Origin of the sequence: Jiella sp. M17.18, assembly GCF_041027365.1 — a bacterium.
Taxonomy (GTDB): domain Bacteria; phylum Pseudomonadota; class Alphaproteobacteria; order Rhizobiales; family Rhizobiaceae; genus VKMB-3413.
This window is the reverse complement of record NZ_JBFTEH010000012.1, coordinates 108534-165936: the sequence shown is the minus strand read 5'-3', so window position 1 is coordinate 165936 and position 57403 is coordinate 108534. Positions and strand designations below refer to the sequence as shown.

Here is a 57403-nt window from a genome sequence, read left to right as displayed (position 1 = left end):
TCATAAAAATCGCCGCCTTGCTGGACGCGGGCAAGGGCTGGATAGCAGGTTTCGTCCAACGCCCTTCGCGTCGCCTCGACCTTCGCCTGTGCAGCCTCGATCCTCGCTTGCTGGCGGTCCCAAAAGTACGCGCCGATCGCTGCGATGATCGCGATGCAAGTCACCCCGACCAATCCCCTCAGGAACATCTCGCTCTCCTTTTGAGCGAAGCGTACACGCGCTGCGTGAGCCTTCCAACAGCGCAGGAAGCGACACGGCTACGCGGGGCATGTCGCTTTTCTACGGCCGAGTATCGCTTTGATGCGACAGTATATTTCGATTACATACGTGAAAATATTTTCGCAAGCGTTATAGACAAGCGACATCGACTTCGGCAGCCTTGATTCATCGCCAGCAACGAAAGGATTGAGCGATGGAAGATCAGGCACGGAACCTTATCGCAGCCGTTGAAGCTCTCGGGGCGAAGCTTCGCGTGGAGGAGCGGTTCGATGGATCGTTCAGCCGAGCGTTCGATGTTCTCGGCTGTCCCGACGGCGAGTTTCCCGAGGAGCTTTTACCACTCGCGGCGCAGATGCGTGAACCGGCGATGCGCGAGGCGGTCACCGCTGAGATGATCCGGCAGCGCCGGGCGAAGCTCTGGCAGGATCCGGAGGAAGAAACCACGATTGGCTAGGTGTTGAGGCGTGGGGCCAGCGGCGCGTTCGTGCCAACCGGCGAGCGGGTGATCCGCCATCACCGCGGAGCTGCGGCTGCCTGATTTGCTGCGCGCCGATCGTGGCGACCGACAAGGAAGCAGCACCAGGGCGTCCCGCGGGGCGCCCTTTCAGCGTCCCCGTTCTGGAACCCTGTCGGAACCCTACAGCGGATTGGGCTCAAAAATCAGATGCAACGGCGCCGCAAGATGCTGTGATTGTTGAGCTTATTGGTGAGCGCGGTGGGACTCGAACCCACGACCTACAGATTAAAAGTCCGTTGCTCTACCAACTGAGCTACGCGCTCTTGATGGCGGTCCGCCGTTTCGGCAGGAGCCATCGGATCGCCCTTCGGCGGTGCCGGACGCGGGGTCTGTTGTCCCCTCCGGCCTGCGGGTGCGAGCCGCCTGCTGCGGGGGGTATAGGAAGCCTTCGGCAAAATCAATGAGGCCTGGCGCGGCCGAGCCCACCATGATGCGGCAAAAAGATCGGCAAGTGGTAACGCAGCCGTGCCCGGGTGCGAAGGAACGGGCGGGGCGGGCGGAGGCGACGGCCGCGGCGCCGGATTTGCCGCCGATGCGGCGAGGCGGTATGACCCATGCCGGACCCGGGCGGCGCCGACATCCGCCCTTCATGCCGACGCGATCGCGCCGATTTCGATCATCCTGCCGAGGCCCATCCTTGCTGTCCGAGATCTCCTATCCCACAGCCGTCTTCGCCGGCGCCCTGTCCTTCCTCAGCCCCTGCGTCCTGCCGCTCGTGCCGCCCTATCTCTGCTACATGGCGGGGGTCTCGGCGGACGATCTGCGGGCCGGGCCCGTGGTCGCCTCGACCAGCTATGCGCGTCTCATCGGGTCGGCCATCGTCTTCGTGCTCGGATTTACCACCGTCTTCGTGGCGCTCGGTGCCGGGGCCAGTTCGGTCGGCCAGGTGCTGCGGCACAATCTGAACTGGCTCGGCATCCTCGCCGGGATCGCGATCATCGCGATGGGCCTCAACTTTCTCGGCGTCTTCCGAATCACCCTCCTGTCGCGCGAGGCGCGGCTGAGGGCGCCGCACCGGCCGAACAGCCTGATCGGCGCCTATCTCATGGGCCTTGCCTTCGCCTTCGGATGGACGCCCTGCATCGGCCCGGTCCTCGGCGTGATCCTCGGCCTCGCCGGCGCCAAGGGTACGGTAGGCGAGGGCGCGGTGATGCTCGCCTTCTACTCGATCGGCCTCGGCCTGCCCTTCATCGCCGCCGCGGCTTTTTCCGGCGCCTTCCTGCAGTGGCTCACGGGCTTCCGGCGGCATCTCGGGACGGTCGAGAAGACGATGGGCGGACTGCTCGTCCTTACCGGCGTCCTGTTCCTGTCCGGCGGCATGCAGGCGATCTCCTTCTGGCTGCTCCAGGCCTTCCCGGCGCTGCAGACGATCGGCTGAGCGACCGAAGGCCGAGCTTCATCGAAATTCGAGCGGGATGTGCTAAGCATCGCGCCGACACGCACTTCTCGGGAATGACCATGGCGAGAACCTGCCTCTCGATCATCCTCGCGGCCGGCGAGGGCACGCGCATGAAGTCCCGGACGTCGAAGGTGCTGCACCCGGTGGCGCATCTTCCGATGGTTCGGCATGTCGCGCGGGCGGCGCTCGCGACCGGCGCGGACCGGATCGCCGTTGTCGTCGGGCGCAATGGCGAGGCGGTGGCCGCCGCGGTGCGGGCCGACGCGCCGGGCGCGGAGGTGGTCGAGCAGACGGAACGGCTCGGCACGGCCCATGCGGTGCTCGCGGCGCGGGACGTCATCGCGGAAGGGTTCGACGACATCGTGGTTCTCTTCGGCGACACGCCGCTGATCCGTCCGGAGACGCTGCAGCGGGCGCGGGCGAGCCTGGCGGCGGGCGCCGAGGTCTGCGTCGTCGGCTTCCGCCCGGCCGATCCGACCGGCTACGGCCGGCTGATCGAGCGGGACGGCGAGCTCGTCGCGATCCGCGAGGAGAAGGATGCGAGCCCTGCCGAGCGCGCCATCGACTTCTGCAATGCCGGCGTCATGGCGTTCCGCGGCGAGACCGCGCTCCAGAGGCTGCAGGCGATCGGCAACGCCAACGCCAAGGGCGAGTACTACCTGACCGACCTCGTCGAGATCACGCGGGGCGACGGGCTGAGCGTCCGGGCGATCGAGGCGGAGGCCTTCGAGGTCGCCGGCGTCGACAACCGGCAGAAGCTCGCGGCGGTCGAGGCCACGTGGCAGGCGGCACGGCGGCTCGACGCGATGCAGGACGGCGTGACGCTGCAGGATCCGGGAAGCGTTCATTTCGCCTATGACACCGACATCGCGCCGGACGTCACGATCGAGCCGAACGTCGTGTTCGGGCCCGGCGTCACCATCGCCTCCGGCGCGGTCATCCACGCCTTCTGCCATATCGAGGGCGCGGCGATCGGCCCCGGCGGCACGGTCGGGCCGTTCGCCCGCCTGCGGCCGGGCGCGCGTCTCGACGACGGCGCCAAGGTCGGCAATTTCTGCGAGGTGAAGAACGCCGAGCTCGGCCCCGGCGCAAAGGTCAACCACCTGACCTATATCGGCGACGCGCGGATCGGGGCAAAGGCGAACATCGGCGCCGGCACGATCACCTGCAACTACGATGGCGCGCTGAAGCACGAGACGATCATCGGCGCCGGCGCCTTCATCGGGTCCAACAGCGCGCTGGTCGCGCCGGTGCGGGTCGGCGACGAGGCCTATGTCGGCACGGGCAGCGTCGTCACCGACGACGTGCCGGACGGGGCGCTGGCGATCGCGCGCGAGCGCCAGGTCACCAAGCCGGATCGCGGTCGGCAGATCATCCAGCGCAATGCCGCGGCCAAGGCCGCGAAATCGCCCGGCGACGCCGCGTAATTTCGCGTCACCAAACGTTATTCCCGTCCCCGCCTCACGGCCGTTAAGGTCGCGCCAATCTGACAGGGGCAAGATCGCCCGACGAACGGGGACCCTTCCATGTGCGGAATCATCGGCATCATCAGCCACGAACCGGTCGCCGACCGCCTGGTCGACGCGCTGAAGCGGCTGGAATACCGCGGCTATGATTCGGCTGGCATCGCGACGATCGAGGACGGCCGGCTGACGCGCCTGCGGGCCGAGGGCAAGCTCGTCAACCTGCAGAAGAAGCTGAAGGCCGAGCCGCGTTCCGGCACGACCGGCATCGGCCATACCCGCTGGGCGACGCATGGCGCACCCACCGAGGGCAACGCCCATCCGCATTTCGCGGACGGCATCGGCGTCGTCCACAACGGCATCATCGAGAACTTCGCCGAGATCAAGCGCGCGCTCGTCGCCGACGGCGCGGTGTTCGAATCCCAGACCGATACCGAGGTCGTCGTCCGCCTGCTCGCCAAGCTGCGCAGAGACGGGCTCTCGCATCGCCATGCCATGCAGACGATGCTCGAGCGGGTGGCCGGCGCCTATGCGCTGGCGGTGATCTTCGAGGATCTGCCGGGGACGGTGATGGGGGCGCGCAACGGTCCGCCGCTCGCGATCGGGGCCGGCGAGGGCGAGATGTTCCTCGGCTCGGACGCGATCGCCCTGTCGCCCTTCACCGACGAGGTCCGCTATCTCGAGGACGGCGACTGGGTGGTGCTGACCGGGCAGGACGCCGAGATCTTCGACGCTTCCGGCCGGCCGGTGGAGCGGCCGGTGATCCGGGCCGGCGGCAAGGCGCACTATGTCGACAAGGGCAATTACCGCCACTTCATGCAGAAGGAGATCTACGAGCAGCCGGAGGTCCTCTCCCACACGCTCGGCGCCTTCGTCGACATGACCAGCGGCAGGACCCGCATCCCCGAAGGCCAGACGCTCGACTTCGCCGACATTCGCCGCATCGCGCTGTCGGCCTGCGGCACCGGCTACTACGCCGCGCTGGTCGGGCGCTATTTCTTCGAGCGTTATGCCCGCATCCCCTGCGATCTCGACGTCGCCTCGGAGTTCCGCTACCGCGAGAGCCCGCTCGGCGACGTGGACCTCGCGATCTTCGTGTCGCAGTCGGGCGAGACGGCCGATACGCTGGCCTCGCTGCGCTACGCCAAGAGCCAGGGGCTGAAGACCGCCGTCGTCGTCAACGTTCAGGGCTCGACCATGGCGCGCGAGGCGGATGTCGTCCTGCCGACGCTCGCCGGCCCCGAGATCGGCGTCGCCTCGACCAAGGCGTTCACCTGCCAGCTGATGGCGCTCGCGAGCCTGGCCGTGCGCGCCGGCGTCGACCGCGGCGTGATCGGCGCGGAGGAGGAACTGGAACTGACCCGCGCGCTCGCCGAGGCGCCGCGGCTGGCGCGCGAGGCGATCCACACGGAGGCGCGGATCGAGGCGCTGTCGCGCGAGATGGCGACGAAGCGTCACGCGCTGTTCCTCGGCCGCGGCTTCTCTTTCCCGCTGGCCATGGAGGGCGCGCTGAAGCTGAAGGAAATCAGCTATATACACGCGGAAGGTTATGCGGCGGGCGAACTGAAGCACGGGCCGATCGCGCTGATCGACGAGACCATGCCCGTCGTCGTCATCGCGCCGCACGACCGCAGCTTCGAGAAGACCATCTCCAACGTCCAGGAGGTGGCGGCGCGCGGCGGCGAGATCGTGCTCCTGACCGACGCGGCCGGGGCTGCGAACGGACCTGTTGAGGGCTCGCGCTGCATCGTCCTGCCGCAGATGGCGGAGATCCTGACGCCGATGATCTACACCATCCCGCTGCAGCTCCTCGCGTACCACACGGCGATCCAGATGGGCACGGACGTCGACCAGCCGCGCAATCTGGCGAAGTCGGTGACGGTGGAATAACCGCTCGTTTCGCAATTGCGGAAAATCGTCTTGCAAATGCCATGCCGGGGAACGATTCTCCGGCCGCCGGGGAGCGCTGTTTCGCGGCGCGCCCGCACCTGATCCGGCAAGACGGGAAGCGCTCGTCCGGAAGGATCGGCCACGGCGCAGGAACGGCGGGATCGTGGTGCGGCCGGGGCGCGGCCCGCCCGGAGGCGTTGAAGGATCGGCTTCGCGATGATGCGGCTTCGCAACTACTTCCTGACGGGTCTGATCGTCACGGCGCCGCTGGCGATCACCGTGTGGATCACCTGGTCCTTCATGGGCTGGGTCGATAGCTGGGTGCAGCCCTACATCCCGCCGCGCTACTGGCCGGATTCCTATCTGCCCTTCGCCGTGCCGGGCTTCGGCCTGATCTTCGCGCTGGTGCTGATCACGCTGATCGGCCTCCTCACCGCCAACATCATCGGCCGCACGATCTTCGGCTGGGGCGAGGGCCTGCTCGGCCGCATGCCGCTGGTGCGCTCGGTCTATACGGCGCTGAAGCAGATATTCGAGACGATCCTCGCCGACCGCTCGTCCTCCTTCAAGCAGGCGGCGCTGATGGAATATCCGCGCAAGGGCGTCTGGTGCGTGGTCTTCGTCGCGACGACCGCCCGCGGCGAAATCGCCTCGGTGCTGTCGGATCAGGGCGAGGAGATGGTGGCGGTCTTCCTGCCGCCGACGCCGAACCCGACCTCAGGATTCCTGATGTACGTGCCGCGCGAGGAACTCCGGATGCTCGACATGAGCATCGAGTCCGCGCTGAAGCTGGTCGTCTCGGCCGGCCTCGTCTCGCAGGACGAGGCGCCGCCGATGTCGCCTGCCGCCGCGTCGCGGGCGGTCGAGGAACGCCTGGCACGCGACAGCCGGCAGCCGGAGCCGGTGGAGTAGGGCGCCGGCCGAGCCTCGACCGGCCGGACCTCAGCGCGAAGCCGCGTCGCCCTCGCCGCCGAAGATCGACCAGCCCATGCGGGCGGTGAGCTTCTCCAGTGCGATGCGGCCGAGATGCGAATTGCCGGCGGCGTCGAGGCCCGGCGACCAGACGGCGATCGAGGCCTTGCCCGGTACGATCGCGAGGATGCCGCCGCCGACGCCGCTCTTGCCGGGCAGGCCGACCCGGTAGGCGAACTCGCCCGACCCGTCATAATGGCCGCAGGTCAGCATGATCGCGTTGATGCGCCGGGCGCGCTCGGGCGTCACCACGGAGAAGCCGGTCTCCGGATGCCGGCCGCGATGGGCGAGGAAGCTGCCGGCCTTCGCCAGTTGGCGCGCCGTCATGGCGATGGCGCAGTGGTGGAAGTAGACGCCGAGGACGGGGTCGACAGGGTTGTCGAGCACGCCGTTGCCCTTCATGAAGTTCGCGAGCGCCCGGTTGTTGAAGCCGGTCCGCTCCTCCGAGGCCGCGACGGCGCGGTCGATGAGGATCGTCTCGTCGCCGGCGAGGAACCGCAGGAAGCGCAGGATCTCGCCCAGCGCCTCCTTCGGCTGGTGGCCGGAGAGGATATGGTCGGTGACGACGATCGCCCCGGCGTTGATGAACGGATTGCGCGGCACGCCGCGCTCGTGCTCCAGCTGGACGATCGAGTTGAACCGGCTGCCCGACGGCTCGCGTCCGACCCGGTTCCACAGCCGGTCGCCGGCAAGACCCAGCGCCAGCGTCAGGGTGAAGACTTTGGAGACGCTCTGGATCGAGAACGTCATCTCCGCATCCCCCGCCGCCACGACTCTCCCGTCGGCCAGCGCCACCGCGATGCCGAACTGCCCGGGATCGACGCGCCCGAGTTCCGGAATATAGGTCGCGACATCCCCCCGATCCGGCCGCGCGGCCATCTCCGCGGCGATGGCGTCGACGGTGGACTGGAGGTCGGGCATGGGGCGGTTCCCTCGGAACTCTACGCTCGGCGCACCCCCCTCTGCCCTGCCGGGCATCTCCCCCGCAAGGGGGGAGATCGATGCTGCGCCGGCGCCGTTGCCGATCTTGGACGTGTCGGCACGCAAATCCGTCGATCATCAGGGGCGGCGGATCAAACCCGCCGATCCCCCCCCTCGCGGGGGGAGATGCCCGGCAGGGCAGGGCGACTGTCTTGGCTGTCAAGCGATTTGATCGCGCCATGGTTGCTGGTCCCGGACGATGGCGTTGAGGATGGTGATGAGCTTTCTGGCGACGGCGATGATGGCGACGAGCCTGGACTTGCCGGCAGCAATGAGACGGTCTCGGAAGGCTTTGAGGGCCGGGTTGTGGCGGGCCGCGACGAGCGCGCCCATGAACAGCGCCGATCGCACGCCCGCCCGGCCACCGCCGATGAAGCTCTTGCCGCGCCACCGGCCGGATTGCCGGGTCCACGGGGCGAGGCCGACCAGCGCCGCGATCTGCCGGCGGTCGAGGCTGCCCAGTTCCGGCAGTTCGGCCACCAGAGTGCGGGCAATCTGCGGGCCGACGCCGGGCACCGAGGTCAGCAGGTCGACCTTGGCCAGCCAGTTCGGCGAGCGCCGGATGCTCGCATCGATGTCCCGGTCGAGGTCGCCGAGCTCCTTCTCCAGCGCCTTCAGCAGACGCCGGATGCTCTTGGCCATGCGGCTGGAGGCCCGTTGCAGCCGCTGGTTCTCGGCGGCGATCATGACGACGATCTGGCGGCGCCGCGTGACGAGGTCGGCCAGCGCCTCCGTCTGGGCATCCGCCAAGGGGCGCACCGGGGGGCGCGTCGCCGCGGCGAAGCGGGCGATCACCGCCGCGTCGATCGGATCGGTCTTGGCTCGCTGGCCCAGCGCCTGGGCGAAGGCACGCACCTGCGCCGGATTGACCACCACCACGGGCAGCCCGGCCGCGGCGAGCGCCGCCACCACGACCGTCTCCAGGCCGCCGGTCGCCTCCAGGACGATCCGTTCCGCCCCCAGCGGGGCAAGGCGGACCACCAGGTCGGCCAGTCCATCCGGGTCGCGCAGCACGCTGAAGCGACCCAGCGAGGGTACGGTCGTGGCGACGGCCAGGCGGTCCTTGGAGACGTCGATACCGATCTGCAGAGCGTCCATCCGATCCCATCCTTGCGCAAGCGGGCTTCGCGTTCTGCGGCCCAAGCGACTGTTCGGGTTCGATGGAACGGCGGACGGGGATCCGTGCTCTGTTGCGGGATCTGCCTCCCTCAGGGGGGCCGGTCTCCCGTCCGCCACCGCAACCGGAACTATACCAGATGCGGCTGAAACAGAGTTACAAGGGGCGCATCGGAGCGCGAGCGTCGATGCGATGGCAGGCGCCGAGGATGCCCGAAGGCGGCGCCATCCTCACCCCGACCTGAGCAACCTTACCGCCTCGTCCTTCCCCATCAGATACAGCAGCACCCGCAGCGCTTCCCCGCGCTCGCTCGTGAGCGCCGGGTCCTTCGCCAGCACCAGCCGCGCGTCGTCGCGGGCGATCTCCATCAGGTCGGCGTGGTGCTCCATTCTGGCGATGCGGAAGAACGGCATGCCGGACTGCTGGGTGCCGAGGAGGTCGCCCTCGCCGCGCAGCTTCAGGTCCTCCTCGGCGATGCGGAAGCCGTCCTCGGTCTCGCGCATGACGGTGAGGCGGGCGGTCGCGGTTTCGCCGAGCGGGGCGCGATAGAGGAGGACGCAGGAGGAGGCCTTGTCGCCGCGCCCGACGCGTCCCCGCAGCTGGTGCAGCTGCGACAGGCCGAAGCGCTCGGCGTGCTCGATGACGATGATCGAGGCGTCCGGCACGTCGACGCCGACCTCGATCACCGTGGTGGCGACGACCAGCCTCGTGCGGCCGGCCTTGAAGTCGGCCATGGCGGCGTCCTTCTCCTCGCCGCTCATCCGCCCGTGGACGAGGCCGACGGCGTCGCCGAAGACCTGGCGCAACTGCCGGCAGCGCTCCTCGGCGGCCATCAGGTCGCTCTTCTCCGACTCCTCGACCAGCGGACAGACCCAGTAGATGCGCTCGCCCGCCGCGATCGCCTGGCCGGCCCGCTCGACGATGGCGCCGAGCCGCTCCATCGGCACGGCGACGGTGGTGATCGGCTTGCGGCCCGCCGGCTTGCCGGAAAGCCGCGAGACGTCCATGTCGCCGAAGGCGGAGAGGACGAGGGTGCGCGGGATCGGCGTCGCGGTCATCACCAGGAGGTCCGCCGCGCGGCCCTTGCGGGTCAGGCTGAGGCGCTGGTGGACGCCGAAGCGGTGCTGCTCGTCGACGACGACGAGGCCGAGGTCGAAATATTCGACGGCATCCTGGAAGAGCGCATGCGTGCCGACGACGATGTCGGTCGTCCCCTCGGCGAGCGCGGCGAGCTTCTCGGAGCGGGCGCGGCCGGTGTCGCGCCCGGTCAGGAGCGTGATCCGGAGGCCGACCGCACCGCAGAGCTTCGACAGGCCGTCATAATGCTGACGGGCGAGGATCTCGGTCGGGGCGAGGAGGGCCGACTGCGCGCCGGATTCGGCCGCGATCGCCATCGCCATCAGCGCCACCACCGTCTTGCCGGCGCCGACATCGCCCTGCAGCAGCCGCAGCATGCGGTCTTCGGCGGCCATGTCCGCGGCGATCTCGGCAATCGCGCTCTCCTGCGCTTCGGTGAGCGTGAAGGGCAGGGCGGCGCGCAACGGCTGCGAGAAGCGGCCGGTCCCGCCCATCACCCGGCCGCGGACGGTGCGCATCGACTGGCGCGACAGGGCGAGCGCCAGCTGGCTCGCCAGGAACTCGTCATAGGCGAGCCGCCGCATCGCCGCGCCTTCCGGCGCGATGTCGAGGGCGTCGGCTGGGTCGTGCAGCCGCTTCAGCGCCTCGGCGAGCGGCGGGAAGCTCTGGCGCCTGGCGACGGTCGGGTCGATCCATTCGCTTAAGCCCGGCAGCCGCTCCAGCGCCTGGCCGATCGCCTTCCGCAGCACCTTGCCCGACAGCCCTGCCGTCATCGGATAGATCGGCTCGACGAGGCTCAGCGTCTCGGCCTCGGCGAGCGGCGCGGCGAAATCCGGATGCACCATGGACGGGCGTCCGTTGAACCATTCGACCTTGCCGGAGACGATCATCGTCTCGCCGACCGGCAGGAGCTTTTCCAGCCAGGCGCCCTGGGCGCGAAAGTAGGTGAGGGCGATCTCGCCCGTCTCGTCCTGCGCGAAGACGCGGTAGGGGGCGGAGCGCTGCGCACGGCCGGGCGGCTGGTGCCGGTCGATCCGCACGGTGAGGGTGACGATCGCCCCCTCCGGGGCGGTGGCGATCTCGGCGCGCTTGCGCCGGTCGATCAGCCCGGTCGGCAGGTGAAACAACAGGTCGCGCACCCGCACCGCCTCGCCCGGCCGCACCAAGAGCGTCTGGAACAGGCCGGCGACCTTCGGCCCGACGCCTTCCAGCGTGGTGACGGCGGCGAAGAGGGGATCGAGGATCGAGGGGCGCATGAGGCTCGTTTACCGCATTTGCGCCGAATGCGAAGCGTCGGATTGTCGGGAGTCGGTTGGGGGGACGAGGTGCCGCGCCTTCACGAAATCGGTGCGACCGACACCCGAGAAGGTTCTGATGCCCCACCGGCGCGCGTGGGCTGGGCCGAGACCTAACGAAGCAGGGGGTCTCGGCACTCCTCCTCAAGGCTGACAGCCGCCTCGTTCGTCTCTATATGCGTGACGATCCACACGACAGGACCGACATGACCGGCATGCAGCGCTCCTCGAGCGATCTCGACGTCCGCCGCCGCAAGGCGCTCTATCATTCCTGGCACCGGGGCATCCGCGAGATGGACCTGGTTCTCGGGCGTTTCGCCGATTCCGAGATCGCGACGCTCAGCGACGCCGATCTCGCCGATTATGAGCTGTTGATGGAGGTCCCGGACCGCGACCTCTTCCGCTGGATGACCGGCGAGGACGAGGTGCCGGAGAACTACGACACCGCCGTCTTCCGCCGCGTGAAGAGCTTCCACAACGGCGACTGGGGAGCCTGAGCGGTGAGCGTTCCCGACAAGCTCAAGAAGGCGCTGGAGCGCGGCGGCGGGCTGGAGATCGGCGGCGTCCTCGACGGCTACGACGCCTTCCTCCTCGCCGACATCGCGCGCCTGCGCGGCAAGAAGAAGCCGGTCGTCTTCGTCATGCGCGACGGCAACCGCATGGGCGAGCTGGAGGACGCGCTGCGCTTCGTCGCGCCGGACCTGCCGGTGCTGACGCTGCCCGGCTGGGACTGCCTGCCCTACGACCGCGTCGGTCCCTCCGGCGAGGTGGCGGCGCGGCGCCTGTCGGCGCTCGCCTCGCTGTCGGCGCTTCGCAGGGAGCCGCACCGCGCGCTGATCCTGACCACCGCGAACGCCATGCTGCAGAAGATGCCGCCGGCCGCCGTGCTGGCGGAGGAGACGGTCGCGGCGTCCGCCGGCGGGCGCGTGCCGATGGAGCAGATCGTCACGGCGCTGCAGCGCGGCGGCTTCGAGCGGGTCGCGACGGTGCGCGAGCGCGGCGAGTTCGCCGTGCGCGGCGGCATCCTCGACCTCTTCGCGCCCGGCGAGGAGGAGCCGGTGCGGCTCGACTTCTTCGGCGATACGCTGGAGACGATCCGCGCCTTCGATCCCGCCAGCCAGCGCACGACGAAGCAGCTGAAGCGCTTCGAACTCGCGCCGGTCTCGGAGGTCAGCCTCACCGACGAGACGATCAGCCGTTTCCGCACGAACTACATCAAGCGCTTCGGTGCCGCCCAGCGCGAGGACGCGCTCTACACCTCGATCTCCGAGGGCAAGCGCTTCTCCGGCATGGAGCACTGGCTGCCGCTGTTCTACGAGCGGCTGGACACGCTGTTCGACTATTGCGACGGCTTCCCCATCGTCCTCGACCATCTGGCGATGCAGTCCGTCGAGGAACGCCGCAAGACCGTCGCCGACCACTACGAGGCGCGGCGGCGCGCGGTCGGCGCGGCGAGCGCCGAGACGGTGCCCTATCATCCGGTCGAGCCGGACGCGCTGTATCTTTCCGGCGACGAGCTGGCGGCGGGGCTGGCGATCGCCGATCCGATCCGCCTGTCCGCCTATGGCGTGACGGATGCTTCGGGCCGCGAGGTCGTCAATCTCGACGTCCAGCGCGGGCGCAACTTTGCCACCGAGCGTGCGGCGGGCGACGCCAACGTCTTCGAGGCGGCGGTCGCGCATATCGCCAAGCTGCGCGCCGACGGCCGGCGGGTGGTGCTCGCCGCCTGGACGGAGGGCTCGCGCGAGCGCCTCGCCCAGGTGATGGAGGAGCACGGCCTCGGTGGCATGAAGCCGGCGGAGAACCTGAAACAGGTCAACGAGGCGCCGAAGAACCTCGTGATGACGGCCGTCCTCGGCATCGAGGCCGGCTTCGAGACGCCGGACCTCGCCGTCGTCGGCGAGCAGGACATTCTCGGCGACCGACTGGTCCGGCGCGGCCGGCGCAAGAAGCGCGGCGCCGATTTCATCTCCGAGGTCTCCGGCCTCAACGAGGGCGACATCGTCGTCCATGTCGACCACGGCATCGGCCGCTTCGTCGGCCTGAAGACGATCGAGGCGGCCGGCGCGCCGCACGACTGCCTGGAGCTGCGCTACCAGGGCGACGACCGCCTGTTCCTGCCGGTCGAGAACATCGAGCTCCTGTCGCGCTATGGCGGCGAGGGCTCGGAGGCGATGCTCGACAAGCTCGGCGGCGGCGCCTGGCAGGCGCGCAAGGCCAAGCTGAAGAAGCGCCTGCTCGACATGGCGGACGGACTCATCAAGATCGCCGCCGCAAGGCAGATGCGCGGCGCGCCGAAGCTGGTGCCGCCGGAAGGCCTGTGGGACGAGTTCGCCGCGCGTTTCCCCTATGAGGAGACCGAGGACCAGCTGAACGCCATCGACGCGGTCACCGACGACCTGTCGCTCGGCCGGCCGATGGATCGCCTCGTCTGCGGCGATGTCGGCTTCGGCAAGACCGAGGTGGCGCTCCGCGCCGCCTTCGTCGCGGCGATGAACGGGCTGCAGGTCGCGGTCGTCGTGCCGACGACGCTGCTCGCCCGCCAGCATTTCAAGACCTTCTCCGAGCGGTTCCGCGGCCTGCCGCTGAACGTCGCGCAGGCCTCGCGCCTCGTCACGGCCAAGGAGCTGAACCAGACCAAGAAGGGCCTGACGGAGGGGACCGTCGACATCGTCGTCGGCACCCATGCGCTGCTCGGAAAGGGTGTCGACTTCAAGAATCTCGGCCTCCTGATCATCGACGAGGAGCAGCATTTCGGCGTCAAGCACAAGGAGCGGCTGAAGGAGCTGAAGTCCGACGTCCATGTTCTGACGCTGTCGGCGACGCCGATCCCGCGCACGCTGCAGCTGGCGCTCACGGGCGTGCGCGAGCTGTCGCTCATCACCACGCCGCCGGTCGACCGCATGGCGGTGCGCACCTTCGTCTCGCCGTTCGATCCGATGGTGGTGCGCGAGACGCTGCTGCGCGAGCGCTACAGGGGCGGGCAGAGCTTCTACGTCTGCCCGCGCGTCTCCGATCTCGCCAGCGTCAAGGAGTTCCTCGACACGCAGGTGCCGGAGCTGAAGGTCGCGGTCGCGCACGGCCAGATGGCGGCCGGCGAACTCGACGACATCATGAACGCCTTCTACGAGGGCCAGTACGACGTGCTGCTCGCGACGACCATCGTCGAGTCCGGCCTCGACATCCCCACGGCGAACACGCTGATCGTCCACCGCGCCGACATGTTCGGCCTCGCCCAGCTCTACCAGATCCGCGGCCGCGTCGGCCGGTCGAAGCAGCGCGCCTATGCGCTGCTGACGCTGCCGGCGAACAAGACGCCGACCAAGGGCGCCGATCGCCGGCTGAAGGTGCTGCAGTCGCTGGACACGCTCGGCGCCGGCTTCCAGCTCGCCAGCCACGACCTCGACCAGCGCGGCGCCGGCAATCTTCTCGGCGACGAGCAGTCCGGCCACATCAAGGAGGTGGGCTTCGAGCTCTACCAGCAGATGCTGGAGGAGGCGGTCGCGACGATGAAGGGCGAAGAGGCGGAGACCGACGGCCAGTGGTCGCCGCAGATCGCGCTCGGCACAGCGGTGATGATCCCGGAGGGCTACGTCCCGGATCTCCAGCTTCGCATGACGCTCTACCGCCGGCTGGCGGACCTCACCGATGCGCGCGAGATCGACGCCTTCGGCGCCGAGCTGATCGACCGCTTCGGGCCGCTGCCGACCGAAGTCGAGCATCTCCTGAAGGTGGTGTTCATCAAGGCGCTGTGCCGCAAGGCCAATATCGAGAAGCTCGACGCCGGGCCGAAGGGCCTCGTCGTGCAGTTCCGCGACAAGAGCTTCGCCAATCCCGCCGCGCTGGTGCGCTACATCGGCGAGCAGGGGAGCGCGGCGAAGATCCGCCCGGATCAGTCGATCGTCCTCATCCGCGACTGGCCGACGCCGGAGAAGCGTCTCAACGGCGCCGCGACGATCGCGACCAACCTCGCGCGCTTCGTCGACGAGGGGCAGAAGCAGGCGGCGTGAGGCCGCCTGCCGTCATCGTCGCTTCGCCCGGTGTGGCTCAGGGCCGGAGCGAGCCCACCAGCGACTTGCCGATCTCCGCGATGGCGTGGTTGCGCTCGTCCATCGAGGCGTTCGTCCCGGTGATATAGATCGCCGCGACGAGGGGTTTTGCCTTCGGCGGCCAGATCACCGCGATGATGCCACGCGTGCCGTGGCCGCCTGCGCCGCTGCGATCGGCGATGCGCCAGCCTTCCGGCAGGACGGACCGCAGCAGCGGTCCCGCCACCTGGTCGGCCACGAGCTAGTCGGTCAGCTGCCGGCGCGACGCCTTGGACAGCGCGTTGCCGAGCACCAGCTTGCGCAGGCTCGCGGTCGCTGCGGCCGGCGTCGTCGTATCGCGCGGATCGCCCGGCGTTCCCTCGTTCAGATCGGGCTCCTTGCGGTCGAGGCGCGTCGTCCGGTCGCCGATGTGGCGCAGGAAGGCTGTCACCGCCTTCGGCCCGCCGATGGCGTCGAGGACGAGGTTGATGGCGGTGTTGTCGCTGAAGCCGGTCGCGGCCTCGCAGAGGGCGCCGAGCGTCATCGCCTCGCCGACATGCTTCTTCGTGACCGGTGCGTAGTCGAGAATGTCGGACTGGCGCACCGTCACCGTCTCGGCGAGCCTGCGCTTGCCGCTGTCCACCTGGGCCAAGAGCGCGGCGCAGGTGAAGGCCTTGGAGGTGCTCGCCATCGGGAAGCGTTCGTCCGCGCGGTGCGACCAGTGCGGCAGGCGCTTGTCGCCGAGGACGGCGACACCGACGCGGGCGCCGAGATCCTTCTCGACCGCCGCGATGACGGCCGCGGGTGGCTGGCCTGGTGCCGGCTCCGCGGCCATCGCGGGGATGGCGACGGCCAGCGCGGCGGTGGCCGAGAGAAGCGAAGCGATCAGCCCTCGCCGATCGAACCTGAGGGTCATGGATGGAGGTCTCCGGATGGCCGCCGCGGCATAACCGCTGCTGCGGACGCTGGTGAAGTCACGTCGACTGCCGGTCGACGCCTCGCCGGTTCAACACCGAACTTGCGACGCTTCTTCGGCGAGCGCGTCCGCATCCACAAGGTCGGCCGGGATTTCCCAAATCGACCGCCGGTATGGTTGCCGAGGAGTAAAAGCGAAAGGTCGGTACCGGCCGTGCGCCGAAGCTCGCCTGATGTCGATCAAGAGGCGGCTCGCGTTCACGCCGCGGGCTCTCTCGCCGCTCCCTCAGTTCGTCTTCACGCTCGACGGATCGCGCCAGAAGGCCGGCAGCTGATAGCCGTAGAGCGGCGTCTTGTCGGGGTGCTTGATGAACTTCCAGCGCGCCAGCCATTGTTCCGGCAGGTGGTAGAGCGGCACGACGTAATAGCCGGAGATCAGCGCCCGGTCGTAGGCGCGCACGGCCGCCACGAAGTCCTCGCGCGAGTGGGTGGTGACGATGTCGTTGATCAGCGCGTCGAGCGCCGGGTCGGCCGCGCCGGCGTAGTTGAAGGTGCCGTTGATGCCCTTCGAGATCGACCCCCAGCGGTAGACCTGTTCGGCGCCCGGCGACAGCGAGGCGGAATAGGTCGCGATGATCATGTCGTAGTCGTAGGTGTTCTTGCGCGCCTGGTACTGCGCGTCGTCGACCTGGCGGACGGTGATGTTGATCCCGACGCGCTCCAGCGTGCGCTGATAGGCGAGCGCGATGCGCTCCTGGTCCGCCGATTGGACCATGATGTCGAAGGTCAGCGGCTGCCCGTCCGGGCCGACCATCTGCCGACCCTTGAAGTGATAGCCGGCCGCCTGCAGCGCCTGCACCGCCTGGCGCAGCACCTTGCGGTCGCTGCCCGAAGCGTCGGTCACGGTCGGCCTGTAGGTGCCGTTCAGGATGTCCGGATCGACCTTGGCATGCGCCTCGCCGAGGAACTGCTTCTCCTTGACCGAGGCAGGCTTGCCGACGCTCGACAGCTCCGAGCCGTCGAAGAAGCTCGCGGTGCGCACATAGACGTCGTCGAACAGGTTCTTGTTCGCCCATTCGAAGTCGAAGAGCATCGCCAGCGCCTTGCGCACGGCGCGGTCCTGGAACACCGGCCGGCGGGTGTTGAAGACGAAGGCCAGCATGTTCGCCGGTGCGCCGGAGGTGAAGCTCTCCTTGACGACGTCGCCGTTCTTCACGGCGGGGAAGTCGTAGGCCGTCTTCCAGTGCACCGGGCTGCCGTCGGCATAGACGTAGGACAGGCCCTTCTTGAAGGCCTCGAACTGGGCGTTCGGATCACGATAGTAGTCGATGACGATCTTGTCGTAGTTGTCGAGGCCCTGCTTGATCGGCAGGTCCTTGCCCCAGTAGTTCGGGTTCTTCTTGTAGACGATGCGCCGCCCTGGCAGGACCTGGTCGATGAGATAGGGACCGGAGCCGATCACCGGCTTGAGCGTCGTCTGATCGAAGGTCTTTTCGTCGAAGGCGTGCTTCGGCAGGACCGGCAGGCCGGAGATGAGGAGCGGCGTCTCGCGGTCGGCGGTCTTGTCGAAGGTGAAGCGCACGCCGTGCTCGCCGACCTTCTCGATCTTCACCGCCGGCCGCAGCCAGTTGGCATACATCGGCCGGCCGTATTCGCGCAGCATCTTCACGGTCCAGATGACGTCCTCCGGCGTCACCGGCACGCCGTCGGAGAACTTGGCCTTCGGATCGAGCTGGAACTCGACGAAGGTGCGGTCCGGATCGGTCTCCACCGACTTCGCGAGGAGCCCGTACATGGTGAAGGGCTCGTCCGGCGAGCGCTGCATCAGCGGCTCGAAGACGAGATTGCCGAACTCCCGGTCGAACCAGATGCCACGGGCCGTGGTCAGCGCGCCCTTGACGATCACCGGGTTGAGATTGTCGAACGAGCCGAACACGCCGTAGCGCATCGTGCCGCCCTGCGGCGCGTGCGGATTGACATAGGGCAGGTGCGCGAAGTCGGCGGGCAGCGCCGGATCGCCCTGCATGGCGATCGCGTAGGTCGGTGCGGCGCGGGCGGGCAGGGTGGCGACGGCGGCGCACAGGACGAGCGCGAGCCCGACAAAGCGCCCGAAGGGCGTGGCGGCAGGAAAGATCCGCATGCGGCTGAAGGCTCTCCGGTTCGGCTGGACGAGCCGGACTTTAGCCGCGGCGGTCGCCCTTGCCTACCTCCGGACAGGCCGCCGCGATCGCGGGTTTGCGGCCCGCGCAAGCCTTCAAACGGCCGCATTTGCGAAAGACTCCCCGGCCCGCTAAGGAAGGATCCATTCCCATCCCCGAGATACGCGCCGAAAGGATTTGAGGCCGTGATACAACGTTCGCTGAACGCTTCCACCTCGATGCTCGCCGCCGGCCTGGTCGGCCTGGCGGCTCTCGTTGCCAGCGTTCCGGCCGCCAGGGCCCAGGCCGCTGCAGACCAGAACCAGGCGGACCAGGGCGTGCCGACCGAGTGGTTCAAGGTCTGCGCCAAGCAGGGCGACAACGACATCTGCAACACCCAGTACACGCTGTTCGCCGACACGCGGCAGATGATCACCGCGATCAACCTGATCACGGTGAAGGGCAAGGTGAACCAGAAGGTGATCCAGGCCGTCGTGCCGTCCGGCCGGGTGATCCCGGCGGGCGTGCAGGTGAAGATCGACGACGGCCAGCCGCAGACGCTGAACTACTCGGTCTGCTTCCCGAACCGCTGCATCGCCGAGGCGGAGCTGACCGACGCGATGGTCGCTTCGATGAAGAAGGGCAAGCAGATGGTCGTCACCTCGATCAACTTCCAGCGGCAGGCCAATCCCGTGCCGATCACGCTGTCCGGCTTCACCCAGGCCTATGACGGCCCGCCGAAGGCCCAGCCGGAGCTCGCCCAGCGCCAGAAGGAGCTGAACGACGCGCTGCAGAAGCAGGCCGAGGAACGGCGCAAGAAGTTCGAGGACGCGCAGAACGCCGCCAAGAAGGATGCCGGCGGGACCTCGAAGTAGGGTCGTCGCCTCATCGGTGAACGCAGTTTCGGGGGCGCTTCGGCGCCCCCGTCGCGTTCGGGGCTGCCGCAGCTCGCCGCCCTGTCTGCATAGTCCTGTACCGCAGCCACCGGAGGGACGCGGTTCGCGCCGGGAGAGGCGGCCGCCGTCAGTTCCGGTGGTTGCCCTTCAGCCGGTAGACGCCGTCGATCGGCCCGTCGAAGAGGTCGCCGATCTGCGGGTGGCGGACCGGCCCGCCCGCCTCGTCGGGGACGAGGTTCTGCTCCGAGACATAGGCGATGTACTCGCTCTCGGCATTTTCCGCGAACAGGTGGTAGAACGGCTGGTCCTTGCGCGGCCGCATCTCCTCCGGGATCGCCTCGTACCATTCCTCGGTGTTGCCGAACTCGGGATCGACATCGAAGATCACGCCGCGGAACGGGAAGATCCGGTGGCGGACGATCTGTCCGATGGAAAAGCGAGCAGTTTGCATTGCGTTCGGCACTCCTTTAACCCGCGAGCCCTTAGCGACATTCCGAGCCGCTAGGCAAGACTGGCGCCCGGCCTCTCCGGGCAGTCCGCCGCCTCCCGCCGCTTCTCCGGAGCAACATCCCTTGATCCAGATCGTCGGGCTGATCTCGCCGTTCTTCGCGCTGATCGCCCTCGGCTTCCTCGCCGGCCGGATCGTTCGCCATCCGGTGAGCGGGCTCGACTGGCTCAACGTCTTCATCATCTACATCGCTTTGCCGGCACTGTTTTTCCAGCTGCTGTCCAAGACGCCGGTCGAGAAGCTGGCGAGCGTCGGCTTCATCGCCGCGACGACCCTCGGCACCTTCCTGATCTTCGTCACCGGTTTCACCGTCGCAGTGCTGAAGAGTCGCGGCGACGTGCCGAGTGCGACGATCCAGGGCCTTGCCGGCGCGTACGGCAATATCGGCTACATGGGGCCGGGCCTGGCGCTGGTGGCGCTGGGTCCCGCCGCCGCCGTCCCCGTGGCGCTGATCTTCTGCTTCGACAACACGCTGCACTTCGTCATGGCGCCGCTCCTGATGGCGCTCGGCGGCGAGCGCCGTGGATCGCCCGGCGCCCTCGCGCTGTCGGTCCTGAAGAAGATCTTCACCCACCCGTTCATCCTCGCCACGATCGCCGGCGTCGGGGCGGCGGCTCTCGGCGCCGTACCGCCGGCGCCGGTCGATCGCTTCCTCGGCCTCCTGTCCGGCGCCGCGGCGCCGTGCGCCCTCTTCGCGATGGGGGTGACGCTGGCGCTGCGGCCGCTGAAGCGGGTGCCGGTCGAACTCGGCTTCATCGTGCCGCTGAAGCTCGTGGCACACCCGATCGCCGTGTGGCTGCTCCTCGGCCTGTTCGGCTCGTTCGACCCGGTCTGGGTGAAGAGCGCGATGCTGCTCGCCAGCCTGCCGACGGCGACAAACGTCTTCGTGATCGCGCAGCAATACGGCGTCTGGATCGAGCGGGCCTCGGCCTCGGTGCTGGTGACGACGGTGCTGTCGGCGGCGAGCGTGACCCTGCTTCTGTTCCTGATCGCGTCAGGCGCGGTCCCCGCCGATCCATTTCCGTAGCGAGCGCGGCACGCCGGTGATGCCGGCGCCCGGCGACAGGCCCTCGCGCATGGCGAACTGGCGCAGCAGCGGCACCTCCGCCATGGCGGTCAGCCCCAGTGAGCGTGCGAACTGGGTCGGCAGCATGCCGGCGAGCAGCGAGCGGTTGAGCAGGTCGACGCCGAGGGTGCGCGAGTTGACGTCCGCCTTGCGCGCCGCCTCGTAGCGCAGCAGCGTCACGCGCCGGCCGGGATCGTCGCGGCTTTCCGAAGCGAGGCGCACGATCGCCTCGCCGTCGCGCAGGCCGAGGTTGAGCCCCTGCGCGCCGATCGGCGGGAAGGCGTGGCCGGCCTCGCCGACCAGCACCAGCCGGTCCGCCGTCAGCCGGTCGACCGAGGCCCCGCCGAGCGGAAAGCGCTGGATCGGCTCCTCCACCTCCACCGCGCCGAGGATCCAGTGCAGCTTCTCGGCGACCGTCTCCGACAGCTTTTCCGGTCGCAGCTCGACATAGAGTTCGGCGAGCTTCGGATCCTCGACCCAGACCAGCGACGAGCGCCGGCCCGGCAGCGGGACCTGGGTGAAGGGGCCGGTGCGGGTGTGGAACTCGGTGGAGACCGCGCGGTGATCAACCGCGTGCGAGAAGTTGAACACGATCGCCGACTGCGGATAGCGCCACTGCCGCGTCCGGATGCCCGCCGCCTCGCGCATCGGCGAGCGACGGCCGTCGGCGGCGACGACGAGGTCGACGGCGTAGCGCGAACCGTCGTCGAGCGTGACGATGGCCTTCGCCTCGCCGGGCTCGTAGCCGGTCGCCTTGGCCTCGCGCACTTCCAGGTTCGGCTCGACCGCGCAGCGCGCCTTCAGCGCCTCCAGAAGATCGGCGTTGAGGATATTGTAGCCGAAGGCCGAAAGGCCGATCTCGCTCGCGTTGAACTCGACCGTCGGGGCGTGGAACAGCCGCCCCGTGTCGTCGACGAGGCGCATCACCGCGAGCGGCGCCATCTTGTCCTGCAGCGCCTCGAACACGCCGATCTCGGAGAGGAACGCGTAGGAGCGACCGAGGATGGCGGAACTGCGGGCGTCCGGCGGCGCGCTTGGTGCGATCAGCACCGTGTCGAAGCCCTTCGCCGCAAAGCCCAAAGCCGTCGCGGTTCCCGCCAGGCCGCCTCCGACGACGGCGATTTCCCTGCGCTCGATCGACACGTCTGCGATCTCCCCTTTGCGTCGGCACCTGTGGTGCCTCATGCTGGCAGCCTGTTCGTGCTGCGCTTGGATTCGGCAGATACGCACGCTACAGCGGAAGGCAATGGTCGCAAGGTCGCAGGATGCAAGCCTTCGGCAGAGCAGGCAGCGGAGTTCATGGCGAACGCAGTTCCCCCCTTCGAGCAATGGCGCGCATTCGCTATTCATCTTCTGACCGCGAGCGGCGCGTTCTTCGCCTTCATGGCGCTGATCGCGGCGGCGGAACGGCGCTGGGTGGCGGTCTTCGCCTGGCTCGGACTGGCGCTCTTCATCGACGGGATCGACGGCCCGCTGGCGCGCAAGGCCAACATCAAGGCGCTCCTGCCGAACTGGTCCGGCGACCTGCTCGACTCGATCATCGACTATGCGACCTTCGTGATGATTCCGGCGGTCGCGCTGTACCTGTCCGGCCTGATCGGGGAGCCTTGGTCGGGCGTCGCCGCGGGAATGATCGTCGTGTCCGCAGCGATCTACTATGCCGACACGCGCATGAAGACCAAGGACAACTACTTCCGCGGCTTTCCCGTCGCCTGGAACATGGTGGTCTTTGCCTTCTTCGCGATTCGGCCGACCGAATGGGTCGCCTTCGGCTTCGTCGTCGTCTGCACCATCGCCACCTTCCTGCCGATCAAGTTCCTGCATCCGGTGCGCGTCAAGCAGTTGCGCGGGGCCAATCTCGCCGTGGTCGCGGCCTGGTCGGTGTTCGGATTCGTCGGGCTGATCGACGGCTTCGACCTCGCCGAGTGGACGCGGTGGGGACTTGCCGCCACCTCTCTCTATCTGTTCTCCATCGGCGGGATCATGCAGCTCATCGACCGGCTGCGCGGCCGCAGCGACTGATCAGTTTGGGAGAAACGCCATGAGCAAGGCCATCGTCGTCCACGAACTCGGCGGACCGGAGGTCCTGTCCTACGAGGATCACGATCCCGGCCGGCCGGGCAGGGGGGAAATCCTCGTCGCGCAGGAGGCCGCGGGCCTCAACTTCATCGACGTCTATTTCCGGACCGGCCTCTACAAGTCCGACAAGCTGCCCTTCGTCCTCGGCAAGGAGGGGGCTGGTATCGTCGAGGCCGTCGGCGAGGGCGTGACCCGCTTCAAGGAAGGCGACCGGGTCGCCTATAACGGCGTCAGCGGCGCCTATGCCGAGAAGGTCCTCGTCGACGCCGAGCGCGCCGTCGCGGTGCCGGAGGCCGTCGAGCTGAAGACTGCGGCGGCGGTGATGCTGAAGGGCATGACCGCCGAATATCTCCTGCGTCGGACCTTCAGGGTCGGGCCGGACACGGTGCTCCTGTTCCACGCGGCCGCCGGCGGCGTCGGGCTGATCGCCGGCCAGTGGGCGAAGCATCTCGGCGCCACCGTCATCGGCACGGCCGGCTCGCCGGAAAAGTGCAAGCTGGCGCTGGAGCACGGCTACGATCACGTCATCAACTACAATGACGAGGATTTCGTCGCGCGGGTGAAGGAGATCACCGACGGCCGCAAGTGCGACGTCGTCTATGATTCGGTCGGCAAGGACACCTTCCCGGCAAGCCTCGACTGCCTCAGGCCGCGCGGCCTGTGGGTCACCTTCGGCCAGTCCTCGGGGAAGCTGCCGGAGATCGACCTAGCGATCCTCAATCAGAAGGGCTCGCTCTTCGCCACGCGTCCGACGCTCTTCCACTATGTGGCGACGCGGGAGGATCTCGAGGCTTCCGCCAAGGCGCTGTTCGGCGTCATCGCATCGGGCGCGGTGAAGATCGAGATCGGCCAGAGCTTCCCGCTGTCCGAGGCCGCTGAGGCGCATCGCGCGCTGGAAGGCCGCAGGACCACCGGCGCGACCGTCCTGACGATCTGACGGCGCGGTCGCGGCAGGTCCGGCCGGACAGGATCGGCAGCGCGCCGGGGTGCGCTGCCGGTCGTGTGCGCGCCGTGCGACGGGTGACGACGGTCGCTTCGAAGGAAGATTTCGCAGCTGCGGGAACGCGGCTGCCCGATTCGCGATTGTCTTCTCACTGAACTCCGTTCGCGAGCCTCTCCGTGACCATCCACATCACTCCGAATACCACCAGCAGCCATCTGCCCCAGCCGGGGATCCGGCGCGTTCGCATCGGGGAGGGGCGGCCGTTCCCGCTCGGCGCGACGTGGGACGGCATCGGCGTCAACTTCGCGATCTTCTCGGCGAACGCGACCAAGGTCGAGCTCTGCATCTTCGATCCCGAGGGCAAGCAGGAAGTCGAGCGGATCGAACTGCCGGAATACACCAACGAGATCTTCCACGGCTATCTGCGCGAGGCGCGCCCGGGCATGATTTACGGCTACCGGGTGTACGGCCCCTACGAGCCGGATGCCGGCCACCGCTTCAACCCGAACAAGCTGCTGCTCGACCCCTATGCCAAGCAGCATGTCGGCAGCCTCACCTGGGACCACGCGCTGTTCGGCTACACGATCGGCCACGCCGACGAGGATCTGTCCTTCGACGAGCGCGACTCCGCGCCCTTCATGCCGAAGTGCAGGGTCATCGACCCGGCCTTCACCTGGGGCGACGAGCGCGCGCCGCGTGTCCCTTGGGACCGGACGATTTTCTACGAGACCCACGTCAAGGGCTACACCCAGCGCCACCCGGCCGTCGCCGAGACCGACAAGGGCAAGTTCGCCGGGCTGATGACCCGCGAGGTCGTGGACTACATCCGCAGCCTCGGCGTCACTTCGGTCGAGCTGCTGCCGATCCACGCCTTCGTCGACGACAGCTATCTCGTCGACAAGGGCCTGCGGAACTACTGGGGCTACAACACGATCGGCTTCTTCGCGCCGGATTCGCGCTATCTCGCCGGATCGTCCGTCGCCGAGTTCAAGGAGATGGTGTCGGCCTTCCACCATTCCGGCCTCGAGGTGATCCTCGACGTCGTCTACAACCACACGGCCGAGGGCAACGAGAAGGGGCCGACGCTCTCCTTCAAGGGCATCGACAACGCCACCTACTATCGCCTGCTGCCGGACCAGCCGCGCTACTACATCAACGACACCGGTACCGGGAACACGGTCAACACCTCGCATCCCCGCGTCATGCAGCTCGTCACCGACTCGCTGCGCTACTGGGCCGGCGAGATGCGCGTCGACGGCTTCCGCTTCGACCTCGCGACCATCCTGGCGCGCGAGCCGACCGGCTTCTCCGAGGAGTCGAGCTTCCTCCACGCCTGCATGCAGGATCCGCTGCTCAGCCAGGTGAAGCTGATCGCGGAACCCTGGGACTGCGGCCCCGGCGGCTATCAGGTCGGGCGCTTCCCCCCGGGCTGGGCCGAGTGGAACGACGGCTACCGCGACACGATCCGCTCCTACTGGCGCGGCGACGACGGGATGGTGGGCGCGGTGGCCGGGAAGATCTCCGCCTCGGCCGACCTCTTCGACAAGCGCGGCCGCAAGCCCTGGGCCTCCGTCAACTTCATCACCGCCCATGACGGCTTCACGCTGCACGACCTCGTCAGCTACAACGAGAAGCACAATGAGGCGAATGGCGAGAACAACCAGGACGGCAACTCGCACAACATCTCCTACAATTACGGTGCCGAAGGGCCGACCGAGGACAAGGAGATCGTCGAGACGCGCTTCCGCCAGCTGCGCAATTTCTTCGCGACGCTGCTCTTCTCGCGCGGCACGCCGATGATCCTCGCGGGCGACGAGTTCGCCCGGACGCAGGGCGGCAACAACAACGCCTATGCCCAGGACAACGAGATCGGCTGGGTCGACTGGGACATCACGCCGGAAAGCCGCGAGCTGGCCGAATTCGTGCAGAAGCTGATCGCGCTGCGCCAGTCGCTGGCGATGCTGCGGCGCGGAACGTTCCTGCACGGGACCTTCGACGAGGAGCTCGGCGTGAAGGACGTCGCCTGGATCACGCCGTCGGGTACCGAGTTCGAGGAGGCCAACTGGCAGGATCCGGAAGCACGCTGCTTCGGCGTGCTGCTCGACGGGCGGGCGCAGTCGACCGGCATCCGCCGGCCCGGCACCGATGCGACCATGCTCATCGTCATGAACGCGCATTTCGACGTCGTGAACTTTACGCTGCCCGAGGCGCCTGGCGGGCGGCGGTGGCGCTGCGTCATCGACACCAACCTGCCGGACCGCGAGGAACTGGCGCCGTTCGAATTCGGCAAGACCTATATGGCGACGGGCCGCTCCTTCCTGGTCTTCATGCTGGAGCCGGTCGACGGCGACGGCGCCACGAAGGAGGCGCGCCGTTCCTTCGCGCATGTGTCGGAAGCCTTCGCGCGTTCGGCAGTGGACCGGCTGCGGCTGTAGATCAGGCCGCCAGGACCCAGCGGCAGGACTGCAAGAAGTTCTGCCGCCCGCGCCACGACGGCGCGGCTATACGGGTCACCCTGGTCTGATTGCTCTTCGGCTATTTACCTCAACCGCTGGATCCGCTCGCCTCGGGCGGATCGCGCGGCTAGAGTGCGCCCGTCGAAACCACGGGGTGGAAGCGGGTGCCGCGGCCCCATTCGGGTCACGCACGATGATTTCCCGCCGCAGCTTCCTGCTTGCGACCGGCGCCGCCGGTCTTCTTGCCCTTCCGGCACGCGCCGCTCCGCCCGCGAGTGCCGAGGTCTTCCCGCTCTGGCCGGGGCGGGCGCCCGGCGGCGGCGGGCCGCAGGGTCCGCTGACCGTCACGCCCTGGGGCTCGGTCCGGAACGTCGCGACGCCAACGCTCGAAGTGTTCGTTCCCGCCCGGCCGAACGGTTCGGCGGTGCTCGTCGCCGGCGGCGGCGGCTACAAGCGCATCAGCCTCGACGGCGAGGCGCGCCCCGCAGCGCGCTGGCTGGCGGACCGCGGCATCACCGCCTTCGTCCTCACCTATCGCCTGCCCGGCGAAGGCTGGCTGAACGGCCCGCTGGCGCCGCTGCAGGACGCGCAGCGGGCGCTTCGCCTGATCCGATCCGCCGCGCCGCGCTATCGCCTCGACCCCGCCAAGATCGGCGTTCTCGGCTTTTCCGCCGGCGGCCACCTGATGGGCATGGCCGCGACGCGGTTCGACCTTGCGACCTACGATCCCGTCGACCTGGCGGACCGGCTGTCGGCGCGGCCGGCCGACGCGGCGCTCATCTATCCGGTGATCACGCTGGAGCCGCCCTATGACGGGATCTTGAGCCGCCGGATGCTCGTCGGGAGCAAGCCCAGCGCTGACGCCAGTGCGCGGTGGTCGATCGAGACCGACGTCAAGGCCGACTGCCCGCCGATGTTTCTGGTGCAGGCCGCCGACGATCCGATCGTCAATCCGCAGAACACCGTCATCATGGAAACCGCCTGCCGGCGCGCCAAGGTGCCCGTCGAGCGCCGCCTGTTGCCGAGCGGCGGCCACGGCTTCGGGATGGGCCGCAAGGGCTCGCCGACGCAGGACTGGCCGCGCTGGTATGCCGCCTGGCTCGGCCATGTCGGCATGATCGCGGCGCTCACCGCGACCGACCGGACCAAGCCGTAGCCGCTGCAGCCAGTGGGGGTCTCCTCTCGCGTGTGGCTCCCCCCGTCACGGTCGCCGTCGTCACGGCCGCCCGGTCAGAGCCGCACGATCGTGTCGCCGAGGAGCGGCGGACGGTGGGCGCTGTAGACGAGGATGCGGTCCGCCGCATGGGCACGGAGGCGGGCGAGGATCCGCACCGCCTGCTCGGCGTCGAGATGCTCCGTCGGCTCGTCGAGCAGGATGACCGGCGCCTTGGTCAGGAACGCGCGCGCGAGGGCGAGGCGCTGCGCCTCGCCGAGGGACAGGACGTCCTGCGTCAGCCAGGCGTCCAGCCCGCCACCCTGCTCGACGCGGTCCGCCAGCTCGACCGCGGCGAGCGCCGCGTGAAGCTCGGCGTCCGTCGCGCCGTCGGCGAAGAGGTTGGCCCGCACGGTGTCGGACAGGATTGCCGCATCATGCAGGCCGAGATGGACGAGGCCCTGCCGCCCGGATGCCGCCACCTCGCGGCCGTCGACGAGGATCGCGCCGGCCGCCGGCTGCAGCCATCCCGCGATCGTCTTCAGGAGCGTCGTCTTTCCCGAACCGCTGATGCCGGCGAGCGCCGTCGGCCGGCCGACCTGAAAGGTCAGGTCGAGCGGACGGCCGATCGGCCGCCCGTCCGGCGTCGCAGTGCGCAGGCCGACGAGGCTGACACGGCCGACAAAGATCCCCGACCTGTCTGCCGCCTCGGCAGCGCAGTCTCCGCCGTCGGTCCAGACGACGAGACCGGCGCGTGCCTCCTTCGCCTTCACCCGGCCCAGGACGATCTTCGAGAGCGCCCCTGCGGCCTCGCCGAGCGCCAGCCAGCCGAAGCCGACGAAGGCGGCGGGCAGCAGCGCCTCGCCGCGCGCGCCGGCATGCCACGCCGCGAGGAGCACGGCGGTCACCGCGAGCGGTCCGAACAGGCCGGTGGCGAGGTCGAGCAGGGCGAGCATGTCGGACTGGCGCCGCTGCAGGCGCGCGGACTCGTGGAGCGGTCGAAGGGCGGTGCCGATTTCGTTCGCCCGCAGGCCCTCCGCGGCGAGTGGCACCAGGGCCTGCAGGGCAGCGCCGAGGGCGGCCGAACCCGTCCGCCGGGCGGCGCGGGTGGACGCTTCCGCTTCGCCGACCCGCCGGATCCCCCGCCGCGCGAGGATCAGCGGGATCGCTGCGAAGAACAGGACCGGGAGGCAGGCGAGCGGCGAGATGACGGCCGTCGCCGAGAGCAGCAGCAGGAAGCCGAAGGCGAGCGTGGCCGCCGGGAACTGCACCCGCAACCGCTCGTCGTCGCGGTCCTCGACATCTTCCAGCCAGTCGGCGAGCCGCTCCTCGCGGGAGAGCTGCCAGCCGGCGGCGCGGGTCGCCGGCGCGTTCGCCATCGCCGAGAACACCGTCAGGCGCAGCGCGACCTGGTCGGTCAGCGCGGCCGCATGGCCGGACAGGCGCTCGCCGTATTTCGCCAGCGTGCGGGTGATGGCGAACAGGCGCACCAGCGCGCCGGGCGTGTGGAAGTCGAAGCTGACCGCCGCCGATCCGGCGCCGGCCAGCGCCACCGCGCCGAGGAACCAGACGGAGACGCTGGTGAGGAGGATGGCCGCGAGAAGCGACAGGCCGGCGAGGAAGAAGGCGAGGCGCCAGCGCCCCGTCGATGCGGACCGTTCGGACCTTTCGGCGCGGATGGAGGAGCGCGCCGGGATGCGGTCGGCGTGGGCGAGATCGGTCATGCGGCGATCGCTTTCATGGGATGGGCGGCCGGCGCGGCCAGCACGATATGATGCCGGGCGAGGGCGGCCAGCGCCGCGTCGTGCGTCGCGACGACGACGAGCCGGCTGCGCGCCGCGGCGACAAGAGCCCGCCGGACCTTGTCCGCATTGTCGGCGTCGAGCTTGGCCGTCGGCTCGTCGCAGAAGGCCGGCCCGTGTCCCAGCAGCATGCGGGCGACGGCCAGGCGGATCCGCTGACCGCCGGAGAGGTTCTCGCCGCCGGCGGCGATCCGCGCGTCCAAGCCGCCGGGCAGCAGCGCGTCGTCGAGCAGGCCGAGCTCCTGTGCGACGGCGGCGACCGCTTCGCCGTCGCAACCGTCGATGTTCCAGGCGATCGCGCGGGCGAGGCTGCCGGCCGGCACGAAGCTGTCGGTGGCGATCCAGCTCGCCCGGCCGAGAGCGCGCAGCTCCGCCCGGCCTTCGCCGTCGACGCCTGCGAGGCGCCGCAGCAGCGTCGTCTTGCCGGCGCCCGACGGGCCGGTGATGGCGACGAGACCGGCGGCCGGGAAGACGAAATCTTGAAGAGCGGCGTCTGAGGCGGCATCCGGGACTGGTTGGCCGCGGGTGGCGGGCTCGGCAGCGCCGTCTTCGGGCACCGCGAAGACCCAGTCGAGGGCCGTCGCCGCCGCCGCGCCTTCGGCCTTGGCGTGATAGAGCTCGGCATAGCGGCGGAACGGCGCGAAATAGTCCGGCGCAACGAGCAGGATGAACAGGCTCTGCCAGAGTGCGAGGTGGTCGAAGCCCGGGACGTCGAGAAGGCCGAGATGGCCGAGGCCGAGGAAAACCGCCAGAACCGCGATCGACAGCGAGGAGAAGAAGTCGAGGATGCCGGAGTTCAGGAAGGCGACGGACAGGACGCTCATCGTGCCCCGCGCATAGGCGCCGATGCGGGCCTGCAGCTTCTGCGTCTCGCGATCGAGCGCGTGATTGGCGAGGATCGTCGGCAGGGCGCGCACCCGGTCGGCGAACTGCGCCGCCAGCCGGCCGAGCGCCGCCTCCCGCGCGTCGGCACGTTCCTGGATCAGCCCGCCGACGAGGGCGAAGAACACGATCATCAGCGGCGTCGCGAGCACCAGCGCGGCTGCCGCCTCCCAGGAGAGCGGCGCGATCGCCGCGACGGCAAGGAGCGGCCCGAGGCCCATCGTCGCCCGCGTCGCGGCATGCGAGACGACCAGCCGGGCGAGGGCGGCCGGATGCCGCGCGGCCCCCGTGACCAGTGCGCCGCGGGCTCGCTGCTGCAGCTGGCGCACATTCATGCCGGCGAGTCGCGCCTCGAGCGCCGCCAGCGTCGCGCCGGCGACATCGGCCTCGGCCCGTGCCGTCCGGCGATCGGCGAGCCAGCCGGCCGCGCCGCCGAGAACCAGCGCGCCGATGGCGGCCAGGAGCGGCATCGGATCCAGCGTGCCGGCCTCGATCATCCGTCCGGCGGTGACGGCGAGGCCTGCGGCGAAGGCGAGCCGGCCGGCCATGCGCAGGCCCTGCAGGAGGAGGATGGCGCGGCGGGGCCGCCTGGCTTTTGCGCGCGCGAAGGATAGTGCCGGGCCGCTGCGATCGGATCGTCTGGTCATGATTCCCGACTAGCTGCGCGGGTGTCATGCTGCATTGCGTTAGATCAAGGCGGCGCGCCGGGGCGGCTCTTATGGCGGATGGGACCAACTCGAAAGGAGCCCATCACCATGGTCGATCCACTCCTGGTGGAGCTGTCGCGCCTGCAGTTTGCGCTGACGGCTCTGTACCATTTCCTCTTCGTGCCGCTGACGCTCGGCCTGTCGATTCTCGTGGCGATGATGGAGACCGTCTATGTCATGACGCGCCGCAAGATCTGGCGCGACATGACCAAGTTCTGGGGCCTGCTCTTCGGCATCAACTTCGCCCTCGGCGTCGCGACCGGCCTGACGATGGAATTCCAGTTCGGCATGAACTGGGCGTTCTATTCGCACTATGTCGGCGACATCTTCGGCGCACCGCTGGCGATCGAGGGCCTGATGGCCTTCTTCCTGGAGGCGACGCTGGTCGGCCTGTTCTTCTTCGGATGGAACAAGCTGAAGCCGGTGACCCACATGATGGTCGCCTGGTTCATGGCGCTCGGCACCAACCTGTCGGCCCTCTGGATCCTGATCGCCAACGGCTGGATGCAGAACCCGGTCGGCGCGTCGTTCAATCCCGACACGATGCGCATGGAAGTCACGGACTTCACCGCCGTCCTGCTCAACCCGGTGGCGCAGGCGAAGTTCGTCCACACGGTGGCCGCCGGCTACACGATGGGCGCGGTCTTCGTGCTGGCGATCTCCGGCTGGTACATCCTGAAGAACCGGCATCTCGAACTCGCCAAGCGCTCCTTCGCGATCGCCAGCGCCTTCGGCCTGGCGGCCTCGCTGTCGGTGGTCGTCCTCGGCGACGAGAGCGGCTACGCGCTGACCGAGCACCAGAAGATGAAGCTCGCCGCGATCGAGGCGATGTGGGAGACGCAGGACGCGCCTGCCTCCTTCACCCTGTTCGGCGTGCCGAACATGGACACCCATACGACGCAGCATGCGATCCACATCCCGTGGGTGATGGGGCTGATCGGCACCCGCTCGATCGACACGAAGATGCCGGGCATCGTCGACCTCGTCGACCACGCCAAGACCCGCATCCGCAACGGTCTCGTCGCCTATAACGCGCTGGAGGCCATCAAGAAGGACCGCGGCGACCAGGCCGCCCGTGCGACCTTCGCCAAGACACAGGGCGACCTCGGCTATGCGCTGCTCCTGAAGCGCTATGTCGACGATCCGAACACGGCGACCGACGCACAGATCGATCAGGCCGCGTGGTCGACCGTGCCGAGCGTGCTGCCGCTGTTCGCGAGCTTCCGCATCATGGTGATCGTCGGCTTCGCGCTGATCGTCCTGTTCGGCACGGCGCTGTTCTACACGATGCGCGAGGCCCGCGCGCCGCGCTGGCTGTTCCGGCTCGCGCTCTTCGCGCTGCCGCTCCCCTGGATCGGCGTCGAGCTCGGCTGGTTCGTCGCGGAGTTCGGCCGCCAGCCCTGGATCATCGAGGGCGTCCTGCCGACCTTCCTCGCCACCTCGGAACTGGGGGTCCCGGACCTTCTCATCACCATCGCCGGCTTCACCGCCCTCTACGGCGCGCTCGCCGTCGTCGAGGTGATGCTGATGGTGCGTGCGGTGAAGAAGGGTCCGGACCAGGTCATCGACGATCCGAGCGTGCTGCTGCCCGGCACGGGAACGAACGTCGAGGGCTACCGCCCCTTCGCGGTCCCGGCCGAGTAAACCCTATCCGACAAGGACGAAAGCAATGTTGGACTTTCTTTTCGACTACGGCACGATGCGCGTCATCTGGTGGGTGTTGCTCGGCGTGCTGCTGATCGGCTTCGCCGTCACCGACGGCTTCGACATGGGCGTCGGCGCGCTGCTGCCCGTCGTCGCCAAGACCGACGCCGAGCGCCGAGTGGCCATCAACACCGTCGGCCCGGTCTGGGAAGGCAACCAGGTGTGGTTCATCCTCGGCGGCGGCGCGATCTTCGCCGCCTGGCCGGCGCTCTATGCCTTGAGTTTTTCCGGCTTCTACCTCGCGATGTTCCTGGTGCTGGCGGCGATGATCCTCAGGCCGGTGGCGTTCAAGTATCGCTCCAAGCGCACCGGCGCGGCGTGGCGGCGGAACTGGGACATCGCGCTCGTGATCGGCGGTGCTGTCCCGGCGCTGATCTTCGGCGTCGCGGTCGGCAACACGCTGCAGGGCGTGCCGTTCCACTTCACCGACGATCTCCGGCCGATCTACGAGGGCACGCTGTTCGGCCTCCTGAACCCGCTGGCGCTCTATTGCGGCCTCGTCTCGCTGGCGATGATCGCCATGCACGGTGCCGCTTGGCTCGCCTTCAAGGCGGACGGGGCGGTCGCGGACCGCGCCGCGGCGATCGGCGCGAGACTCGGCGTCGGGACGGCAGTGCTGTTCGCTCTCGGCGGGGTGCTGGTGGCGTTCGGGCTCCTCGGCGGCTACGCCGTGGTCGGGACCCAGGCGATGGACGGCCCGTCCAATCCGCTGCTGAAGCAGGTGATCGCTGCGCCGGAGGCCTGGCTCGCCAACTATGCGGCGCATCCGCTCTTGATGGTCGTGCCGCTCCTCGGCATCGCCGGGCCGCTGCTCGCCGCGGTCGGCTTCAAGGCACGCAAGGACGGGCTCACCTTCGTCGCCTCGGCGCTCGGCATCGTCGGCATCATCGCCACCGTCGGCGTCTCGATGTTCCCGATGATCCTGCCGTCGAGCACCAATCCGGCCCAGTCGCTGACCGTGTTCGACGCCTCGTCGAGCCTGTCGACCCTGCGCACCATGCTGATCGCCACGGTCGTCTTCCTGCCGATCGTGCTCGCCTATACGAGCTGGGTCTACAAGGTGCTGTGGGGCAAGGTCACCGAGGAGGACGTGTCCTCCTCGGGGTCGGCCGCCTACTGACCGGACCTCGCGCGGCCGCGCATCACAGCGGCCGCGCGTCCTTTCCCATTTCAGAACTTCGGAGACTTCGCCATGTGGTATTTCGCCTGGATCCTCGGCCTCGGCCTTGCCGCCACCGTCGGCATCCTCAACGCGCTCTGGTACGAGCTGCGCACCGTCCGCCGCGAGGCCGAGGCGGTCGCGGTGGAACTGCCGACGCCGTAAGCGCCGGCGCCGGCGGGAGGCGGGCAGTCCCGCTGCCTGCGCGCCTGCCCCGTCCCATGTGCGGCTGCGGCCTTGTCCGCGCCGCACGTGGACATTGCCGGGCGACGGCATTACCAGTTGCGGGGCGCCGGGTCCGGAGGCCGGAACGGCGCCTCTTTTTCAGCGGCTTGATCTCAACCCAATGACGCCGGGCGAATGACGGCAGACGCATCCCCAGATATGCACACCTGCACCGACGATGCGGCGATCGCCCTCTCGGCGGTCGAAGCGGCGGGCATCGGCACCTGGCGCTGGGACCGGGCGGCAGGCACGGTGGCGCTTTCGCCGATCGCCGTCCGGCATCTGGGCGCCCCGGGCCCGACCTCGTCCTATGCCGAGTTCCTGGCCTGCTTCCACCCCGTCGATCGAAATGCGCTGGATGCGGCGCTCCAGACCGGCCTCGAGCGCGGCGATCCGGTGACCGTCGATGCGCGCATGGCAACCGACAGCGACCGGCGTTGGATGCGCCTTCGCGGAGGCATCGTCGCGGGACCGCAGAACGCGCTGTCGCTGCAGGGGGCGCTGGTCGACATCTCTCCGCAGAAGACGGCCGAACAGGCGCAGAGCCGGCTCGCCGCGATCGCCGCCTCGTCGGACGTCGCGATCGTCGGCAAGTCCCTCGACGGCATCATCACCGACTGGAACCGCGGCGCCGAAGCGATCTTCGGCTACAGCGCCGAGGAGATTCTCGGCCGGCCGATCGCGGTGCTCCTGCCCGAGGGAGAGGAGACCGAGGAAGCCGAGCTCCTCGATCGGATCCGCCGCGGCGAGCGGATCGAGCACTACGAGACCCGCCGCCGGCGCAAGGACGGCGAGATCATCGACGTCGGCCTGACGCTCTCGCCGATCACGGACGAAGCCGGCCGGCTCGTCGGCGCATCCAAGATGGCCCGCGACATCACGCTCGCCAAACGGGCGCTGAAGGAACTCGCCGAGCGCGAGGCGCGGCTGCAGTCCGTCCTCGACACCGTGCCGGACGCCATGGTGGTGATCGACACGGACGGCATCATGCAGTCCTTCAGCGCCACCGCCGAACGGCTGTTCGGTTATGCCGCGGCGGAGGCGATCGGCCGCAACGTCTCGATGCTGATGCCCTCTCCCTACCGCGAGCAGCACGATCGCTATCTCGCGCGCTATCTCAAGACCGGCGAGCGGCGGATCATCGGCATCGGCCGCGTCGTCGTCGGTGCGCGCAAGGACGGATCGACCTTTCCGATGGAGCTCGCGGTCGGCGAGATGCACTCGGCGACGCACCGCTTCTTCACCGGCTTCATCCGCGACCTGACGGAGCGCCAGGAGACGCAGCGCCGGATGCAGGAACTCCAGGCTGAGCTGACCCACATGTCGCGCTTTTCCGCGCTGGGCGAGATGGCCTCGACGCTGGCGCACGAGCTGAACCAACCGCTGACCGCCGCGGCGAGCTATCTCAGCGGCGCGCGGCGGCTGATCGACAAGGGGCGGCCGGATTCGACCCCGATCATCCGCGACGCCATCGATCGCGCCGCCGGCCAGGCGCTGCGGGCGGGCGAGATCATCCGTCGGCTGCGCGAATTCGTCGCCCGCGGCGAGAGCGACCGTCAGCTGGAGGATCTGCCGAAGCTGATCGAGGAGGCGAGCGCGCTGGCGCTGCTCGGGGCCAAGGAGACGGGCGTGCGCGTCACCTTCGCGCTCGACCCGGCCGCCGATTGCGTCATCGCCGACAAGGTGCAGGTGCAGCAGGTTCTGCTCAACCTGATCCGCAACGCCATCGAGGCGATGCAGGACGCGCCGCGGCGCGATCTCACCATCACCAGCCGGCGGATCGACGACCAGGAGGAGCCGATGATCGAAATCGCCGTCACCGACACCGGCACGGGCATCGCACCGGAGATCGCCGCGCAGCTCTTCCAGCCCTTCGTCACGTCGAAGCAGCACGGCATGGGGGTCGGCCTGTCGATCTCCCGCACGATCATCGAGGCGCATGGCGGCCGCCTGTGGACCGAGGCCAATCCCGGCGGGGGGACGGTCTTCCGCATGACTCTGCGCACCGTCGCACCGGGAGATTTCGACCATGCCGACTGACGCTGTCGTCCATCTCGTCGACGACGACGAAAGCGTGCGCCAGTCCGTCGCCTTCCTGCTCGCAACGGAGGGCTTCGCGGTGCGCGTCTACGAGTCCGGCACGGCGCTGCTCGACGCGCTCCCGACGCTGCAGCCGGGCTGCGTCGTCAGCGACGTGCGCATGCCGGGCATCGACGGGCTGGAACTGCAGCGGCGGCTGAAGGGACGCGTGCCGCGTCTGCCGGTGATCGTCATGACCGGGCACGCCGACGTTCCGCTCGCCGTGCAGGCGATGAAGGAAGGCGCCGTCGACTTCATCGAAAAGCCCTTCGACGACGAGGTGATGCTCGGGGCGATCCGCACCGCGCTCGACCAGCTGGAGATCGGCGGCGAGGCCGATGCGGAAGCGCTGCGCACGCGGGAGAGGCTGGACAGCCTGTCGCCGCGCGAGCGTCAGGTGCTGGACGGGCTTCTGGAAGGCCATCCGAACAAGACGATCGCCTACGATCTCGGCCTCAGCCCGCGCACCGTCGAGGTGCACCGCGCCAATGTCATGACCAAGATGAGCGCGTCGAACCTCTCCGATCTCCTGCGCATGGTCCTGCGCGCGAGCTCTGCCGAGGAATGAGCGGCCGCCCGTCGGCGCCTGCGGCTCCAGTTTGCGCCAGATCAAGGCGGCCCTTGCCCGCTTCGCGCAATCTGCCATCGAATCGACCATCGACCTATCGGCGCGAAGCCGCCGGAGCCGGAGCAGGATGCGCCAGGACAAGACCTTGATCCTCGTCGTCGACGACGACGAGGCCGTTCGCGAGTCGCTGAAGTTCTCGCTCGAACTCGAGGGCGTCGAGGTCGGGCTCTGTCAGGCGGGCCAGGAGCTGTTCAGTCATCCGCGGCTGGCCGCCGCCAAATGCCTGGTGCTCGACTTCAAGATGCCCGACATCGACGGAATCGGCGTCCTGCAGACATTGCGGGAGCGCGGCATCACGCTGCCCGCCATCCTCATCACCGGCCATGCCACGGCGGCCCTGCGCCAGCGCGCGGCCGAGGCCGGGGCGATCGACGTCCTGCAGAAGCCTCTCCTCGGCACCGTCCTTTTCGACAGCATCCGCCAGGCGACCCGGGCGAGCTGAACCGCCGGCGCCGGCTTGACGAAGGTCAAGGCACACGATCGGCGGCGGCCTAGAAGGGGAGGGAGCCGAGCCGGCCGCGACATCCAACGCTCATCGCTTTCAGCGGCGGCCGGCATCAAGGGGAGTGTCCGATGTACAAGACGATCCTGGTCTGCCTGGATTCCAAGGAGCGCGCCGAGGGCCTGCTCGATCTCGCCCTGCCGCTGGCCGAGCGCCAGGGCGCCCATCTCGTCGGGCTGCACATCACGCCGAGCGTCTTCGTCAATCTCGCGACCGAGGTCTCGGTCCGCTATCTCGAGGAGACCCAGAAGTCGCTGCGGGCCGATGCCGAGGCGATCAAGGCGATCTTCGACAAGCGCGTCGCGGCGAGCGACATTTCCGCGGAGTGGCGGCTGGAGGAGCCGGTCGATCCGGCCTATGAGCGCGTGGTCACCCGCCACGCGCTGTGCGCGGACCTGATCGTCGCGGGCCAGCCGCACGCCTCGGAGTGGAACGGCGGCGCGCTCGTCACCGACATCCTGATCGAGACGGGGCGGCCGATCCTCTTCGTGCCCTATGCCGGCCGGTTCGAGACCGTCGGGCGCGAGGTGACGATCGCCTGGAACGGCACGAGGGAAGCGGCCCGCGCCGCCTTCGATGCGGTTCCGTTGATCGCCGACGCCCGCTCCGTGCGGATTCTCGCCGTCGATCCGCAGCGCCAGTCCACCAAGGCGGGGCTCGCGCCAGCCGACGATCTCGCGCTCGTCCTTGCCCGGCACGGCATCCGCGCCGAGGCGGCGAGCTCCTACAGCGGCGAGATCTCCGTCGGCGACGATCTGCTCTCGGGCCTCGCCGATGCAGGATCGGACCTCCTGGTGATGGGCTGCTACGGCCATTCGCGCGTCCGCGAGATGCTGTTCGGCGGCGTCACGCGGCACATTCTCCAGCACATGACCGTGCCCGTCTTCATGTCGCGCTGACGGGAAAGCTCGCGCGGTTCGCCGCGAGCCGGCGGTCGTGCACCGGCGCGGCCCGCAGGGCCGCTCCGGCGAGGGGCGCAGGCGCGAGGCGCCCCTCCTGCTGTATACCCGGGCGGAATCGCCAGGGACCAGCTTTCACCGATGTATGACGACGCCTTCCTCGACAGGCTCCGCGCGGGCCTGTTGCCGCTTCTCCCGCACTGGGACCTCGGCGCGCGGACCGAGGTGACACTCCTGGCCGTCTCGGAAAACGCCACCTTCCTCGCCGACGATGCCGCGCGCGGACGCCGGCTGGTGCTGCGTGTCCACCGTCAGGGCTATCACGGCCGCCAGGAGATCCTGTCGGAGCTTGCCTGGACGAGGGCACTGATCGCCGAGGGCGTGGTCGAGACGCCGCGCCCGGTGCCGGGGCGGGACGGCGGGCTGATCGCCGAGATCGAAGACGGCGCCTTCGCCCGTTTCGTCGTCGCCTTCGAGTTCATGACGGGCCGCGAACCCCCGCCGGAAAAGGGTCTGGTGCCCTGGTTCGAGCGGCTCGGGGCGGTGACGGCGCGCCTGCACGCGCATGCCCGGCGCTGGGAGCGGCCCGCCGGCTTCTGCCGCAAGGTGTGGGACTTCGATTCGATGCTCGGTGAGCGTCCGCTCTGGGGCGACTGGCGCCGGGCGATCGGGCTCGACGCCGCGCAGAAGGCGATTCTGGAGCGCACGGCAGGTGCTCTGAAGGCGCGGCTCGCGGCCTACGGTAAGGGCCGCCGCTTTGGGCTGGTCCATGCAGACCTCAGGCTGGCGAATCTCCTCGTCGAACAGGACCGGCTGGGCGTCATCGACTTCGACGACTGCGGCTTCTCCTGGTTCGGCTACGACTTCGCGGCGGCGATCAGCTTCATCGAGACCGATCCGATCGTGCCGGAGCTGATGGCAGCCTGGCTCGCCGGATATCGAGATGTCGCGCCGTTGTCGCAGGAAGACGAGGCGATGCTGCCGGTCTTCGTCATGCTGCGCCGGATGCTGCTGACGGCCTGGCTGGCCTCGCATTCCGAGACGCCGACCGCGCGGGAGATCGGTGGGAGCTACACGTCCGGCACTGCCGAACTCGCCGAGGCGTTCCTGAGCGCCGGGGCCTGACGCCGGCTCGGCGCGGGCTGACGGCGACGAAAGAGCCCGCCTCTTCCGCAAAGGCGGAACCGCCGCGGCGCGGCGATTCCACCCGCAATGTCACTTGGCGATCTTCTCGCATTCCCGCATGGCGCTCTTCGACGAGGTGTCGACCATCATCGTCTTGCCGTTCGAGCCGGTCATGAACATCATGCAGTGCTTCACGGGCTTCGCCGACTTCATCATCTTCGCGGCCATCGCGTGGTCGGTCATCATCGTCGTGCCCATGTGGCCGTCGGGCATGACGGCGAGAACCTCGCCGCCCTTCATCGTCGTCATCGTGCCGCCGGTCTCCATCGGCATCGCGTCCGAGTGCATGGTGTCCGGCTTCATCGTATCCGGCTTCATCGTGTCCGATTTCATGGTGCCCTGGGCGAAGGCGGGAGCTGCTGCGGCCGCAGCGGCGACGGCGGCGGCGAAGAAGACTGTGCTGCGCATGGTGGTTCCTCCGTTGGACGACGCCCTGCTGGCGTCCATCGCAGTTTCGCCGGAGCCGCCGGATTGTTACCGAGCGGCAGCCGATTCGCGGCGGCCGCGGCAGGGCCTGGACGCTGCGGCAGGGGAGGGCCTTGCCCGGGCGCGCGGCTTCTGTCATATTGCGCCAGATAGGACAGCATTACTGCCATAATGGCGCGTGGGAGAGACCGCGACGGCGCGTTCGAGCGCGCGGAAAGACGCGGCGAGGTTCTATCCTGACAGAGGCGGCCATGCCACAAGGCGGGCCGGAACATGACGATGCCCGGGCATCGCGGGTGCGCTTCGGCTCTGCCGGGGCGCTCTGCGGCGCCCAGGGCCGAATTGCGCGGCCGGATACCGGCGGCGCGACGACGGGAGATGACGCGATGACCAAGATGACGCCATCACACGCCGAGAGCTTCGAGACGAAGATCGGCGCGATCAAGACCGCCGCCGCGACAGCTGCCGCCAAACGCCGCGCGCGCGGCGGGCTCTACGATCCCCGCAACGAGCACGACGCCTGCGGCGTCGGCTTCATCGCGCACATGAAGAACGAGAAGTCCCACGCCATCCTGGAGAAGGGGCTGACGATCCTGCGCAACCTGACGCATCGCGGCGCGGTCGGCGCGGACCCGCTGATGGGCGACGGGGCGGGCATGCTCCTGCAGATCCCGCATGCGCTGTTCGCCGAGGAGATGGCGAAGCAGGGCGTCGAACTGCCGGAACCGGGGCACTACGGTGTCGGCCACGTCTTCATGCCGCGCGATGCCGAGGCTCGCGCCCATATCGAGGCGATCTTCGAGGAGGTGGCGCGCGAGGAGGGGCAGACCGTCCTCGGCTGGCGCGACGTGCCGGTGACAAATGCCTCACTCTCCAAGGCGCCGGAGATCGTCGCCACCGAGCCGGTCCACCGGCAGATCTTCATCGCCCGCGCTCCCTCGCTCGCGACCGAGGACGCCTTCGAGCGCAGGCTGTTCATCCTGCGCAAGGTGGTCTCCAACCGCATCCAGGCGGAAACCGGCGGCGAGGACATCGGCTTCTACGTCGTCTCGCTGTCGGCCCGGACCATCGTCTACAAGGGCATGTTCCTCGCCTACCAGCTCGGCGACTACTACAAGGACCTGACTGACAAGCGTTTCGTCTCGGCGCTGGCGCTCGTCCACCAGCGCTTCTCGACCAACACCTTCCCGTCCTGGAAGCTCGCCCATCCGTACCGGATGGTCGCCCATAACGGCGAGATCAACACGCTGCGCGGCAACGTCAACTGGATGGCGGCGCGCCAGGCCTCGGTCGATTCGGAGCTGTTCGGCAACGACATCTCCAAGCTCTGGCCGATCTCCTACGAGGGCCAGTCCGACACCGCCTGCTTCGACAACGCGCTCGAATTCCTCGTCCAGGGCGGCTATCCGCTGACCCATGCGATGATGATGCTGATCCCCGAAGCCTGGGCCGCCAACAAGCAGATGGCACGGGAGACGCAGGCCTTCTACGAATACCATGCGGCGCTGATGGAGCCCTGGGACGGGCCGGCGGCCGTCGCCTTCACCGACGGCCGGCAGATCGGCGCGACGCTCGACCGCAACGGCCTGAGGCCCGCGCGCTACGTCGTCACGGACGACGACCTCGTGATCATGGCCTCGGAAGCCGGCACGCTGGAGGTCGCCGAGGAGCGGATCGTCACCAAGTGGCGGCTGCAGCCCGGCCGCATGCTTCTGATCGACCTCGAAAAGGGGCGGATCGTCTCCGACGAGGAGATCAAGCGCGAGATCGCCGGCGCCAACCCCTATCGCGACTGGCTGAAGAACACCCAGATCATCCTGGAGGACCTGAAGCCCGTGGCGCCGCGCGCCTCACGCTCCGACGTCTCGCTGCTCGATCGCCAGCAGGCCTTCGGCTACACGATCGAGGACACCCGCACGCTGATGGCGCCGATGGCGACCACCGGCCAGGAGGCGATCGGCTCGATGGGCACCGACACGCCGATCTCGGCGATGTCGGAAAAGCCGAAGCTCCTCTACACCTATTTCAAGCAGAACTTCGCCCAGGTGACCAACCCGCCGATCGACCCGATCCGCGAGGAACTGGTCATGTCGCTGGTCTCCTTCATCGGGCCACGGCCGAACATCTTCGACCTCGAGGGCTCCTCGCGCCGCAAGCGGCTGGAGGTGCGCCAGCCGATCCTGACCAATGGCGACCTGGAGAAGATCCGCAACATCGGCCACACCGAGGACCGGTTCGACACCAAGACGATCGACATGACCTATCCCGCCGAAAGCGGCGCGGCGGGCATGGCGGGCGCGCTCGACCGGCTGTGCGAGCGTGCCGAGGCGGCGGTCGTCGGCGGCTACAACATCATCATCCTCTCCGATCGCCAGGTCGGGCCGGACCGGATCCCGATCCCGGCGCTGCTCGCCTGCGCAGCCGTGCACCACCACCTGATCCGCAAGGGTCTGAGGACCGCGGCGGGCCTCGTCATCGAGTCCGGCGAGCCGCGCGAGGTGCATCACTTCGCGTGCCTCGCCGGCTACGGAGCCGAGGCGATCAACCCGTATCTCGCCTTCGACACGCTGCTGGAAATGCATCGGCGCGGCGACTTCCCCCCGGAGGTCGATCCGAACGAGGTGGTGACGCGCTACATCAAGTCGATCGGCAAGGGCATCCTCAAGGTCATGTCCAAGATGGGCATCTCGACCTACCAGTCCTATTGCGGCGCGCAGATCTTCGACATCGTCGGCATGAAGTCGGACTTCGTGAAGCGCTACTTCACCGGCACGGCGACAACGATCGAGGGCGTCGGGCTGGACGAGGTCGCGCGCGAGAGCGCCGACCGGCACGGCCGCGCCTTCTCGGACGATCCGATCCTCCAGCGCTCGCTCGATATCGGCGGCGAATATGTCTACCGCATGCGCGGCGAGAGCCACATGTGGTCGCCGGACGCCGTTGCGACGCTCCAGCACGCCGTGCGCACCGGCTCCTACGAGAAGTATCAGGACTACGCCAGGCAGGTGAACGAGGCCTCGGTGGAGACCTCGACCATCCGCGGCCTGTTCCGCATCAAGTCGGCCGAGGAGGCCGGCCGCGCGCCGGTGCCGCTGGACGAGGTCGAGCCGGCGAAGGAGATCGTCAAGCGCTTCTGCACCGGCGCCATGTCCTTCGGTTCGATCAGCCGTGAGGCGCATACGACGCTGGCGCGGGCGATGAACGCCATCGGCGGCAAGTCGAACACCGGCGAGGGCGGCGAGGAATCGGACCGCTTCCTGCCGCTGCCCGGCGGGGCCGCGAACCCCGAGCGCTCGGCGATCAAGCAGGTCGCCTCCGGCCGCTTCGGCGTGACGACGGAATATCTCGTCAACGCCGACATGCTGCAGATCAAGGTGGCCCAGGGCGCCAAGCCCGGCGAGGGCGGTCAGCTGCCCGGCCACAAGGTGGACGCGACCATCGCCAAGACCCGGCATTCCACCCCGGGCGTCGGCCTGATCTCGCCGCCGCCGCACCACGACATCTACTCGATCGAGGACCTGGCGCAGCTCATCTACGACCTGAAGAACGTCAACCCGGCAGCCGACATTTCGGTGAAGCTCGTCTCCGAGGTCGGCGTCGGCACGGTCGCGGCCGGCGTCGCCAAGGCGCGGGCGGACCACATCATCGTCTCCGGCTATGACGGCGGCACCGGGGCCTCGCCGCTGACCTCGATCAAGCATGCCGGCTCGCCCTGGGAGATGGGCCTCGCCGAGACCCAGCAGACGCTGGTGATGAACGGGCTGCGCAGCAGAGTCTGCCTGCAGGTCGACGGCGGCCTCAGGACCGGGCGCGACGTCATCATCGGCGCGCTGCTCGGCGCCGACGAGTTCGGCTTCTCGACCGCGCCGCTGATCGCGGCCGGCTGCATCATGATGCGCAAGTGCCACCTCAACACCTGCCCGGTCGGCGTCGCGACGCAGGACCCGGTGCTGCGCAAGCGCTTCAAGGGCACGCCGGAGCACGTCATCAACTACTTCTTCTACGTCGCGGAAGAGGTGCGCACGATGATGGCGGCGATGGGCGTGCGCCATCTGTCGGAACTGGTCGGCCAGTCGCAGCTCCTCGACAAGCGGGAGATGATCGAGCACTGGAAGGCGAAGGGCCTCGACTTCACCAACGTCTTCTACAAGCCGAAGGCGCCGGAGGAGGAGCTGCGCTGGACCAAGCGGCAGCACCATCCGATCGAGGACGTGCTCGACCGCAAGCTGATCGCCGAGGCCGAGCCGGCGCTGACGGCGCGCCAGAAGGTGACGATCGAGACGGCGATCACCAATGTCGACCGGTCCGCCGGCGCGATGCTGTCCGGCGAAGTCGCCAAGCGCTTCGGCCTGAAGGGCCTGCGTGACGACACCATCACGGTCAAGATGACCGGGACGGCCGGCCAGAGCTTCGGCGCCTTCCTCGCGCGGGGCATCACCTTCGAGCTGACCGGCGACGGCAACGACTATGTCGGCAAGGGCCTCTCCGGCGGCCGGCTGGTGGTGAAGCCGCGGCCGAACAGCCGCGTCGTGCCCGAAGAGTCGATCATCATCGGCAACACGGTGCTCTACGGCGCGATCTCGGGCGAGTGCTACTTCCGGGGCGTTGCGGGCGAGCGCTTCGCGGTGCGCAACTCCGGCGCCATCGCGGTGGTCGAGGGCGTCGGCGACCATGGCTGCGAATACATGACCGGCGGGGTCGTGGTGATCCTCGGCCAGACCGGCCGCAACTTCGCGGCCGGCATGTCGGGCGGCGTCGCCTATGTCTACGACGAGAAGGGCGACTTCGCCGAGCGCTGCAACATGGCGATGGTCGACCTCGAACCGGTGCCGGAGGAGGACGACCTCCTGGAGAAGCTGCACCATCACGGCGGCGACCTGCAGTACAAGGGCCGCGTCGACGTCTCCTCGGACATGACCGGCCACGACGACGAGCGGCTGTTCCAGCTGATCTCCAACCATCTCCACTTCACCGGCTCGGCGCGGGCGAAGATGATGCTGGAGAACTGGGAGCTGCACCGGCCGAAATTCGTCAAGGTGATGCCGGTCGAGTACCGGCGCGCCCTGCGCGAGATGGAGCGGATGCGCATGGGGGTGGCGGCGGAGTAATTTCGGCTGACGGAGATCGTGTGATATGCCAAGGCATATCTCACGATCTGGAGGTTCCTGCATGGCGATGTCGGGAGAGCGGGAAGCCAGCGTCTTTCGCAATGGCAGAAGCCAGGCCGTGCGCATTCCGAAGGAGTTCGAATTCGCGACAGACAGGGTCGTGATCTCCCGCGACGAAGACGGAACCGTGCATCTGCGTCCGAAAGCGCGACAGCCGAACCTGATCGAGGTGCTGGACTGGCTGGCCGGACAGCCGCCGCTCGATGAGCGCATGCCGGAGATCGAAGACCGTCCCGCCGAGCCGGTCGATCTCGACGATCCGGCATGAGGTACCTGCTGGACACGAACATCATCTCCGACGCAGTGGAACTTCCGGCAGGCCGGGCCGCGGGCAGGATCAGGGAGGTGTTTCCATCCGCGTCGATCGTGACGAGCATCATCGTGGTCTCGCAGCTGCGCTACGGTTACACCAATGTCTCGTCGAAGCGATTGAAGGCGGCGTACGAACTGTTTTTCAGCGGCATTTCCGTCGAAGACTGGGAAGTGCCGTTCGACCATGTATACGCGGATATCAGGAGCGCGTTGGACAAGAAGGGCCGTCCGCTGGGCGCGATGGACATGTTGATTGCGGCGCATGCCGTGGCGACCGATGCCGTCGTCGTGACGGCCGACGCGGCATTCCGTCACGTCGATGGGCTGAGGGTGGAGAACTGGCTGCGGGACGAACCCGCGCCGCAGGGGTGAAGCATGGGCAAAGTTACGGGTTTCCTCGAGATCGATCGGCAGACGCACAAGTATCAGCCGGCCTCCGATCGCATTCGGCACTTTCGCGAGTTCACGCTGCCGATGTCGGACGAGGAGGTCGGCAAGCAGGCGGCGCGCTGCATGGACTGCGGCATCCCGTATTGCCACGGGCCGACGGGCTGCCCGGTGCACAACCAGATCCCGGACTGGAACGATCTCGTCTATTCCGGCGACTGGGAGACGGCGATCCGCAACCTGCACTCGACCAACAACTTCCCCGAGTTCACCGGCCGCATCTGCCCGGCGCCCTGCGAGGAAGCCTGCACGCTGAACCTCGAGGACACGCCTGTCGCCATCAAGACCGTCGAGCAGGCGATCGCCGACAAGGCCTACAAGCTCGGCCTGATCAGGCCGCAGCCGGCCGAGACGAAGACCGGCAAGCGGGTGGCGGTGATTGGCTCCGGTCCTGCTGGTCTCGCCGCAGCCCAGCAGCTCGGCCGGGCCGGCCACGACGTTCATCTCTACGAGCGGGAGTCGAAGCCGGGCGGTCTGCTGCGGTACGGCATTCCTGACTTCAAGATGGAGAAGCACTGGATCGACCGACGCGTCGAGCAGATGCAGGGCGAGGGCGTGACCTTCCATTGCGGCGTCAATGTCGGCGTCGACAAGCCGGTCGCGGAACTCGTCGCGGAATATGACGCGGTGCTCTTCTGCGGCGGCTCGGAGCGGCCGCGCGACGCCGGCATCCCGCATGAGGGACTGTCCGGCGTCTATGACGCCATGCCCTATCTCGTGCAGCAGAACCGGCGCGTCGGAGCCGAGAAGATCGACAGCGTCGGCTGGCCGAGCGAGGAGATCTGGGCCGGCGGCAAGCATGTCGTCGTCGTCGGCGGCGGCGATACCGCGTCCGACTGCGTCGGCACGGCCTTCCGGCAGGGTGCAGTGAAGGTCACCCAGCTGGACATCCGGCCGCAGCCGCCGAAGACCGAGAACAAGCTGGAGGTCTGGCCCTACTGGGCGACCAAGATGCGCACGTCCTCGAGCCAGGCGGAAGGCGCGGTGCGCGAGTTCCAGATCGCGACCCTCGAATTCATCGGCGAGGACGGCGTCCTCACCGGCGTGAAATGCGCCGAAGTGGACGAGAGCCGCAAGCCCCTCCCGGGCACCGAATTCGTCATCAAGGCCGATCTCGCCTTCATCGCCATCGGCTTTGCCGGCCCCTGGAACGACGGCTTCCTCAGTGATGCCGGCGCAGGTCTCGCGACCCGGACCGACCGGCGCGGCAACGTCTCCATCGCGGCCGACGACGTCGGCTATCGCACATCGCTGGACAAGGTGTATTCGGCCGGCGACGCGCGGCGCGGCCAGTCGCTGGTCGTCTGGGCGATCCGCGAGGGACGCCAGGCCGCACGGGCGATCGATCTCGACCTGATGGGCACGACGACGCTTCCGCGCTGAGCCCGACGGGTGCGCCGATGCGTCGCGCGCCCGCTCATCGCGCGTAGGACGACACCTCGACCAGATTGCCGTCCGGGTCGCGGACGTAGACGGAGCGAATGTCGCCGCGCGCACCGCTCCTGGTGACCGGGCCGAGGAGGATGTCGACGCTGCAACGGGCGAAATGTGCGGCGACTTCTTCCGGAGGCGTGCTCGTCAGGAAGCACAGGTCGTCGCTGCCGGGCTGCGGCTGCAGCCCGGTGAACCACTCGGCCTGTGAGGCCGAGACAGGCCTGAGATTGATCTTGTTCTGACCGAACATCATGCTCGTGCGGGAAGCGCCGCCTGGCGTGAACTGCGCGGTGACCCGCCGCATCCCGAGAACGCGCGCGTACCAGTCGGCCGCCCGCTCGACATCGGCGACGTTCAGGACGATGTGGTCGATCGCATCGATGGTAAGCATCGGAAGCCTCGTCGGATGATGAGCGGCTGCCGCCGGTCGCCGGCAGATGTGTCCCCCGCTACGGGACGGTAGGCGGCCGCGCGACCGGCTCGACGCGCAGGATGGCGCCGTCTGCGCCGACGATCCGCACCGGCGTTCCCGTCGGCAGTTCCGGTCCCTCGACGCTCCACCAGCTGTCTTCGAGCGCGATGCGGCCGCGTCCGTCGACGATCGCCTCCGACAGCCGCGCCTCGCGTCCGATCAGGCGCTTGGTCCGCCGGTTGAGCGGCGCGTCGGGGTTTCCCTCGCTCTTCGACCCGTACCACTGCCGTCCGAGAAACACGCAGACGGCGGAGACCACCACGAAGGCGACGATCTGCTGCTCCCAGCCGAACCAGCCGGAGGCGCCGATCAGGAAGGCGTTCGTGCCGATGATTAGCGCGGCGATGCCGAAGAACAGGAGGTAGACGCCCGGAACCGCCACCTCGAGGACCAGGAGCAGCAGCCCGGCAATCCACCAGCCGTAATGGCTGAGGTCGGCGAAGAACCCGCTCATGCTTCGGTACCGGGCGCCGGCGACGGCGGGACGTGCAGGCGCGAGCGCTGCGGATTGCCGGCGGGCGCCGGCGGCCGGCCGGCGGGTGCCGCGGCACCGTCGCCGAAGGCCGCGCGGGCGATCTCGGCGATGCCGCTCACCGAGCCGATCAGCGAGGACGCTTCGAGCGGCATCAGGACGACGCGCTGGTTCGGGGCGCTGGCGAGCTTGCCGAGCGCCTCGGTATAGCGCTGGGCGACGAAGTAGTTGATCGCCTGCACGTCGCCGGCGGCGATGGCTTCGGAGACGAGCCGCGTCGCCGTCGCCTCGGCTTGCGCCAGCCGCTCGCGGGCCTCGGCCTCGCGATAGGCGGATTCGCGCTTGCCCTCCGCCTGCAGGATCTGGCTCTGCTTCTCGCCCTCGGCCCTGAGGACCGCAGCGCTTCGCGCGCCCTCGGCCTCGAGGATCTGCGCGCGCTTCTCGCGTTCGGCCATCATCTGCCGCGCCATCGCGTCGACGAGGTTCTTCGGCGGGTTGATGTCCTTGATCTCGATGCGGGTGATCTTGATGCCCCAGGAGTGGGAGGCCTGGTCGACGACCCGCAGGATCTTCTCCGAGATCGTGTCGCGGTTCGACAGGAGGTCGTCGAGGTCCATCGAGCCCATGACCGAGCGCAGATTGGTCATCACGAGGTTGAGGATCGCGTTGTCGAGCCCGGAGACCTCGTAGGCGGCCGCCGCCGCGTCGAGGATCTGGTAGAAGGCGACGCCGTCCGCCGCGACCGAGGCGTTGTCGCGGGTGATCACCTCCTGCGTCGGGACGTCGAGCACCTGCTCCATCATGTTCATCTTGCGCCCGACGCGCTCGACGAAGGGCACGAGGATGTTGAGACCCGGCGTCAGCGTCCGCGTGTAGCGGCCGAAATTCTCGACGGTGTAGTTGTAGCCCTGCGGGACGATCTTGATCGTCGAGAACAGCGTGACGAGTGCGAAGAACAGGACGACGAGGATCAGGATTCCGGCTGCCGAGATCATGTCGCACTCTCCTTCGACGCCGCCGGGTCCGCCCCGGTGACCCGTCGCCCCGCGACTATTGCGGTCGGGGCGAACGGACGCAAGACGAAGCCGCCGGCACTTGCGCGTCTGCGCGGGGGATCAGGCCATGTCAGGCTGAACGGGACGTTCAGTCGATCCAGCCGCGCAGTTCCCGCCGGACCATCGCCTCGATGACGTCCATGCCCGGTTCGGAATCGTTGAGGCAGGGAATGTGGCTGAACTTCTCGCCGCCCGCCTCGTGGAAGATCTCGCCGGCCTCGCCCGCGATCTCCTCCAGCGTCTCCAGGCAATCCGAGACGAAGCCGGGATTGAGGATCGCGATCCGCTTCACGCCCTCCTTCGCCAGCGCCTCGACCGTCTTGTCGGTGTAGGGCTGCAGCCATTCCTCGGGGCCGAAGCGGGACTGGAAGGTGGTCATCAGCCGGCCCTTGTCCCAGCCGAGCCGCTCTTCCAGCAGCCGCGAGGTCTTCTGGCAGTGGCAGTGATAGGGATCGCCCTTGCGGAAATAGCTCTGCGGGATGCCGTGATAGGAGCAGATCACCCGCTCCGGCTCGAAGTTCAGCGTCGCAAGATGGCTCTCGATCGAGCGGGCGAGGGCGTCGATATAGACCGGCTCGTCGTGATAGGGCGGCACGGTGCGCACGGCCGGCATCCAGCGCTGGCCCATCATGTGCTCGAAGAACTTGTCGTTCACCGTTGCGGTGGTCGAGGCCGAATATTGCGGGTAGAGCGGGAAGACGAGGATGCGCTCGCAGCCTTCGCTCATCAGGAAGTCGGCGCGTTCGGCGATCGACGGCTGGCCGTAGCGCATCGCCCAGTCGACGACGATCTCGCGGTGACCGGCGAGGCGCAGGGCGAGCTTTTCCCCTTGCGCGCGCGTGAAGGTCCGCAGCGGCGACTCGTTGCGCTCGGTGTTCCAGATCTGCGCGTATGCCGCGCCCGACTTCTTCGGGCGGGTGTTGAGGACGATGCCGTAGAGGATCGGGTACCAGGCCGCCCGCGGCCACTCGATGACGCGCTTGTCCGACAGGAATTCCTTCAGGTAGCGCCGCATCGGCTTGAAGTCGGTGCCGTCGGGCGTGCCGAGATTGACCAGAAGGACCCCCACCTTCGGCCGCCGGACCGTCGGATGTCCGGCGGGAAGGGGGCCTGTCGCGCGTTCGGCGACCGTCTTGGTCAGGGCGTTCATCGTGTCATCCCGGTCTGATGCATGTCAGGCTGAGCCGACCGCGGCGAGGGCGACCGTCCCCGCTGAGGATCGAGCGTTGCGGCCCGAGGCGAAGGTCGCCGCGCAGCCGCCGCGCCGATATAGGAACTGCCGGCCGCCGATGGAATGCGTCAGCCTGCCCGCGCGCCGCGGCGCGTCGGCTCCGGCTGCGGAACCGGGAGGGCTAGGCGCGGCTGAGTTCGAACCGGCTGCCGTTCGACGTCGCGCAGGAGAGGCGGTTCGGCGCGACCTGATTGCAGTTGGCGGCAACCTGCTCGTTGCGAGTCTTCGAGGTGTACAGGATGTTCACCTGTCCGGGCCCGAGGCTCGTATAGGTTCCGCTGGCGAGAAGTCCGTTGGTTCCGCTCTCGATCGAGGCGAACCGGCCGTTCTCGAAGGTCGCGGTATAGGCGACCGGACCGCCCACCGACGACCAGCGGCCCTCGATGCCGCGCGGCCGTGCCGGCTCGATACTGGCCCGCGGCCCCTCGCTCTGGCAGGCGGCAAAGAGGGTGAGCGGCAAGAGCAGGGCAGCGTATCGGCGCATCCTGGAAATCCCAATCTTGAAGGTCATCCGGCGCGGAACGCCGGAACGCGGGAAGGAACGATCTTCCCTAACTGTGCCATGTCGGTTGCAAAATGCGACAGAGGGGGCGGAACGGCAAGTGCGGAAGTTATCCACGGCTATCGTCAACGACAGGTGAACCGTCAGGGGCCGGTCGCGGGCGCGACCGCTTCATGCATGCTCGGTCTTGCGGGACGCGATGACCGAGTGGATCGAGCCGATCGATTCGATGGCGCGGATCCGGTCGTCGCTGGAGAAGCTGAACCAGTACATGGTCGTGCCGGTGATCAGCGTGCCGCTCGCCTCGTCGAGCCGCGTCCAGTCGCAGCGGCTCGCCGCTTCGTCGAACTCGCACACGATGCCGCGGAGTTCATACGAGATGTAGGAGGTCCGCTTCAGAAGCTCATCGAAGAACGCCTTCGTCTCGGCTTCACCGGCGAGGCGGAACTGGCCTTCCATGCGGCCGAACCACGGCTCGTCCGACAGAGCGGCGTTGCTTCTTTGAGAGATCACTGCGCCGGGGATGAAGTGCCGGGAGATCGACCCGACCGTTCCCGACATGACCGCTTCCATGACGTCTTCGACGACAGCGCGCTTGCGCTCCTGATCAACCATTTCTCCGACCCAGTGGATGCGGACCGGACGCCCGCACATCGTCGGTTAAACATGACAGGCAGCAAATCGTTGCAACGAAACGGGAATTGGCACCGATTCGTTTCGTTCAGCGCGCGCTGTGCCGACGTCACGGACGTCGGCACAGCGGCTTTCGCGACGGCTCAGCGAACCAGGATGTTCTTGAACTGCCAGGGATCCTTCTCGTCGATGTCCTCCGGGAAGAGGCCAGGACGGTCTCGCAGCGGCGTCCAATCGGTGTAGTAGCCCTTCACCGGGCCGAGATAGGGCGTCTGCACTTCCAGGCAGCGCTTGTAGTCCATCTCGTCGGCCTCGACGATGCCGGCTTCCGGGTTTTCCAGCGCCCAGACCATGCCGGCGAGAACGGCGGAGGTCACCTGCAGGCCGGTGGCGTTCTGGTACGGCGCGATCTGCCGCGTCTCCTCGATCGAGAGCTGCGAGCCGTACCAGTAGGCGTTCTTCTCGTGGCCGTAGAGCAGGACGCCGAGTTCGTCGATGCCGTCGACGATCTCGTTCTCGTCGAGGACGTGCTGCTCCGGCTGGATCTTGCCGGCCGCGCCGAACAGCTCGTGCAGCGACAGGACCGCGTCATTGGCCGGATGGTAGGCGTAGTGGCAGGTCGGACGATAGGTGACCTCGTCGTCCTTGTTGCGGTGGGTGAAGTAGTCGGCGATCGAGATCGACTCGTTGTGGGTCACCAGGAAGCCGTACTGGGCGCCCGGCGTCGGGCACCAGGTCCTGACGCGGGTGTTCGCGCCCGGCTGCTCCAGATAGATCGCCGCCTGATTGCCCTTCTTGTGGGTCTTGCCGTTCTTCGGCATCCATTTCTCGTGCGTGCCCCAGCCGAGCTCTGCCGGCTGCATGCCCTCCGACAGGAAGCCCTCGACCGACCAGGTGTTCCAGAACACGTTCATCGGCTTGGGGTTCTTGGCGCGCTGGGTGTCGCGCTCGGCGATGTGGACGCCCTTGACGCCGACCTTCTTCATCAGCTTCGCCCAGCCATCGCGGTCGTGCTGCCCCGGCTCCTCGAAGTCGAGGCCGGTGTCGCGCGCGATGTCGACCAGCGCCTGCTTGACGAACCAGGAGACCATGCCCGGATTGGCGCCGCAGCAGGAGACGGCCGTGGTGCCGCCTGGGTTCTTGCGCTTCTCCTTGCGGACCGTCTCGCGCAGGGCGTAGTTCGTGCGGTCGGCATTCGACATGTTCTTGTCGAAGTAGAAGCCGAGCCAGGGCTCGACGACGGTGTCGATGTAGAGGACGCCGAGCTCGCGGCAGAGCTTCATCAGGTCGAGCGAGGAGGTGTCCACCGACAGGTTGACGCAGAAGCCCTGGCCTCCGCCCTCCGTCAGGAGCGGCGTCAGCAGCGTCTCGTAGTTCTTGCGGGTCACCGCTTCCTTGACGAACTTGATGCCGCGCTCGTCGAGCAGATGACGATGCGAATCGTCAGGGTCGAGGACGGTGAAGCGATCCTTGTCGTATTCGAAATGCCGCTCGATCAGCGGCAGCGTGCCGCGCCCGATCGAGCCGAAGCCGATCATGACGATGGGGCCGGTGATCTTGCCGTGGATCGGATGGTTGTCGCTGGCCATGCGGGAAATACCTTTCGCGTGATGTGACGCTATGCCGGTGCGGCTAGAACAGTTCGGCCGAAAATGAAAGGGCGGCCCGAAGACTGCCCTTCGGGCCGCCGATAAAGCCGCTCGGTGATGATGGCGTGACGGATGCCGCGAGCGAGGTTCGCCTCAGCCCATCGCCTCCAGCTCGTCGATGAAGCCCGAGATCATCGCGAGGCCCTTCGACCAGAAAGCCGGATCGGAGGCGTCGAGGCCGAACGGCGCCAGCAGCTCCGAATGGTGCTTCGTCCCGCCGGCCTTCAGCATCGCGAAATACTTCTCCTGGAAGCCCGTCTCCGAGTTCCGGTAGACCGCGTAGAGCGAGTTCACCAGGCAGTCGCCGAAGGCATAGGCATAGACGTAGAAGGGCGAATGGATGAAGTGCGGGACGTAGGTCCAGTAGGTCTCGTAGCCGTCGCCGAGGCGGATCGCGGGGCCGAGGCTCTTGCCCTGCACGTCGAGCCAGATCTCGCCGATCCGCTCGGTCGTCAGCTCGCCCCCGCGCCGCTCGATGTGCAGCGCCCGCTCGAACTCGTAGAAGGCGATCTGACGCACCACCGTATTGATCATGTCCTCCACCTTGGAGGCGAGCAGCGTCTTGCGCTCGGCGTCGGTCTTGGCCTGGTCGAGCAGCGAGCGGAAGGTCAACATCTCGCCGAAGACGGAGGCGGTCTCGGCCAGCGTCAGCGGCGTCGCCGCCATCAGCGCGCCCTGGCGGCCGGCGAGGACCTGGTGCACGCCGTGGCCGAGCTCGTGGGCGAGCGTCATGACGTCGCGCGGCTTGCCCATGTAGTTCAGCAGCACGTAGGGGTGGACGCTCGGCACCGTCGGATGGGCGAAGGCGCCCGGCGACTTGCCCGGCCGCACCGCCGCGTCGATCCAGGAATTGTCGAAGAAGCGCTCGGCGATCGACGCCATCTCCGGCGCAAAGCCGGAATAGGCCGAGAGCACCGTCTGGCGCGCCTCGTCCCACCCGATGTCGCGACGGCGCGCGTCGGGCAGGGGGGCGTTGCGATCCCAGTAGTCGAGCTGGTCGAGGCCGAGCCACTTCGCCTTCATGGCGTAGTAGCGGTGAGAGATGGTGGGATAGGCGTCGGTGACGGCCTTGGCGAGGGCGTCGACGACCTCCCGCTCGACCCGGTTGGCGAGGTGACGCGAGTCGGCGACGTCGGTGAAGCCGCGCCAGCGGTCGGAGATCTCCTTGTCCTTGGCGAGCGTGTTGGTGATCAGCGTGAACACCCGCAGGTTCTGGCTGAAGGTGTTGGCGAGCGCGCTGGCGGCCTTGCGCCGCTTCTCCCGGTCCGGGTCCTGCAGCACGTTCAGTGCCGCTTCCAGCGTCATGTCGTCGCCGTCCACGGTGAAGCGCAGCGAGGTCAGCGTCTCGTCGAACAGGCGGTTCCAGGCGCCGCGGCCGGTGACGGCCTTCTCGTGGAACAGCTCCTCGACCCGGTCCTCGAGCTGGAACGGCTTGTCCTTGCGCAGATCGACGATCCACGGCCGGTAATGCGCGAGCTTCTCGTCCCGCTCCATCGCCGCGTCCATCTCGGCGTCGTCGATCCGGTTCAGCTCCAGCGCGAAGAACAGGACGCGCGAGGAGATGTCGGTCACCGCCGACTGGATGTCGCCGTAGAACTTGGCGCGGGCCGGATCGGAGGTGTCGCCGGAATAGACGAGGCCGGCATAGGAGATGATCCGCCCGAGCAGTTCCTCCAGCGCCTCGTATTCGACGATCGCGGTCGCGAGCTCGCCGGTCTGCGACCGCGCTTCCTCGGCGAGCCGGCCGCGCCAGCGCGACTGGAAGGCCGCCGCCTGCTCGTGCGCGGTCTCGAGATCGGCGGCGAGTTCGGGACTGTCCATGGCGGGATAGAGATCGGACAGGTTCCACTCGGGCAGCGGGCCGGTCTCGGCAGCGGCGGCCTCGGCGGCGGATCGGGTCGGAATAGGGGACATCTGCATGGTGTCGGTCTCTTTCTCGGGCGGCGCGGCTTCCGGAGGTTGCACGAAATTCAATTCAAATGTGACTGAAATTTCTGGGGAATCGTTCCCTTTCTTCCTTCAGTCGAACTTCAGACGGCCGTGCCAAAGTGGGTCATTCTCGCGGCAAGACGAGACTGGAGGCGAAATGACCCAGATCGTGCTCATCGTCGACGACGATCCTATACAACGCCGGCTGCTCGATGCCCACGTCGCCCGCATGGGCCTCAGACCGCTTCTCTGCGACGGCGGCCGCGCCGCCCTCGACGCGCTTGCCGGGCATGATGCCGGCGACATTGCCGCCGTCGTTCTCGACCTGATGATGCCGGACAAGAGCGGCATGGAGGTGATGGCGGAGATGCGGCGCAAGCGGATCGACGTCCCCGTCGTTGTGCAGACCGCCAAGGGATCGATCGACACCGTGGTCGAGGCGATGCGGGCCGGAGCCTTCGATTTCGTGGTGAAGCCGGTGGCGCCCGAGCGGCTGCGGCTGACGCTGGGCAATGCCGTGCGCATGCGCGCCGCCGCGCCGCCATCGTCTGTGCCGGTGCCAGGCCCGGCGCTCGACCCCGGCCAGGCCGCACCGTCCATGCGCCCGCTGCTGGCACGGGCGGCGAAGGCCGCCGCGTCGACCATCCCCATCCTCATCGAGGGCGAGACGGGCGTCGGCAAGGAGTGGCTGGCGCGCGCGATCCAGGCGAAGGGCGACCGGGCGAAGAAGCCCTTCGTCACGGTCAACTGCGGCGCTTTGCCGGCGGATCTCGTCGAAAGCATCCTCTTCGGCCACGCCAAGGGCGCCTTCACCGACGCGACGCAGAGCCACGAGGGCAAGTTCGCCGAGGCCGACGGCGGCACGCTGTTCCTGGACGAGATCGGCGAACTGGCGCCGAGCGCGCAGGTGAAGGTGCTTCGCGTCCTGCAGGACGGCGTCATCGACCCCGTCGGGTCGAACACCCCGGTGAAGACCGACGTGCGGATCATGTCCGCCACCAATCGCAGCCTCGCCGAAGCCGTGGCCGAGGGGCGCTTTCGGTCCGATCTCTACTATCGCCTGAACGCGATGGAGATGAAGGTGCCGCCCCTGCGCGAGCGCCGCGAGGAAATCCCCGGACTTGCCGCCCGGTTTCTCGAGCGCTTCGTCCGGCTGGAACGCCAGACGCCCGTCCGTCGCCTCGGTGCCGAGGCGCTGCGTCTGCTGGAGCGCTACGACTGGCCCGGCAACATCCGCCAGTTGGAGAACGCGATCCATCGCGCCGTCGTGCTCGGCGAGAGCGAGGTGCTCGGGCCGGCGGACTTTCCGCAGATCGTCGCGCTGCTCGCGGCGGAGGCAGGCGAGCCGGCCGGCGCAGGCTCGCCGGCACCCCGCCCGTCAGCGGCCGCCGCGCCGAACGGCGTCGCGCCGACGCCGGGGCATGGCGTCGCACCGCGTCCCCAGGCCGATCCCGCGCCGACCGGAGTCCCGCTGCATGACGACCGCGGGCAGATCCGGCGCATCGCCGACATCGAGGCGGATCTGATCAGGCTGGCGCTGGAACAGTATGACGGGCGGATGAGCGAAATCGCCCGCCGCCTCGGCATCGGCCGCTCGACGCTCTACAGGAAGATGCGCGAATACAGGATCGACGCAGGCTGACTCTCGGCCCCGCCCGGTTCCGATGCTCGTGCGCCCGGGGCGCGAGCTCTAAGATGGCCGCCTTCGACAGCAGCGTGCGCCGATCTTGCGGCATCCGGCGCCTTTGCCGCAATGGCGGCTTGTACTCGTCCGGTCATGCTCCGGCACGGAACAGGCTTAACGAGCGGTTAACGGTTTTTTCCGAGTATGGCCAAGATAATCCGGCTCCTGTCATCTTGATGCCGCACTTTCGCGAAATCCAGTTGTTCTATCACAACGGCGATGATCGCTGCCGCTGCGGGGGACAGACACGCGGTGCAAAGCGAGATCGAAGGGGACACCCGTATGTTCGGACGAACCGCCCGCGGCGGCTGCCTGGCCTCGCGGCTTGCAGCGATCGTGGCCCTTTCCGTCTTGGCTCTGAGTTCGGCGGTAGGCGCGCGTGCCGAGACGCGGGTGCTCAAGTTCTATCACCTGCACACCCACGAGAAGGGTGCCTTCGCCTACAAGGTCGACGGCCGCTACGACCCCGAGCAGCTGAAGAAGATCGACTGGATCCTGCGCGACTGGCGCGAGAGCGAGGCGATCAAGATCGATCCGCGGCTGCTCGATCTGATCTGGGAAGCCTACCAACAGTCCGGCTCGAAGGACTACATCCGGGTGATCTGCGGATATCGCTCTCCCGGCACCAACGCCATGCTGCGCTCGCGTTCCTCCGGCGTCGCCCGCAAGAGCCAGCACATGCTCGGCCGCGCGCTCGACTTCTACATCCCCGACGTTCCGCTGAAGACGATCCGTGAGATCGGCTTGAAGATGCAGTTCGGCGGCGTCGGCTTCTATCCCCATTCGGGCTCGCCCTTCGTCCATCTCGATGTCGGCAACGCCCGGCACTGGCCGCGCATGAGCCGCAAGGAACTCGTCGCCGTCTTCCCGCAGGGCGGAACCGTGCATGTCCCGTCGGACGGCCGGCCGCTTCCGGGCTATGACCGCGCGATCGCCGACTACAAGCAGCGCCGCGCGCAGTCGGAGATCCAGGTCGCCAACGCCCGCGATACGTCCTCGGGCGGGAGCAGGTCGCTCCTGGCGATGCTGTTCGGCAAAGCTCGCGGGGACGATACGGGACGCGGCGTCACGCAGACGCCGGTCGCCGGCGCCGATGCGGCCCTTC

Annotated in this window: 47 protein-coding genes and 1 tRNA gene (2 of these 48 only partly in view); 27 read left to right on the top strand and 21 right to left on the bottom strand. The window is 68.3% G+C overall.

Annotated features, from left to right (window positions below):
- Positions 1-188, bottom strand: partial view of a hypothetical protein gene (locus AB5S17_RS19945; protein WP_369242666.1) — the 5' portion only. It extends 55 nt beyond the left edge of the window; 188 of the gene's 243 nt are visible here — the first part of the coding sequence; the start codon lies at positions 186-188; its stop codon lies off the left edge, out of view.
- Positions 189-412: 224 nt separating this feature from the next.
- Here AB5S17_RS19945 and AB5S17_RS19940 point away from each other — a divergent pair, with 224 nt between their 5' ends.
- Positions 413-673: a hypothetical protein gene (locus AB5S17_RS19940; protein ID WP_369242664.1), complete on the top strand. Its 261-nt coding sequence runs from the start codon at positions 413-415 to the stop codon at positions 671-673.
- A gap of 250 nt (positions 674-923) precedes the next feature.
- Here the strand turns inward: AB5S17_RS19940 and AB5S17_RS19935 are convergent.
- A tRNA-Lys gene (locus AB5S17_RS19935) sits at positions 924-999 on the bottom strand.
- A 377-nt stretch (positions 1000-1376) separates the two neighbouring features.
- Here AB5S17_RS19935 and AB5S17_RS19930 point away from each other — a divergent pair.
- The 4 genes from AB5S17_RS19930 to AB5S17_RS19915 all read left to right on the top strand — a co-directional run bounded on the left by AB5S17_RS19930 (position 1377) and on the right by AB5S17_RS19915 (position 6400).
- Positions 1377-2114, top strand: coding sequence for a cytochrome c biogenesis CcdA family protein (locus tag AB5S17_RS19930; protein WP_369242698.1), 738 nt, complete (start codon positions 1377-1379; stop codon positions 2112-2114).
- A gap of 74 nt (positions 2115-2188) precedes the next feature.
- A complete protein-coding gene (gene glmU / locus AB5S17_RS19925) occupies positions 2189-3562 on the top strand; it encodes a bifunctional UDP-N-acetylglucosamine diphosphorylase/glucosamine-1-phosphate N-acetyltransferase GlmU (RefSeq protein ID WP_369242662.1) in 1374 nt (457 codons plus the stop codon).
- Between the two features lie 99 nt (positions 3563-3661).
- Positions 3662-5488: a glutamine--fructose-6-phosphate transaminase (isomerizing) gene (gene glmS / locus AB5S17_RS19920; protein WP_369242660.1), complete on the top strand. Its 1827-nt coding sequence runs from the start codon at positions 3662-3664 to the stop codon at positions 5486-5488.
- A 216-nt stretch (positions 5489-5704) separates the two neighbouring features.
- The gene (locus AB5S17_RS19915) at positions 5705-6400 is read left to right on the top strand and encodes a DUF502 domain-containing protein (RefSeq protein ID WP_369242658.1); all 696 of its coding nucleotides are present in this window, start codon (positions 5705-5707) and stop codon (positions 6398-6400) included.
- 30 nt (positions 6401-6430) lie between these two features.
- Here the strand turns inward: AB5S17_RS19915 and AB5S17_RS19910 are convergent, their stop codons facing one another.
- The 3 genes from AB5S17_RS19910 to recG form a co-directional block, all read right to left on the bottom strand.
- Positions 6431-7381, bottom strand: a complete 951-nt coding sequence (locus AB5S17_RS19910; RefSeq protein ID WP_369242656.1) for a glutaminase — start codon at positions 7379-7381, stop codon at positions 6431-6433.
- Between the two features lie 219 nt (positions 7382-7600).
- Positions 7601-8539, bottom strand: a complete 939-nt coding sequence (locus AB5S17_RS19905; RefSeq protein ID WP_369242654.1) for an IS110 family transposase — start codon at positions 8537-8539, stop codon at positions 7601-7603.
- A 249-nt stretch (positions 8540-8788) separates the two neighbouring features.
- Complete coding sequence (gene recG, locus AB5S17_RS19900) at positions 8789-10891, bottom strand: ATP-dependent DNA helicase RecG (protein ID WP_369242651.1); 2103 nt, start codon at positions 10889-10891, stop codon at positions 8789-8791.
- Between the two features lie 245 nt (positions 10892-11136).
- Between recG and AB5S17_RS19895 the strand changes: the two genes are divergently transcribed.
- Both AB5S17_RS19895 and mfd read left to right on the top strand, forming a co-directional pair.
- Entirely contained in the window at positions 11137-11427 is a 291-nt protein-coding gene (locus tag AB5S17_RS19895) for a succinate dehydrogenase assembly factor 2 (protein WP_369242696.1), read from the top strand.
- Between the two features lie 3 nt (positions 11428-11430).
- The gene (gene mfd / locus AB5S17_RS19890; protein ID WP_369242649.1) at positions 11431-14940 is read left to right on the top strand and encodes a transcription-repair coupling factor; all 3510 of its coding nucleotides are present in this window, start codon (positions 11431-11433) and stop codon (positions 14938-14940) included.
- Between the two features lie 37 nt (positions 14941-14977).
- Here the strand turns inward: mfd and AB5S17_RS19885 are convergent, their stop codons facing one another.
- The 3 genes from AB5S17_RS19885 to AB5S17_RS19875 form a co-directional block, all read right to left on the bottom strand.
- Positions 14978-15217 carry a hypothetical protein gene (locus tag AB5S17_RS19885; RefSeq protein WP_369242647.1) on the bottom strand — a complete coding sequence of 80 codons (240 nt, stop codon included), beginning with the start codon at positions 15215-15217 and terminating at the stop codon, positions 14978-14980.
- A gap of 3 nt (positions 15218-15220) precedes the next feature.
- Positions 15221-15874: a class A beta-lactamase gene (gene bla, locus AB5S17_RS19880; RefSeq protein WP_369242645.1), complete on the bottom strand. Its 654-nt coding sequence runs from the start codon at positions 15872-15874 to the stop codon at positions 15221-15223.
- Positions 15875-16159: 285 nt separating this feature from the next.
- The gene (locus tag AB5S17_RS19875) at positions 16160-18013 is read right to left on the bottom strand and encodes an extracellular solute-binding protein (protein ID WP_369242643.1); all 1854 of its coding nucleotides are present in this window, start codon (positions 18011-18013) and stop codon (positions 16160-16162) included.
- 204 nt (positions 18014-18217) lie between these two features.
- On the opposite strand from AB5S17_RS19875, the gene AB5S17_RS19870 reads away from it, so the two are divergent.
- On the top strand, positions 18218-18886 hold the full coding sequence (locus AB5S17_RS19870; protein ID WP_369242641.1) for an invasion associated locus B family protein: 669 nt from the start codon (positions 18218-18220) through the stop codon (positions 18884-18886).
- A 148-nt stretch (positions 18887-19034) separates the two neighbouring features.
- Here AB5S17_RS19870 and hspQ read toward each other — a convergent pair whose 3' ends face one another.
- On the bottom strand, positions 19035-19358 hold the full coding sequence (gene hspQ / locus AB5S17_RS19865; protein WP_369242639.1) for a heat shock protein HspQ: 324 nt from the start codon (positions 19356-19358) through the stop codon (positions 19035-19037).
- 121 nt (positions 19359-19479) lie between these two features.
- On the opposite strand from hspQ, the gene AB5S17_RS19860 reads away from it, so the two are divergent.
- A complete protein-coding gene (locus AB5S17_RS19860; RefSeq protein WP_369242637.1) occupies positions 19480-20442 on the top strand; it encodes an AEC family transporter in 963 nt (320 codons plus the stop codon).
- Here AB5S17_RS19860 and AB5S17_RS19855 read toward each other — a convergent pair.
- Entirely contained in the window at positions 20410-21624 is a 1215-nt protein-coding gene (locus AB5S17_RS19855) for a UbiH/UbiF family hydroxylase (protein ID WP_369242635.1), read from the bottom strand. The two genes, AB5S17_RS19860 and AB5S17_RS19855, sit on opposite strands and share 33 nt — an antisense overlap.
- Positions 21625-21780: 156 nt before the next feature.
- Between AB5S17_RS19855 and pcsA the strand changes: the two genes are divergently transcribed.
- The 4 genes from pcsA to AB5S17_RS19835 all read left to right on the top strand — a co-directional run bounded on the left by pcsA (position 21781) and on the right by AB5S17_RS19835 (position 27115).
- Entirely contained in the window at positions 21781-22503 is a 723-nt protein-coding gene (gene pcsA / locus AB5S17_RS19850) for a phosphatidylcholine synthase (RefSeq protein ID WP_369242633.1), read from the top strand.
- A 19-nt stretch (positions 22504-22522) separates the two neighbouring features.
- Complete coding sequence (locus tag AB5S17_RS19845) at positions 22523-23497, top strand: quinone oxidoreductase (protein WP_369242631.1); 975 nt, start codon at positions 22523-22525, stop codon at positions 23495-23497.
- 188 nt (positions 23498-23685) lie between these two features.
- Positions 23686-25938 (top strand): glycogen debranching protein GlgX, encoded by a 2253-nt coding sequence (gene glgX / locus AB5S17_RS19840; protein ID WP_369242694.1) that lies wholly within the window; start codon positions 23686-23688, stop codon positions 25936-25938.
- 214 nt (positions 25939-26152) lie between these two features.
- A complete protein-coding gene (locus AB5S17_RS19835) occupies positions 26153-27115 on the top strand; it encodes an alpha/beta hydrolase (protein WP_369242629.1) in 963 nt (320 codons plus the stop codon).
- A 74-nt stretch (positions 27116-27189) separates the two neighbouring features.
- On the opposite strand, the gene AB5S17_RS19830 is transcribed toward AB5S17_RS19835, so the two are convergent.
- Positions 27190-28836 carry an ATP-binding cassette domain-containing protein gene (locus AB5S17_RS19830; RefSeq protein WP_369242627.1) on the bottom strand — a complete coding sequence of 549 codons (1647 nt, stop codon included), beginning with the start codon at positions 28834-28836 and terminating at the stop codon, positions 27190-27192.
- Positions 28833-30443 (bottom strand): ATP-binding cassette domain-containing protein, encoded by a 1611-nt coding sequence (locus tag AB5S17_RS19825; RefSeq protein WP_369242624.1) that lies wholly within the window; start codon positions 30441-30443, stop codon positions 28833-28835. The genes AB5S17_RS19830 and AB5S17_RS19825 overlap by 4 nt, the downstream gene beginning before the upstream one ends.
- Before the next feature lie 108 nt (positions 30444-30551).
- Here AB5S17_RS19825 and AB5S17_RS19820 point away from each other — a divergent pair, with 108 nt between their 5' ends.
- The 8 genes from AB5S17_RS19820 (at position 30552) to AB5S17_RS19785 (ending at position 38824) form a co-directional block, all read left to right on the top strand.
- On the top strand, positions 30552-32147 hold the full coding sequence (locus AB5S17_RS19820) for a cytochrome ubiquinol oxidase subunit I (protein WP_369242622.1): 1596 nt from the start codon (positions 30552-30554) through the stop codon (positions 32145-32147).
- Between the two features lie 25 nt (positions 32148-32172).
- Positions 32173-33327 carry a cytochrome d ubiquinol oxidase subunit II gene (gene cydB, locus AB5S17_RS19815; RefSeq protein WP_369242620.1) on the top strand — a complete coding sequence of 385 codons (1155 nt, stop codon included), beginning with the start codon at positions 32173-32175 and terminating at the stop codon, positions 33325-33327.
- Positions 33328-33399: 72 nt separating this feature from the next.
- Positions 33400-33531 (top strand): cytochrome bd-I oxidase subunit CydX, encoded by a 132-nt coding sequence (gene cydX, locus AB5S17_RS19810; RefSeq protein WP_369242618.1) that lies wholly within the window; start codon positions 33400-33402, stop codon positions 33529-33531.
- Positions 33532-33726: 195 nt separating this feature from the next.
- Positions 33727-35631: a PAS domain S-box protein gene (locus AB5S17_RS19805; RefSeq protein ID WP_369242616.1), complete on the top strand. Its 1905-nt coding sequence runs from the start codon at positions 33727-33729 to the stop codon at positions 35629-35631.
- Complete coding sequence (gene fixJ / locus AB5S17_RS19800) at positions 35621-36238, top strand: response regulator FixJ (RefSeq protein ID WP_369242614.1); 618 nt, start codon at positions 35621-35623, stop codon at positions 36236-36238. The genes AB5S17_RS19805 and fixJ overlap by 11 nt, the downstream gene beginning before the upstream one ends.
- A gap of 127 nt (positions 36239-36365) precedes the next feature.
- A complete protein-coding gene (locus AB5S17_RS19795; RefSeq protein ID WP_369242612.1) occupies positions 36366-36740 on the top strand; it encodes a response regulator in 375 nt (124 codons plus the stop codon).
- A 131-nt stretch (positions 36741-36871) separates the two neighbouring features.
- A complete protein-coding gene (locus AB5S17_RS19790; RefSeq protein ID WP_369242610.1) occupies positions 36872-37699 on the top strand; it encodes a universal stress protein in 828 nt (275 codons plus the stop codon).
- Positions 37700-37840: 141 nt separating this feature from the next.
- Positions 37841-38824 (top strand): phosphotransferase enzyme family protein, encoded by a 984-nt coding sequence (locus tag AB5S17_RS19785; protein WP_369242608.1) that lies wholly within the window; start codon positions 37841-37843, stop codon positions 38822-38824.
- 90 nt (positions 38825-38914) lie between these two features.
- On the opposite strand, the gene AB5S17_RS19780 is transcribed toward AB5S17_RS19785, so the two are convergent.
- Positions 38915-39292: a hypothetical protein gene (locus AB5S17_RS19780; RefSeq protein ID WP_369242606.1), complete on the bottom strand. Its 378-nt coding sequence runs from the start codon at positions 39290-39292 to the stop codon at positions 38915-38917.
- 404 nt (positions 39293-39696) lie between these two features.
- On the opposite strand from AB5S17_RS19780, the gene gltB reads away from it, so the two are divergent.
- From gltB to AB5S17_RS19760, 4 genes are all read left to right on the top strand, one after another.
- Positions 39697-44418, top strand: coding sequence for a glutamate synthase large subunit (gene gltB, locus AB5S17_RS19775; protein ID WP_369242604.1), 4722 nt, complete (start codon positions 39697-39699; stop codon positions 44416-44418).
- A gap of 61 nt (positions 44419-44479) precedes the next feature.
- Complete coding sequence (locus tag AB5S17_RS19770) at positions 44480-44746, top strand: antitoxin (protein ID WP_369242602.1); 267 nt, start codon at positions 44480-44482, stop codon at positions 44744-44746.
- On the top strand, positions 44743-45162 hold the full coding sequence (locus AB5S17_RS19765; RefSeq protein WP_369242600.1) for a PIN domain-containing protein: 420 nt from the start codon (positions 44743-44745) through the stop codon (positions 45160-45162). Before AB5S17_RS19770 ends, AB5S17_RS19765 begins: the two co-directional genes overlap by 4 nt.
- A gap of 3 nt (positions 45163-45165) precedes the next feature.
- Entirely contained in the window at positions 45166-46620 is a 1455-nt protein-coding gene (locus AB5S17_RS19760) for a glutamate synthase subunit beta (RefSeq protein ID WP_369242598.1), read from the top strand.
- 34 nt (positions 46621-46654) lie between these two features.
- Here AB5S17_RS19760 and AB5S17_RS19755 read toward each other — a convergent pair whose 3' ends face one another.
- The 8 genes from AB5S17_RS19755 to AB5S17_RS19720 all read right to left on the bottom strand — a co-directional run bounded on the left by AB5S17_RS19755 (position 46655) and on the right by AB5S17_RS19720 (position 54599).
- Positions 46655-47062: a VOC family protein gene (locus tag AB5S17_RS19755; RefSeq protein ID WP_369242596.1), complete on the bottom strand. Its 408-nt coding sequence runs from the start codon at positions 47060-47062 to the stop codon at positions 46655-46657.
- A gap of 58 nt (positions 47063-47120) precedes the next feature.
- Positions 47121-47597, bottom strand: a complete 477-nt coding sequence (locus tag AB5S17_RS19750; RefSeq protein WP_369242594.1) for an NfeD family protein — start codon at positions 47595-47597, stop codon at positions 47121-47123.
- Complete coding sequence (locus AB5S17_RS19745; RefSeq protein WP_369242592.1) at positions 47594-48610, bottom strand: SPFH domain-containing protein; 1017 nt, start codon at positions 48608-48610, stop codon at positions 47594-47596. Before AB5S17_RS19745 ends, AB5S17_RS19750 begins: the two co-directional genes overlap by 4 nt.
- A 148-nt stretch (positions 48611-48758) precedes the next feature.
- Positions 48759-49820: a ferrochelatase gene (hemH, locus tag AB5S17_RS19740; protein ID WP_369242590.1), complete on the bottom strand. Its 1062-nt coding sequence runs from the start codon at positions 49818-49820 to the stop codon at positions 48759-48761.
- Positions 49821-50022: 202 nt separating this feature from the next.
- On the bottom strand, positions 50023-50385 hold the full coding sequence (locus AB5S17_RS19735; protein WP_369242588.1) for a hypothetical protein: 363 nt from the start codon (positions 50383-50385) through the stop codon (positions 50023-50025).
- A gap of 189 nt (positions 50386-50574) precedes the next feature.
- On the bottom strand, positions 50575-51018 hold the full coding sequence (locus AB5S17_RS19730; protein WP_369242586.1) for a nuclear transport factor 2 family protein: 444 nt from the start codon (positions 51016-51018) through the stop codon (positions 50575-50577).
- Positions 51019-51179: 161 nt separating this feature from the next.
- Positions 51180-52625 carry a homospermidine synthase gene (locus tag AB5S17_RS19725; protein WP_369242584.1) on the bottom strand — a complete coding sequence of 482 codons (1446 nt, stop codon included), beginning with the start codon at positions 52623-52625 and terminating at the stop codon, positions 51180-51182.
- A 153-nt stretch (positions 52626-52778) separates the two neighbouring features.
- On the bottom strand, positions 52779-54599 hold the full coding sequence (locus AB5S17_RS19720; RefSeq protein ID WP_369242692.1) for a M3 family oligoendopeptidase: 1821 nt from the start codon (positions 54597-54599) through the stop codon (positions 52779-52781).
- A 172-nt stretch (positions 54600-54771) separates the two neighbouring features.
- Between AB5S17_RS19720 and AB5S17_RS19715 the strand changes: the two genes are divergently transcribed.
- Both AB5S17_RS19715 and AB5S17_RS19710 read left to right on the top strand, forming a co-directional pair.
- Positions 54772-56256, top strand: a complete 1485-nt coding sequence (locus AB5S17_RS19715; RefSeq protein ID WP_369242582.1) for a sigma-54-dependent transcriptional regulator — start codon at positions 54772-54774, stop codon at positions 56254-56256.
- 435 nt (positions 56257-56691) lie between these two features.
- Positions 56692-57403, top strand: the start of a protein-coding gene (locus tag AB5S17_RS19710) for a DUF882 domain-containing protein (RefSeq protein ID WP_369242580.1). The gene runs 815 nt beyond the window's last position; 712 of the gene's 1527 nt are visible here — the first part of the coding sequence; its start codon is at positions 56692-56694; the stop codon falls past the right edge of the window.

Excerpts from the sequence above, each read along its gene's own strand:
- AB5S17_RS19770 (WP_369242602.1), top strand. The coding sequence starts at position 44,480 with ATGGCGATGTCGGGAGAGCGGGAAGCCAGCGTCTTTCGCAATGGCAGA.
- AB5S17_RS19750 (WP_369242594.1), bottom strand. The coding sequence starts at position 47,597 with ATGAGCGGGTTCTTCGCCGACCTCAGCCATTACGGCTGGTGGATTGCC.
- fixJ (WP_369242614.1), top strand. The coding sequence starts at position 35,621 with ATGCCGACTGACGCTGTCGTCCATCTCGTCGACGACGACGAAAGCGTG.
- cydB (WP_369242620.1), top strand. The coding sequence starts at position 32,173 with ATGTTGGACTTTCTTTTCGACTACGGCACGATGCGCGTCATCTGGTGG.
- AB5S17_RS19835 (WP_369242629.1), top strand. The coding sequence starts at position 26,153 with ATGATTTCCCGCCGCAGCTTCCTGCTTGCGACCGGCGCCGCCGGTCTT.
- AB5S17_RS19905 (WP_369242654.1), bottom strand. The coding sequence starts at position 8,539 with ATGGACGCTCTGCAGATCGGTATCGACGTCTCCAAGGACCGCCTGGCC.
- AB5S17_RS19735 (WP_369242588.1), bottom strand. The coding sequence starts at position 50,385 with ATGCGCCGATACGCTGCCCTGCTCTTGCCGCTCACCCTCTTTGCCGCC.
- AB5S17_RS19755 (WP_369242596.1), bottom strand. The coding sequence starts at position 47,062 with ATGCTTACCATCGATGCGATCGACCACATCGTCCTGAACGTCGCCGAT.
- AB5S17_RS19780 (WP_369242606.1), bottom strand. The coding sequence starts at position 39,292 with ATGCGCAGCACAGTCTTCTTCGCCGCCGCCGTCGCCGCTGCGGCCGCA.
- AB5S17_RS19805 (WP_369242616.1), top strand. The coding sequence starts at position 33,727 with ATGACGGCAGACGCATCCCCAGATATGCACACCTGCACCGACGATGCG.
- AB5S17_RS19830 (WP_369242627.1), bottom strand. The coding sequence starts at position 28,836 with ATGACCGATCTCGCCCACGCCGACCGCATCCCGGCGCGCTCCTCCATC.
- AB5S17_RS19825 (WP_369242624.1), bottom strand. The coding sequence starts at position 30,443 with ATGACCAGACGATCCGATCGCAGCGGCCCGGCACTATCCTTCGCGCGC.
- bla (WP_369242645.1), bottom strand. The coding sequence starts at position 15,874 with ATGACCCTCAGGTTCGATCGGCGAGGGCTGATCGCTTCGCTTCTCTCG.
- AB5S17_RS19715 (WP_369242582.1), top strand. The coding sequence starts at position 54,772 with ATGACCCAGATCGTGCTCATCGTCGACGACGATCCTATACAACGCCGG.
- AB5S17_RS19790 (WP_369242610.1), top strand. The coding sequence starts at position 36,872 with ATGTACAAGACGATCCTGGTCTGCCTGGATTCCAAGGAGCGCGCCGAG.
- hspQ (WP_369242639.1), bottom strand. The coding sequence starts at position 19,358 with ATGCAAACTGCTCGCTTTTCCATCGGACAGATCGTCCGCCACCGGATC.
- glmS (WP_369242660.1), top strand. The coding sequence starts at position 3,662 with ATGTGCGGAATCATCGGCATCATCAGCCACGAACCGGTCGCCGACCGC.
- gltB (WP_369242604.1), top strand. The coding sequence starts at position 39,697 with ATGACCAAGATGACGCCATCACACGCCGAGAGCTTCGAGACGAAGATC.
- AB5S17_RS19725 (WP_369242584.1), bottom strand. The coding sequence starts at position 52,625 with ATGGCCAGCGACAACCATCCGATCCACGGCAAGATCACCGGCCCCATC.
- AB5S17_RS19760 (WP_369242598.1), top strand. The coding sequence starts at position 45,166 with ATGGGCAAAGTTACGGGTTTCCTCGAGATCGATCGGCAGACGCACAAG.
- AB5S17_RS19820 (WP_369242622.1), top strand. The coding sequence starts at position 30,552 with ATGGTCGATCCACTCCTGGTGGAGCTGTCGCGCCTGCAGTTTGCGCTG.
- recG (WP_369242651.1), bottom strand. The coding sequence starts at position 10,891 with ATGCGCCCCTCGATCCTCGATCCCCTCTTCGCCGCCGTCACCACGCTG.
- AB5S17_RS19765 (WP_369242600.1), top strand. The coding sequence starts at position 44,743 with ATGAGGTACCTGCTGGACACGAACATCATCTCCGACGCAGTGGAACTT.
- AB5S17_RS19845 (WP_369242631.1), top strand. The coding sequence starts at position 22,523 with ATGAGCAAGGCCATCGTCGTCCACGAACTCGGCGGACCGGAGGTCCTG.
- AB5S17_RS19720 (WP_369242692.1), bottom strand. The coding sequence starts at position 54,599 with ATGTCCCCTATTCCGACCCGATCCGCCGCCGAGGCCGCCGCTGCCGAG.
- hemH (WP_369242590.1), bottom strand. The coding sequence starts at position 49,820 with ATGAACGCCCTGACCAAGACGGTCGCCGAACGCGCGACAGGCCCCCTT.
- glmU (WP_369242662.1), top strand. The coding sequence starts at position 2,189 with ATGACCATGGCGAGAACCTGCCTCTCGATCATCCTCGCGGCCGGCGAG.
- AB5S17_RS19915 (WP_369242658.1), top strand. The coding sequence starts at position 5,705 with ATGATGCGGCTTCGCAACTACTTCCTGACGGGTCTGATCGTCACGGCG.
- AB5S17_RS19730 (WP_369242586.1), bottom strand. The coding sequence starts at position 51,018 with ATGGTTGATCAGGAGCGCAAGCGCGCTGTCGTCGAAGACGTCATGGAA.
- AB5S17_RS19940 (WP_369242664.1), top strand. The coding sequence starts at position 413 with ATGGAAGATCAGGCACGGAACCTTATCGCAGCCGTTGAAGCTCTCGGG.
- AB5S17_RS19795 (WP_369242612.1), top strand. The coding sequence starts at position 36,366 with ATGCGCCAGGACAAGACCTTGATCCTCGTCGTCGACGACGACGAGGCC.
- AB5S17_RS19910 (WP_369242656.1), bottom strand. The coding sequence starts at position 7,381 with ATGCCCGACCTCCAGTCCACCGTCGACGCCATCGCCGCGGAGATGGCC.
- pcsA (WP_369242633.1), top strand. The coding sequence starts at position 21,781 with ATGGCGAACGCAGTTCCCCCCTTCGAGCAATGGCGCGCATTCGCTATT.
- AB5S17_RS19785 (WP_369242608.1), top strand. The coding sequence starts at position 37,841 with ATGTATGACGACGCCTTCCTCGACAGGCTCCGCGCGGGCCTGTTGCCG.
- AB5S17_RS19745 (WP_369242592.1), bottom strand. The coding sequence starts at position 48,610 with ATGATCTCGGCAGCCGGAATCCTGATCCTCGTCGTCCTGTTCTTCGCA.
- cydX (WP_369242618.1), top strand. The coding sequence starts at position 33,400 with ATGTGGTATTTCGCCTGGATCCTCGGCCTCGGCCTTGCCGCCACCGTC.
- AB5S17_RS19895 (WP_369242696.1), top strand. The coding sequence starts at position 11,137 with ATGACCGGCATGCAGCGCTCCTCGAGCGATCTCGACGTCCGCCGCCGC.
- AB5S17_RS19875 (WP_369242643.1), bottom strand. The coding sequence starts at position 18,013 with ATGCGGATCTTTCCTGCCGCCACGCCCTTCGGGCGCTTTGTCGGGCTC.